This window comes from Paenibacillus sp. J22R56 (assembly GCF_056269375.1).
Genome location: NZ_JBWDNV010000007.1, coordinates 173,014 through 230,684 on the forward strand (window position 1 = coordinate 173,014; position 57,671 = coordinate 230,684).

The window sequence follows — 57,671 nt, forward strand, 5'->3', positions numbered from 1 at the left end:
GATAGTGTTATTGCTGCACCACACATATCCGCCAATTCCTACGACTAAGAAAACAGCTAATACCGCAACCGTTTGTGTCCATACCAGTCTCGGATTTCCTTTGGATGGGATGACCTCAGCGGCTTCTGTTTTGTTAACAATGTCGTATTTGGTCACTGCAAGGAACACGATAATCACCAGAATCGCTGCTAAGAAAATAACGCTTGTAACCGTAGTACCAAGATCCAAACCGCCATTGACTTTCGATTGGGACAGATAATCGCCAAGGGATGCTCCAAGCGGCCGGGTGAGAATATAAGCAATCCAAAAAGCTAATATCTCATTTAGCTTTAATTTCCATGCGATAAAAATACAAGCAATGATAACAGCGACTATAATTCCTGTCTTCAAGTACCCAAGCCCCAGCTGCTCAGAGTACAAATCACCGACAGCTGTACCAAGTGCGAAGGTGAACAGAATCGTAAGCCAGTAATAAACTTCTCTTCTTCTCGTAAAGATGGAATGTATGGACAGCGTTTTTTCGCTAAGATACCAGAGCAGAAAGGTTAGTGCCAATAACACACTGAACACAATGGTGCTGGTCTCAAGCGGCACTCCGATTCCGTCAGTTAGATTATCGGTTACCAATGTGCCAAATACACTTACGAACACAACGGTAAACCAATAAATGCCGGGTATATATTTCGTTGCCCGAAGCTGAAGAAACAGAAAGAAGAAAAAGGCGATTCCCATCATTACTGTTGTGGTCGTTAATCCGAATCCCAGATTTACATTGATGAAATCTGCGAATGTTTCACCTACCGTGGTACATAATACCTTAATAATCCAGAAGTAGATCGTCACTTCCGGGACTTTACTGAGCATAATTTTCATTTTACCCTGATTGGCTGGCATCGTGCTTCCCCTCTCTTATTTACATGCATATTTACATGCACCCATCATAGAGGGAAAATCTTAAATTTTTAGTTACTTCATATTATCTTCTTATTAAATAGACAAAAGGCAACCGATCTATGCAATCGCCTCTACTTTTTGTGCCCATGATCATCCGGAATACTTGCTCTTCCAGCTCCCTGCCCATCCAGTCTCAGCTGCTGGGCAGCGAGAACAGCAAGCTCGATCTTGTTCAGCAAGAGGCCGTACTCATTGGTCATTTCGAAGCTGCGCGGCAGCTTCAGCTTGCGAAAGTACGGCGCAATGTCTGCGGCAGAGTGGAACCAATCACCTCGTGCCGGCGCCTCTAGTGTCTGGTCAGCCCAGGCGTCACCAAGCTCAGGGCTATATAAAGGAGCTACTCCCGGCAGCAATTTGCCGCCAAGCAGACGCTCTTTATACAATGCGGACGGTGGATCGCGGCGCACCCGGGCAAAAATTTGCGGCGCATAGTCTACCCTCGAGCCCGTATGGCGCCCTATATCTGCAAAAGCCAGCGCCCCTTCGCGCACGCGAGGTACGCCAAACAAGATCGCATACAAAGCTTTACCGAACTCAATCCGCTCGGACAAGTCATCGAAATGCTCCATAATAAGTCCCGCGAGAAGCAGCTCATCGTCCGAATGGTACGGGAACATGACTGCATTCAGCTGCAGCAGCGACTGCATCCCGAAGAAGAATGTATCGATCACATTCCGCCGAAAATAATCATCCTGCACAACCCGCTGCTCGATAAAATGCTGCTCATTCACAATAAGCGCAACGGTAAGCGGAACAGGATCACGCCGCCGCCAGAACTGCTCCCACACAGGCCGCATGAATCGTGTTACCCCAAAAGCGGGGAGCAAATGAAAGAGCGGCCGCTCTGCATGAATGCTTTCTTCATATAACAATAACTGTGGATAAGCATCACCGAATATAAACGAATTGGCATGCTCCAGCAGTAAAAATACGTCCTTGCGTTTGCTGCCAGGCAGCAGATGAGGCAGCCACTCTCCCTCCAGATCGGTCATGTTCCAGCCGCCGTTACGGGAGACAAGATGGGCAAGCATCGCCCAATGAAGCTCAGGACGATGCTTATACATCAGGCGGTAGGCTTCCGTGCGCGTCACATTATTACGGTTGAGGCGTGCCGTCTCCGCCTTAATCCGCTCGATGAGCAGACTCTCCTCCCCACTCCACCCCTGCGTAGAAGTCGCAGCCGGAGCTTTCCCCGGAGCCTCACTATTCTCACTACCCCCGTCGTTCCCGCTGCCAATTATCCCCGCATCCACATCAGTAGGCTGCTTCTCCAGCTTCAGCCAGGCAGCCATTAGCTCCGAAGCAGCATCCTCCGCTATCTGCAGTGGCTCAGCTTCAGCGAGCATCTCATGCGAAGCCTCCATGCCATGCCACTTGCCAACAGCATAGTCCCATGCCGCGGCAGGCAGCGAGAAGAGCTGTTTGATTTTACTGAGGCCGCTCCTTTTCCCTCTACTTTGGCCAAAGTCCCGGCGGCCGCGCCTCCTCTTTCCGCTTAGCATCGACCGCCCTCCTTCAGTATCTTGGTAACACAAGTATTTGCCGATAGACAGCCTGTTCATGCATAATAAAAGGATAAAGAACGAACCGAGGAGGACTTGCCATGTGCGGGAGATATACGATCACGGTATCGCTCGAGGAGCTGATGATTCGTTATATGATTGGCGATACGAAGGTACCTTATCATCGGCCCAAATATAACGTAGCACCCGGCCAGCAGGTGCTTGCTATTATTAATGACGGGCAGCGCAACCGCCTTGGTGAGCTGCAATGGGGACTTATTCCGCCTTGGGCGGAAGACCCGAAGATCGGTAACAAAATGCTGAACGCCCGCTCTGAGACGGCTGCCGAGAAGCCAGCTTTTAAGACGCCGCTTCGCCGCAAGCGCTGCCTCATTCCAGCAGACGGGTTTTATGAATGGAAAAAGACAGACGTCGGCAAGCAACCGATGCGCATTGTCCATAAAGACCGCTCGATCTTCAGCATGGCCGGACTTTACGAGACCTGGCTTGCTCCGGATGGTACAACGACAATCAGCAGCTGCACAATTATGACGACCTCGCCTAATGAACTGATGGCTCCAATCCACGACCGGATGCCGGTCATTCTGCGCCAAGAGGACGAGTCTCTCTGGCTGGACCGTTCGGTACAGGACCCACAGGCGCTAAGCCGTCTTTTCGTACCGTACGCAGCGGAAGAACTCGAAGCTTATCCCGTATCTTCCGCAGTCGGAAGCGTAAAGAATGACACAGCCGACTGCATTGAACCCGTAACTCCTGGAGGCCAGCTTCATCTGTGGTGAGAGCTTTAAATAGATAGTTTCCAATGCGTCATCACGAAGCCCCTCCCATTTCAGCAGAAGATTGGAATTCGTACAGTATAATGTGGAGTTGGCGACCGTAACGTGAAATACATGGATTTTGTACATTGTATTCTGCTGCTTTGGACTTAAACTAAAAAGTAGACACTTCGTTATTGGAAACTTGTATACTCAATACAACTAACAATCGAGGTGTAGATATGGAGCAAAAACGTAAACGCTACAGCGAGGAATTCCGCCGTAAAACGATCGAACATCTAGTTGAAACAAAGAAAACCCTAACCCAGTTATCCCGTGAATTAGATATAGGGGTAACTACACTAAGTAACTGGAAGCAAGCCTACAGTGAACAGAAGAAAGACAAGAGTACGCAGCCGTTGGTGGACTATGATCGCCTAAAGAAGCTCGAGCAACAAAATCAGGAGCTACAGGAGGAGAATGAAATCCTAAAAAAGGCTATGCACTTCTTCACCAAAAACCGGGACTAATCTTTGCATTCATTCATAAGTACCGCTTCAAGTACCGGGTGGAGAAGTTGTGCTGTGTGATGGATGTATCCCGTAGCGGTTATTACAAATGGCTAAATAAAAAGCCAGGTTCTCGCGCTAAACGACGTAAACGCCTAAGAATACGTATTCGTTATCACTTTGAAGGCTTTAAACGCCGGTATGGAAGCCCCAAAATAACCGCGAAGCTACGTGAAGAAGGCTGGATCATAGCTATAAAAACAGTAGCAATGCTCATGAAAGAGATGGGCTTGGTTTCGTGTGTCGTTAAGAAATACAAAGCGACCACCAACTCGAAACATACCCTGCCGGTTTATGAAAATGTGCTGAATAGAGAGTTTAAGGTAGCCAAACCACATCAAGCTTGGGTCGCAGATATTACTTATGTGCCTACATCCGAGGGTTGGGTTTATTTAGCTACCCTAATGGAGCTGTTCTCTCGTAAAATAGTGGGCTGGGCTATGAGCGAGCGTATAACGAAGGAAACTTACACTGGCTGCTTTAAAAGACGCATATACACGAGAAAACCCTGGCCCAGGACTGATTCACCACTCCGACCGGGGATCTCAATATGCTTCAAACGAATACCGTGCACAAATAGAGCAATATGAAATGGTCGGCAGCATGAGCCGCAAAGGAAACTGCTATGACAATGCATGCATCGAATCTTTCCATAGCGTGCTGAAAAAAGAGCTTGTTTACCAAACGAAATTCCGTACTCGTAAACAAGCCTATAAGGCGCTTAATGGATATATTGAACTTGAGTATAACCGCATTCGCATTCACTCTACACTTGGCTACAAATCCCCGGTTTCATTCGAAAAATTGTACTACCAGAAACTCCAAGTTTCATAAATAAGTGTCTACAAAATTGACAGAAGTCCACTTTTTGGCAACAAGAAGCTTAATTCCGCGATTCTACTGTAGAATATCCAACGTAGCGTCCGAATATCTCCATTGCAATCCACTCTCATTGGAGGAAATCCAATGCAGCCGCATCATGCAGGGCAAGATCCCTGTGCAAGCCAAAACCATTTGTTAAAATCTCTACTGTGAACAAATAAAAAAAAGCCGACCGCAAGCGGTCAGCGAAACATCCCCCATAGCTTCAGCAAATGGAAGGTGTTGTTTGGGTCTATTTTCTGCCCAAGCACAAAATCAATAATCTGTTCTTCCTGGATATCCGTTAGAGGTTCCTGTAAAATAGCCGTCGCATTTTTTACGAGCTTCCTTACCTTTACCCGGTCCTGCAGATCATACTTTGTCACGTTGCCCAGCAGCAGCCGCATCCGGTCCTTTACGACCGGATTTTTTAGTTTGACTTTGACGCGTTCGACCAGTTGCGGTCGAATGCCGTACTTTTGGTAACTCACTGGCCTCGACACCTCCATCCGGCATTCCGATGATTCGATCGTTTAACTATATGCCGTTGGAAGTAAGATGTTGCTTAGTCGAGCTGTTCCCCTTGAAAAATTTGATCCTTCAGCAGCAGGACACGTGCCCGTTCATATAACGGATTCGTCCAGAAATCATCACGCCCCGTTAATTCTGCTGCATCATCGCGAGCCAGCTCCAGCACTTCAAAGTCCGCTGCCATATCGGCAATCTTAAACTCAGGAAGGCCACTTTGCTTTGTCCCGAAGAAATCCCCCGGTCCACGCAGCTCGAGATCACGCCTCGACACCTCGAAGCCGTCATCGGTCTCGGTCATGACTTTCATCCGTTCACGGCCGTTCTCCGACTTCGGATCCGCAACGAGAACACAGAATGATTGATACGCACCACGTCCAACACGACCGCGAAGCTGATGAAGCTGCGACAGCCCAAACCGTTCGGCGTCCATAATGATCATCAGTGTCGCATTCGGAACGTCAACCCCAACTTCAACAACCGTCGTTGCTACCAGCAGATGCGTCTCGTTAGCACCAAACGCGCCCATGACCTCATCCTTTTCCGAAGCCGACAGTCTGCCGTGCAGGAGACCCACCTTCAAATCGGGAAAAGCCTGCTGCATCTGCACATACAGATCAATCGCATTCTGCACGTCCAGCTTGTCCGATTCCTCAATCAGCGGGCAAATGACATACGCCTGACGCCCCTCATCGACTTCACGGCGGATAAATCCAAGGACGCGGTCCATCATACTATGTTTCACCCAATACGTCTTGATTGGCTTCCGTCCATGCGGACGCTCACGAATCGTGGATACATCCATATCCCCAAAAGCGGTAATGGCGAGCGTTCTCGGTATGGGAGTGGCTGTCATCGTTAATACATCCGGATTCATCCCTTTGCGACGCAATACACTCCGCTGATTAACCCCGAATCGATGCTGCTCATCCGTAACCACCAGTCCTAAGCTGCGGAAAAAGACATCGTCCTGAATAAGCGCATGGGTACCGACAATAATATCAATCATGCCCATCTGCAGCCCTGCAAGCACATCACGGCGCTTCCTCTCCGTCAAGCTGCCTGTCAGCAGTCCAACTTCAATACCCGTGCCCGCGAATAACTTCTGCAGCGAACGCAGATGCTGATCAGCCAATATTTCAGTCGGCACCATCAGCGCCCCTTGGTGACCAGCTTTAATCGTGCAATACAATGCGATAGCAGCGACTACCGTTTTACCCGATCCTACGTCACCTTGAAGAAGCCGATTCATCGCAGCCGGCTGCCTCATATCGGACATGATCTCATTAACGACCTTCTTCTGACCATCCGTCAGCTCAAAGGGCAGCGTAGCCGCAAAGTTCCGTATGGTCTCCCCATTCACCTGATGAACGATACCGTCACCACGTTTACGGGTCAAGGCACGGTAAGCCTGCAGCTTCAGCTGGAATAGGAATAGTTCCTCATATACCATGCGCCGGCGCGCCTCCAGCCCTTCCTTCACTTCTCCAGGGTCATGAATACGCTGCACGGCATCACGTCTTGGCATAAGCCCGTGGCGCTCCACAAGCTCATGCGGCAGCACTTCTTCAATCATCGTGCCATACTGCATAAGAGCCTGCTTAATCGTCTTGCGCATCCAAGCTTGCGTGATTCCTCCGCCTACCGAATAGACCGGCTGCAAAGTTCCCGACTTCACCATCCCGGTTGACTTGTCCGCAAATTCGGATTCCGACACCGTCATATGCAGACGCTGCTGCTCCCATTTGCCCGTCAAGACGATCTCCCGGCCAGGTGTCAGCTGATTTTGCAGAAAGTGACGATTGAACCAAACTGCCGTCACGAGCATATGCTCAACCTCAACCTTACAGGTCAGGCGGGATTTGCCTTTCCCATAGCGTTGCAGCACAGCGTTGCCACGAATGACACCTTGCACCGTTACTTTCTCGCCATCCTTGATTTCAGCAATCTCACGAATACGATAATCCTCATATCGAAATGGAAAATAATCCAGCAAATCGGCGACTGTCTGTACGCCAAAGGCGTGAAGCTCTTCTTCCTTAGGAGCGCTCACGCCTTTAATTTGCCGGACAGAATACTGTTCCAGCGTCATTGTTCTCTACCTCACACTCTGCGCATAAACACAGCTAGCGTACCAGGACCAACATGAGTCCCGATTACTGCACCAACTGTTGTATATTCAACCTCTTGCACGTTGAAACGGCTTTTAATCATCTCGCCGAACTCCATGGCAGCTTCCTTACCTGTCGTACATGCAATCGTCAGAATAACAGGTTCGCTGCCACAAGCCTGCTCCAACATATCAATAATACGCAGCATCGCTTTTTTCGAACCACGCACTTTATCTACGGCATACACCATGCCATCTTTATCGAGTGACAAAATCGGCTTAATATTAAGAATAGATCCAATTAAGGCGGAGGCTTTGCCGATTCGTCCTCCTCTTTGCAAATATTCCAGCGTATCTACAAGAAAATAAAGCTCTGTTGACCTCTGCATCCGATCAATCTCAGCAAGAATAGCTTCCTTCGAAGCGCCTTCCTTGGCCATTCTGGCTGCTGCAACAACGCGCATGCCGTATGCATATGAAGCCGTCTTGGAATCAAGAACGGTAATATCCGGCTCCCCTTCAACCATCGAGCTTCCAATTACAGCCGATTGATAGGTCCCACTGACCGCACTTGATAATTGAATCGAAATAATCGATGCGTTCGGATCCTCTTGCAAAATGCGCTCATATGCCTCTTGAAACTCCATCGGTGATGGCTGGGATGAGGTAGGCAGCTGAGACGATGCCGCTACTTTGTCGAAAAATTGCTCCGTATTCATCGTAACAGCATCATAGTAAGTTTCTTCTCCAAACAGAATCTTCAGCGGAACCATTTCAATACCGAGCTCTTCTCTCAGCTGCAATGGAATATCTGATGCACTGTCGGTCACGATGCGTATGCTCCCCATACGTACGTCCCCTCCCAAATTGTATAACTTTCTTGATTACAGCTATTCTAAAGCAAACAAATAAGGATATAATGGCTGGCCGCCGACATGAACCTCCAGTTCAACATCCGGATAAGCCTCCTCGATCCATTCACACAACATTTCGATGTCGGCGTCCTTTGCATCCTCACCGGTTAATACCGTAAGCAGCTCGCCGCCATCCTCCACCATAGCTGCCATCAATAGCTGACAAGCCTCAAGCAGACTTGGCTTCGAGGAGACAATCGTCTTCTCTTTAATCCCCATGTAGTCGCCTTCTTGGATATCAACACCATCAATGGATGTATTCCGCACGGCTTGAGTAACTTGACCCGATACAACCTGCTCCGCAGCACTCTTCATCCAAGCCGCGTTACGCTCTGCTGATTCTTCTTCCTTAAAGGCAAGAATCGCCGCAAGCCCTTGTGGAATCGTCTTCGTCGGAATAACCGTTACCTGACGTCCGCTCAGTTCTGCTGCTTGTTCAGCCGCGAGAATAATATTGCTATTGTTCGGTAACAAGTAAATATGCTCCGCTGGCAGTGACTCAATTGCGTTAACGAAATCTTCGGTGCTTGGATTCATCGTCTGCCCGCCGGACAAGACGATATCTACTTCATTGCTGAGGAATATATTCGCAATACCTTCTCCCAGTGCGACCGCTACAATACCAAATGGTGCAAGCTCATGCAGCTTCTCTGGTGCAACGACTTGAGCAGAAGGACCTGCAAGCAGTTCCGTCGACGAAATATCACCCGCAAGCGCGTACTCTGCGACTGGTGCGAAAGGTACAGCCGCTGCTTCCTGTTCCAGCAAATCACGATGCTGTTCCCGCATATTCAGAATGTGGAAATCGGTCAGCTCGCCGTAGGCCATGGCCAGATTCAATACATCGCCAGGCTTGCGCGAGTGGACATGCACCTTAATGATATCATCATCTGCAATGACGAGGATTGAATCGCCGTCTTTTTCCAAAGCTTTCTTGAAAGCGTATTCATTGAAAAACGGCACAGCTTTTCCGCTAATTTTGCGATTAATAAAGAATTCCATATCATAGAGGAATTCGATATCTTCGGTTGCTAATCTCGATTGTGCGGATACCGGAGCCGCTGGACGTGGCACGGCAATCCGTTGTGCTGCAGCTACTTCTTCTGGTGCTGCTGCTTCAGACGGGAATGCAAATACCTTCTCTTGAATCGTACCACTCTGAGTCAAATGATGAACAAAGCCCTCGTAGATAAACACGAGACCTTGTCCGCCGGAGTCAACGACGCCGACTTGTTTCAGTACCGGCAACAGATCCGGTGTGCGCTGCAGCGCTTCATTTGCCTTGGCATGAATCTCTGTCATGAGCTCGACAACGTCACTTGTCCTGCGGGCATACTGAACCGCATGCTTAGCAGCTTCTTTCGCCACTGTAAGGATGGTTCCCTCTACCGGCTTCACGACCGCTTTATAAGCCATGTCAACGCCGTTCTGGAATGCGGCAGCAATCTGCTGCGTACCGGCCTCTTCCAAGCTGCCAAGTGATTTGGCGAAGCCCCGGAATAATTGGGACAAGATAACTCCCGAATTGCCCCTTGCTCCCATAAGAAGCCCTTTGGACAATGCTTCGGCTGCCTTACCCAAGTGGTCGGACGGCTTGTTCCGCAATTCACGAACCCCCGAGACAATCGTTAGATTCATGTTAGTACCCGTATCTCCGTCTGGCACCGGAAACACATTCAGTGAATTAACCCGGTCTACATTTCTTTCTAAATATTCCGCACCGAGCAGTGCCATGGCGGTAAAATCAGATCCGTTAATGGAGCGCTTACTCAACGACAATTCCCCTTCCTGCTACGTAGATACCCTTACGTCTTGAACGAATATATGGACCTGGTCCACTTGAAGACCGATTACATCATTAAGGACATATTTAACCTTGTTCTGAATATTATGCGCTACTTCAGATATTTTCGTGCCGTAGCTTACGATAATATGCAGTTCAATATGAAGCTCTTCATTCTCCCGGCGTACCTGGACGCCCTTCGACATGTTTTCTCTGCCGAGCAGCTCGGCGATGCCATCCTTCAACTGTTTACGGGAAGCCATTCCGACCAGCCCATAACAATCCATGGCTGCAGAGCCTGCAATCACTGCAATACAGTCATCATTCACAATTATCTGTCCAAGCTCGTTCTTAATTTGCAGTGGTATGGGAATACACTCCTTTACCGTAAATAATATGGACTAAGGATTATTGTACTATAAATAGCTTCATTATAGAAGGGTGAAAGGTAAAAAGGATGACAAAATCGGTCATTTCTCATACTTTTAAGTTGCTGATACAGAACAATTGTGATACGATAATCAAGTATGTTTTTGTGCAGGCTTGACCAAGTAATTAATTACAGCTTGTGCTAACAATGCAGCTAATAGTTCAAAGCAAACTCTAAGCGCAGGCTTGCGAGGTAGCTTGGCTCTTCGCAACGCACAACCTTAAGGAGGTGTACTCATGTCCCGCAAATGTTTTATTACTGGTAAATCGCCTGGTACAGGCAACCATGTATCCCACGCAAACAACAAAAACCGTCGTTCTTGGGGTGTAAACGTGCAAAAGGTTCGCATCTTGGTAGACGGCAAACCGAAACGCGTTTATGTCAGCACACGTGCACTGAAATCCGGCAAAATTACTCGCGTATAATTCCGGATTCCAACCAGGCGGTAGAGCGCAAACAGCTGACGCCGTCACCTTGGCGGCGCAGCGAACGTTTCGCTATGAAATATAAGCGTCGTATAATTGATTATACTTTCTTATATTTAGACAAAAAGCACCTGAGCTCAGGTGCTTTTTTTTCTTGAATTCTAAGATTATTTATAAGTTTTATCTCATAAAATGGCCTAGAATTCGTCAGAATGAAACGCGCCTCGCCCTGCCAACGGACGGCAATGTCGCCTCACCTTGAATGAACCTCGCCTAGTACGGCAAAACCGTTTCACCTTGAATTCTAGGACTTCATAAGAGTCTTCTTAATATGACCTAGAATTCTTCGGATCGGAACTCCTCCCGCCGCCATTCTATGGCGGGAACCTTCCGCCTTGAATTCTAGGACTCTATAAGAGTTTTCTTATACGGCCTAGAATTCTTCGGATCGGAACTCGTTTTGCCACTTGAGACTGGCTTAACCGTTCCGCCTTGCCCACGATCATTCGTTAAGACGTGCATCGGACCTAGTTTTTTTGGAAGGTATTCAATATTGCTTTTACGAATCCGCCCAGAAATTTCGGCAGTTTGATCGTGTAAAACTTCATGCCCATCCCTCCTCAGACACGCTCATCGAAATTGGAAGTGTGAACCAATTGTTACACACAAAAAAATGGCTACACGAACCTTCGTTCATGTAACCATCCTATGCGTTCTAAAGCTGTCCTATTCCAAAGCACCAGCTCGTATTCTATTAGCCAGCAGGCATCGGGTTATCACGCAAATAAATAACGATCGCGATCACGAGAGCCGTAGCGAAATAAACGATTATTGCAGATACGATAAAGGATATACGCGGCCCCCAGGTGGAGAAACGCTTGAAGCATTTAATGGCGACATACAAGGCCACCAGAGAGCAAACGTACTTGATAGGCGAGGAGATCGCCGTAAAAAGACCGAGCAGAAGGCCTGCTGTAATCGCGTAGAAAGCGATCCACATTATTTTCTTCCAGATGCTCTGCTCTAACTCGTAATCTTCCTCCATCATCAATTACCGAAGCGCAGCAATCGCAGCCGCGCGATCCCTTTCCCCGAATACTGCATTACCCGCTACGAGCACATTCGCACCAGCCTCTACAACCTGCTTCGCTGTTGTGCTGTTAATGCCCCCGTCAACTTGTACATGAACATGGTCGAGGCCACGATCGCTCAGCATCTTGCGAAGCTGACGCAGCTTATTAAGCGATTCCTCAATGAATGCTTGTCCGCCAAATCCAGGGTTAACGGTCATAATCAGAACCAAATCAACATCACCAAGAACATGCTCCAGCACAGACAGAGGCGTGCCTGGATTAAGGGCAACGCCAGCCGGAAGACCAAGGTCTTTGATCTGTTGAATCGTGCGGTGCAGATGCACGGTAGCCTCTGCATGAACCGTAATACGGTCCGCTCCGGCAGCCGCATAACTTGGAATCGATAACTCCGGACGCTCAATCATCAGATGTACATCAAATGGAAGCTTCGTCGCCGAACGTACTGCTGCGATAACCGGAGGTCCAAAAGTCAGGTTCGGTACAAAATGACCGTCCATAACGTCAACATGAATCCAATCCGCTCCCGCTTGCTCTGCTGCTTTAATCTCGTCTCCAAGCCGCGCGAAATCTGCCGACAGGATCGATGGTGCGATAATTGCCATAAGTACTAGTACCTCCGCTTTCTCTCTTTCATTTCGGTCATAAACGTCAAGTAGTTCTGATGGCGGCTTGCAGCGATTGTACCATTCGCCACGGCCTTCAGCACCGCACATCCCGGCTCATGCACATGCGAGCATTCACGGAATTTGCAATCCGGCGCAAGCTCCCGCATTTCACGGAAGCAGTAACCAAGATCCTCAATGCCAAGCTCTGTGAAATCCAGCTGGCTGAAACCAGGAGTATCCGCCACATAACCTCCGCCGATCTCCACCAGCTCCACATGGCGGGTCGTATGCTTACCACGGCCAAGCCTGTTGCTGATGGCATTCGTCTCGAGCTCAAGGCCCGGAACAAGGGCATTCAGCAGCGATGATTTCCCTACGCCCGATTGACCGGCGAATACCGCTACATGCCCTTTCAGGCGGCTGTGCAGCTCTTCTACCCCAACGCCTTGGCGTGAGCTAGTGCCGAATACTTCATAGCCAATAGCGGTGTAGATACGGTTAACAGCCTCAATAGCAACAGCTGCTTCTTCCATTTCCCCGCCATCTTGTTCCAAGTCCTGCTTACTTAAGCATAACACTGGCTCAATGCCGGCATGCTCGATATGAACAAGGAATTTGTCCAGCAGCTGTAAATTCAAGGTGGGTTCCGTCACGGAGAAGACAAGAATAGCCAAATCGACATTCGCGACCGGCGGCCGTATTAACTCGGAAGAGCGGGGCAGCAACTCTTCCACCGTGCCCTCGCCGTTCTCTGTTAAGCTGTACACCACGTCGTCGCCAACAAGCGGCGTCAATCCTCTCTTCTTAAATACACCGCGGGCACGGCATTGCACCGTTTGCCCCGATGACTCTGCTTCATTCGGCAATACATAATAATAGCCGCTTAGCGCCTTGACGATTCTCCCCTTGGCTTCACTATTGCTGCTCATCTTGGGCGCCTCCGTTGTCATTGCTTTCTTTCGGATCAGCATCTGCAGGCTGGTCCGGGTTATCTGTTTCTTCCGTTGTACCTGTACCTGTACCTGTATCCGGATCCGTACCGCCGGTTCCCGGTATAGTAAGGGAAGAGGAATCTGAGCCTTGTACCAGGTCCTCATAAGTGATGGAACGATTATCTACAAATTGACCGTCCCGGTATACCGTTACACTCGCTTCTGTATTAGGTGCCAGCATCACTTCAACAGGGAAGGACTGTGTATCTTGAATTTGGCGTTTGCCCCATTCAATATCCTTACCACGCGCATCCGTGTATACAATCCGAATCTCGCTTGTCTTGCCTGCTTCTGCAGGCGATATCGTTACATTAAACGTATGGCTTTTGGCATCCTTAGGAGGTCCTGAGCTTACGCGAATCGAGATCTTCGACCCTTTTGGTACAGGATCGTTAGGTTTGAACTGGTCTTGATCAATAACAAGTCCTTTGCTTATTGAATAGCTTGGTTCTTCTAAAATATCGTCATCTTCAAGTGTCAGTCCATTCGCTTTAACCATGTCCTTCGCTTCAGCAACGGTGTGGCCGATCAGATTCGGCATCGGAATTGTTTCACGTCCTTTACTTACCATGAACGTAAACGTTGCTGTCTTCGGATCAAATTCCGAACCAAACTCCGGTGTCTGGTTAATGACCACACCTGAATCCTCGTCACTAAATACCGGTTCAACTGCAATCTGCTCTTCCGTCACGCCAAGTGCAATCAAATCATCCTTAGCTTCTTGAATCTGCTTGCCCTTGTAATCGGTCATCTTCTCCAGCACAGCGCCGTCGCTGACCGACAATTGTATCCAAGAGCCTTCCTTCACTTGCATGTTTTGCTTGTCCTGATCGAATACTACACCTTGCGGTACATCCCCCATAAACTCATGGATGATTGGCTCCTTCACCCTCAGCCCCTTGGCCTCAAGCATAGCACGGGCATCATCTTCTGACTTGCCAACCACATAAGGCACGTCCACATCCGGCACATCAAGTTTGTCCAGCAGGGCGAAGAATCCCCATATAATCAAAGCTAACGCCACCAGCGTGACCCCTACAATGGTTGTAGGGCGCTTCCAGCCTTTAGGCTTTCCATTCGGCTTCTCATCTTTCCATTCGACTTCCGGTTCACTCGACGCGGCCGCCGCCCTGCGCTCCAGCGGCGCTGCCGCTGAAACAGGCGATATATACGACTGTGCCGATTGCTGCGGCTCCGATGGCAGCAATTCTCCCCGAATAGCTGGCATAACACGAGTCTCGTCAAGGTCGCTGCTGCCAAATGTTACTTTGGGCTCATTGATCCGATTTGGCTTGAGACAAGTGTCCAAGTCCGTAAGCATCTCACGAGCCGATTGGTAACGTTCGCTCGGATTTTTGCGCATAGCACGCAAAATAACATTTTCCACACTTTGCGGGATATGTGGATTCACCTTTCTAGGCTCCTCAAACTCCTCCTGCAAATGCTTCAGAGCGACGCTAATCGGACTTTCGCCGAAGAATGGAAGCTTGCTGGTTAACATTTGGTACAATACGATCCCAAGAGAATACAAGTCGGATTTCTCCCCTGTACTAACTCCCTTGGCATGCTCCGGCGAGAAATAATGGACCGACCCGACTACCGAGCCTGTCTGTGTAATGGTAGAGGATGTGACGGCACGGGCGATCCCGAAGTCCGTCACCTTCACTCTGCCATTCTTGCCAATTAAGATGTTATGTGGCTTAATATCGCGATGAATAATATGATTCTGATGTGCATGCTCAAGAGCATCACAAATCTGCATAGCAATACGCACCGCTTCATCTGCCTGCAACGGCGCACGCTCGATTATAATTTCATTAAGATTATGACCTTCGATATATTCCATAACGATGTAATGCGTATCTTCTTCCTGCCCTACATCGTAAATACTGACGACATTCGGATGAGACAGCGAAGCCGCCGATTGCGCTTCCCTGCGGAATCTCCGAATAAACTCTTCGTCATGGACGAATTGCTGCCTCAGTACCTTCACTGCGACATTACGGTTCAGCAAAATATCATGCGCCTTATAGACAAGCGCCATACCGCCTCCGCCAATTCTCGTTATAATCTCATAACGTCCACCTAGTTGATGTCCAATCATCCGTTGTCACCTCCTCGATAAGCAGCCTCTGCTTCCTGAAGAAGCACGACAGTGATGTTGTCGTCTCCTCCTGCTTGCAGCGCTAATTGAATGAGGCGATCCGCTTTACCATCCAATTCCAGTCCATCCTCGCAAACCGTCTGCAGCATCAGCTCGTCACTGACCATGTTCGTCAGTCCGTCGCTGCAAAGCAGCAGAATATCGTTATCCGTCAAGGCTGCGGTATAGATATCTACCTCAACATGCGCGTCCGTTCCAACCGCGCGTGTAATTACATTGCGGCGCGGGTGATGCGCCGCCTCCTCGGAGCTGATCTGGCCAGACTTCACCAGCTCATTCACAAGAGTATGATCCTCTGTCAGTTGCGCAATTCCATCTGCGGTAATGAGATAGGCGCGGCTGTCTCCGATATGACCGATAATCAGCTGCCGCTCTTTGTACAAGGCGGCGACGATTGTCGTTCCCATATTGTAGTACTGCTCGTTGCGTGATGCCATATCGTACACGACGTCATTAGCCATGACGAGTGCCTGACGAATTAGCATTTTCCCCTCTTGCATCGACAAATCCGCCTTCGACGCGCTCTTCTCAAGCATGTCTCTGAACGTATTAACCGCCAGCTGGCTCGCTACATCGCCTGCTTGATGACCGCCCATTCCGTCGGCCACAATGGCAAGCGTTATGCCGTTATCCAGCTGTCCTACCCACGAACGATCTTCGTTAATTTGACGAATTCGTCCAACATCGCTTCGGTTTGCCGTAATCAACCGTGATCACCTCGTCGTGGACTCCATATGTTTCGCCCTTAATTGGCCGCATGCGGCTGCAATATCATGACCTTGCTCCCTGCGAATCGTGCAATTGACTTTGTTTTTCTCCAAAATGCGCTGGAATTCGAAAATGTCGTTACGCGGCGTACGAACATAATTCCGCTCAGGCACATGGTTAACTGGAATCAAGTTGACATGGCACAACATGCCTTGAAGCACATCAGCCAGCTCTTGTGCATGTTCAGCCTGGTCATTGACACCGCCAATTAAGGCATATTCAAACGTAATACGGCGGCCAGTCTTCGCAATATGATTGCGGCATGCTGCCATAACATCCTCAAACGGGAAGCGGCGGTTAACAGGCATCAGCTTCGAACGAAGCTTGTCGTTTGGTGCATGGATCGAGATCGCAAGGTTGATCTGCGTGTTCTCTTCTGTAAATTTATACATGCTTGGTACGATACCACTTGTCGAGACCGTAATATGGCGCTGGCCGATGTTTAGCCCCTTCTCATGAATCATAATACGCAGGAATGTCATTGTTGCATCATAATTCTCAAATGGTTCACCGGAGCCCATGATAACAATACTCGATACACGCTCATTCGTTGCATCAAGCATTTGTTGAGCAGTAACGACCTGTGCAACAATCTCACCTGCTGTCAGGTTCCGTTTTAAGCCGCCCAGCGTCGAAGCGCAGAACGTACAGCCGATCCGGCAGCCTACCTGTGTCGTTACACAAATGCTGTTGCCGTATTCGTGACGCATAATAACTGTTTCAATCGCATGATTATCATGCAGGCCAAACAGGAACTTAACTGTTCCGTCTTTCGACTCAAATTTCGTAATTTCTGTAAGCGTCACGAACTGGAAGTTCTCCTCCAGCTTATCACGGAGTGACTTCGGCAAGTTGGACATGTCTTCAAAGCTCTTCACACGCTTCACATAGAGCCAATCAAACAGTTGGCCGCCGCGGAACGCCGGCTCACCATTCTCTTGCATCCACTCTTGAAGCTGATCGAGGTTATAGTCATAAATTATTGGTTTCATCTTCTTATTATCACACCTGACTCTGAACTAGCGCGTCGGCTTAGCCGGCGCTGATGATTTATTTTACCACAAACGCCCATGGCGAGCCACAAATGGACTACTGACGTCTGCGAAGACGTGCTATGAAGAAGCCATCACTGCCAAAATGATGCGGCAGAAGCTGTGCTTGTCCCTTAAACGAGCTGTCAATGATACCTTTCTCGCGGAGCGGCTGAAGCACTTCCTCCGGCCACTCAGCGTCTAGCTGAAACTCGGGATGCTCCTGCAAAAAGGCAGCTACCTGGTCTTCATTCTCTGTGCTTTCAATCGTACATGTGCTGTACACAAGTGTGCCGCCCGGCTTAACAAGTTCTGCAGCCGCTTTAAGCAGCTTACGCTGAATTCCAGCGATCTCAGCAACATCGCCAGCCGTCTTCGTCCATTTAATTTCTGGTTTGCGACGGATAACGCCAAAGCCCGAGCAAGGGGCATCCAGCAGCACGGCATCCAATGAAGCCGGAGCGAACCGTACTCCAAGATTGCCGGCATCTTCCGTAATCGCTTCAATATTTTGAAGGCCAAGCCGTATGGCTTGGTCTACGATAAGCTGACGCTTATGCGGATGGAGGTCATTGGCATACACTTTGCCTTTGCCGCCCATCAGCTCGGCCATATGTGTTGTTTTCCCGCCCGGAGCTGCGCAGCAATCAAGCACCTGCATGCCTGCTTTAGGAGCAACCACTTCGGCAACGAGCATCGAGCTCTCGTCCTGCATCGTCCATAGACCTTTGCGGAATCCTTCCGTATCAGCCAGATTACCGCCCCGGCGCACCACAATACCTGCCGGAGCAAGCTTCGATACTTCCGCTTCACTGCCTTGCTCAGTCAGCAGTTGTAAGGCTTCTTCTCTCGTTTCACGAAGAGGATTGATTCTCACACTGGCATGTGGAGCTTCATTGCCTGAAGCACAGATCGCTTCGGTTGTTTCCACGCCGTATGCTTTGATCCAGCGTGCAACCAGCCATTCTGGATAAGAATGTCTTACCGAGATTTGCACGGCCGGATTCTTATCTGAGATTGTGTCGATCGTGAGCTCCGCACGGTTCCGGTCAATGCTGCGAAGAATGCCGTTCACCATTCCTGATATTCCCTGATGTCCTCTACGCTTTGCAATGGTTACCGCCTCGTTCACCGCAGCATGGGCCGGAATTCGGTCGAGGTACAACAATTGATAGGCGCTCATGCGCAAAAGCTGATGCACCCAAGGCTCCAGCTTACGCAGTCCCTTAGCCGCAAACTTACTTAGCCAATGATCTAACGTCAGTTGGCGCTGAATCGTGCCATAGACAAGCTCCGTCACAAGTCCAGCGTCAGCGCGCTGGAGCTGAGCATCCTGCAAAGCACGGTTAAGCTGCAAATTACTGTAAGCTCCAGTCTCCGCAACCTTCACCAGTGTATCAAGGGCAAGCTCGCGCGGTGTACGGACGCGGACAGTGCGCTGTTCCTTCGGAGCCGACTGACCTTTTCCATGTCCGCCCGGCTTCCGTTTCGGTTTTCCTGAGGTATTGTTCTGCTTCTGCTTCATCGTCTCTTTCTCGCTCATGCTTCGCCTCCGCCAAATACAGCACCGGCTGATAGGCGAGCGCCTGGAAGCCAATCTGCTACCGTCATTACTCGTTTGCCCGAAGGCTGTATTTCAAGCAATGTCAAAATCCCGTCACCGGTCTGTACTTCAATGCCCGAAGCGCTTACGGCAACTACCGTACCCGGAGCAGTGGATCCAGAGCCATTCGATCCGTTAGGCTTCGATGATACCCATACCTTAAACACTTCGCCGTTCAGGTACGTAAAGGCACCTGCCATCGGAGACAAGCCGCGAATCTGGTTGTAAATGCTGATCGCTGATTTATTCCAGTCGATCCGCTCATCTTCACGGGTCAAGTTTGGTGCATAAGTCGCCAGCTCATCACGCTGCTGCTCAGCTTGTACTTCGCCTGCGATAATAGAAGGCATTGTACGGCCAAGCAATTCAGCACCAGCTGCACTCAGCTTCTCGAACAAGGTACCCGAAGTATCCTCATCCGTAATTGGCACTTCTACCCTGCTGATCATGTCGCCAGTGTCCAAACCTTCTGCCATGTACATAATCGTAACGCCAGTCACAGACTCTCCGTTAATAATCGATCGCTGAATCGGCGCTCCGCCTCTGTAACGTGGAAGCAGCGAGCCATGCACGTTAATGCAACCAAGATGTGGAATCTCGAGCAAGGCTTTCGGCAAAATTTGACCATAAGCTGCTGTGACAATCAAATCCGGCTGAAGCTCAGCAATGGCAGCAACAGCTTCCGGGCTGCGCATCCGTTCAGGCTGCAGCACAGGCAGACCAAACGCAAGAGCCGCTTCCTTCAGAGGAGGCGGCGTCAGCACGCGTTTACGGCCTTTCGGACGGTCAGGCTGCGACACAGCAGCGACTACGTTGTAGCCCTGCTCGATCAGAAGACGCAGGGAAGGAACGGCGAATTCCGGCGTTCCCATAAATACAATACGCATTCCTTTACTCGCCGCCTTTTCTTTGTCTTGCCGAAATGTCATATACATTTTGAGCAATGTCAGTGAACAGAATGCCGTTCAGATGATCAATCTCATGCTGGAAAGCAACCGCAAGGAAGCCGCTTGCTTCAACTGTGAACGGGTTGCCCTCTGCGTCCTGACCATTCACAACGATACGCTCAAAACGATTCACATCGCCATTTAGGTTCGGGATGCTGAGGCAGCCTTCCGGACCAACCTGCTCGCCTTCTTTTTCTACAATGACAGGGTTAACCATAGAGATCAGACCTGTTTCTTCATCGCCAATATCAACTACGATTACACGCTTGGAGATGCCGATCTGCGGAGCCGCAAGTCCTACACCGTCTGCGTCATACATCGTTTCCGCCATATCTTTCAGCAATTTCTGCAGATTGGAGTTAAATTTCGTTACTTCCTTTGCAACTTCCCGGAGCACCGGATCTGGTTCTTTTACAATAATACGAATGGCCATAGCCTAATACCTTCCTTTACGATCGTTATCTATTTTATAAAATGACTTGCGGATCGACGTCGATACTAAACTGCACCAGTTTGAGAGGCGAGCCCTCTATAAATGGAGCCATCGCTTGCCTAAGCAGCGCCGGTACGTCGATGTTTCCACGATATTTTATCACACATTGAAAACGGTAGCGATCTTTCATTCTAGAAATTGGTGAAGCGACAGGACCAAGAATATCCATAGCCCTCGGCAAACCGCCTTCAAGCGGACCAAGAACTCCCTCATCAGCAGCCAGCCCGCGGAGACGCTCGGCAAACTGCTCACTGACCGATGACAGAAGTGGCAGCTGCTCATGCGACATCGTCACAAGAACCAGCCTGCAAAACGGCGGATAGCCCATAACACCGCGGTGTTTCAGCTCCTCCCGTACGAATGCGGCATAGTCATGCTGCTGAGCGGTTACGATTGCATAATGCTCTGGGGAGTACGTCTGGATGACAACCTCTCCCGGTAAATGATGACGCCCTGCGCGCCCTGCTACCTGTGTGAGCAGTTGGAATGTCCGTTCCGCCGAACGGAAATCCGGCAAATTAAGCGACGTATCTGCAGCTATAACGCCTACAAGCGTGACAAATGGGAAATCCAAACCTTTAGCAACCATCTGCGTCCCAAGCAGCACATCAGCTTTCCGCTCGCCAAATTGCTTAAGCAGCTTCTCATGGGAATGCTTCTCGGTTGTCGTGTCCACATCCATCCGAATGACGCGGATGCCCGGGAACAGCTTTGCCAGCTCTTCCTCTACCCGCTGCGTACCTGTACCGAAGTACCGGATATGCTCGCTGCTGCAGGAAGGACATTCCTTCGGTGCCAGCTCTGCATGACCGCAATAATGGCAGCGCAGCGCCCGTGATTTCTGATGATACGTCAGCGAAATATCACAATGCGGACAAGCTGCCGTATACCCGCAGGAACGGCACATTACAAACGTCGAGTAGCCGCGCCGGTTGAGGAGCAGCACCGACTGTTCCCCGCGCTCCAGCCGCTCAATGAGAGCGGCATGAAGCCGTCTGCTGAACATCGAGCGGTTGCCATCTTGCAGCTCGGAGCGCATGTCGATTACTTGAACGGGCGGCATCGGACGGCTGCCAACCCGCTCGGGCATCGGCAGAAGAGCCGATTCCTTGCCTGGCGCCGGCTGACGGCTGGCTGCTGCGAAAGACTCCAGTGACGGAGTCGCTGAACCTAGTACTACGGCTGCGCCATGCTGCCTAGCACGCCGTACAGCCACATCACGCGCATGGTATTTCGGGCTCTCTTCCTGCTTGTAGGAGGATTCATGCTCCTCATCGATAATGATGAGCCCGATTCGCTCGAATGGCGCGAATATGGCCGAGCGTGCGCCAATCGCAACCTCCACGCGGCGGCTGCGGATCTTGCGCCATTCATCATAACGCTCGCCGTTCGACAGCCGGCTGTGCAGCACGGCTACAGCGTCGCCGAAGCGGCCCTTGAAGCGCTCGACCATCTGCGGCGTCAGCGAAATTTCCGGGACAAGCACGATCGCTTGCTTGCCTAATTCTAAGCAATGCTGAATCGACTGCATATAGACCTCAGTTTTGCCGCTTCCCGTTACCCCATGCAGGAGCAAAGCCTGTGATTCGCCGCGGCTCACCGTGGCGGCAATCCGTTCATACACGGTCTGCTGGCCTGGCATCAGCGGCAGCGGTTCAGTCCGCTGGAAGTTTCGACCTGCGTAAGGATCACGCTCCTGCTCGACTTCATGCATTCCGAGCAGTCCCTTATCTACGAGCGCACGCACGCTGGCAGGCGATCCACCGGCTTCTGCGAGCATAGCCTGCAGTGGCATCGCCTCTCCCCGCTCCAGCATGAAGGCAAGCAGCTCACGTTGTTTACCTGCCCGTGCCGGGAAAGACTGCAGGGCTTCACGTGCCGCAGCTTCGTCTTCTGGCGGGAACACCGTCAGCACCTTGCGAATGGCAAGTCTATCTCGTATAGATGTCTGCTCTAAGAGCAGACCTTCACGGAGCGCTTCCTTGATGGCTGATGCATAGTCCGGAAAACGCTGCTGCAATGTCTCCAGCTTCACCTGCTTCTGCTTACCGATCCAATCCATCATATCCTCCGGCAGCAGTGCCGTGAGGCCATACTCCTCTGCCGAAAATTCAGGATCATCGTTCAAGCTGATGTAGCGTTCAGCTTTCCCCTTCAGCGCCGCTGGTATCATTGCCTGAAGTGCAGTCGTCCAGGAGCAGCAATATTTATCACTCATCCATTTGGCAAGCTCAATCAGATCAGGCAGCAAAGGAGGCATAGGATCAAGCAGCTCTGATATCGGCTTCAGGCGTTTTGGGTCGATATCTGCTGTTTCTGCAAGCTCAATGACAAACCCCTGCAGTACCCTTCCACCAAAAGGTACGCCTACCCGGCTGCCAACCTCAACCCAGCTCTCCAAGTCTTTGGGTACTTCATAATCAAACGGCCGATCCGTCTGGCGGCTCGGCACGTCGACAATGACTTTGGCAATCATTCGCCCCGACCTCCGTTATTGGCCGTTCCCTCCGCTATCCGCTGCGCTGCAATCGCCAGAATCCGCTGCGCCGTCTCACGCTTGGATAACATCGGCATTGCTTCGATCAAGCCGCTTGGACCGAACAGCTGCACGATATTCGTGTCGCCGTTAAAGCCTGCTCCGTCCTGACTGACATCATTGCCTACAATCAGATCGCAGTTTTTGCGAGTCAGCTTATCCATCGCATATTTCTCCAACTGCTCGGTTTCCGCAGCAAATCCGATAAGAAACTGATGCTTCTTCCGCCCGCCTAGGGTTTGCAAGATGTCTGTTGTTTTCTCCAGCTCTAGGGTTAGTGTTTCGCCGGATTTCTTAATTTTCTGACCATGTGTTGTCACTGGCCGATAGTCCGCAACCGCTGCCGATTTGACGACAATATCAGATTGATCGAAGCGTTCAAGCACGGCATCAAGCATCTGCTGCGCCGATTCCACCTGGACAACCGTAACGCCTGCCGGAGCATCTACGGACGTTCTGCCCGCAATAACCGTAACCTCTGCTCCCATGACTTTGGCCGCTTCTGCGATCGCGAAGCCCATTTTCCCAGAAGAATCATTCGTTAAGTACCGGACCGGATCAAGCCGTTCCACCGTACCGCCCGCGGTCACAAGCACACGCTTGCCGGCAAGCTGCCCGTTCTCCTTCGCTCTCAGCAAGGAATGAACCGCAATCACAATATCCTCCGGCTCCGCAAGACGTCCTTTGGCCACATAGCCGCAGGCGAGCTGACCAGTACCCGGCTCAACAAACATCACTCCGCGCGAAGCAAGCAGCTCCAAATTACGAACAACTGCAGGGTGCTCGTACATATGTACGTTCATCGCAGGTGCTACCAGGATCGGGCTGGTTGCAGCGAGAAGCGTTGTGCTGAGCATATCATCGGCTAGTCCGTTAGCCATTTTCCCAATCATATTAGCCGTAGCAGGTGCAACAACGATCAGGTCGGCACGATCCGCCAGATCAATGTGAGAAACGACTGAAGGGTCATTCTCATCAAACGTATCGATATGCACCGGATGGCGGGATAAGGTCTGTAACGTCAGCGGTGTGATGAATTTAGTTGCCGATTCCGTCATAATGACGTGGACCTCAGCCCCTGCCTGCACAAGCTTGCTGCAAAGCGCCGCTCCTTTATAAGCTGCGATTCCACCGGTAATACCTAGTAAAATTGTTTTGCCTCTTAACATAAAATTTCCCCCGATTACATTGCTCTTAATCTATGTATTGACGGTTTCGTTCAAGCCCATTCGCACTTTTTCCTATCATACCATAGGTCATCATAATTTGTAGCCCGATTGACTCCCAGATGGAGGAATGGAAATCTTCTAAACAAATCCGTATACTAGAGAGTAGCTATTATTTTTTTGAGTTTTTCTACTACTAACTGAGGTGAGAGTAACTCCATGGACGAATTGAAACGAGCCTACGAAAAGATGGGTCTCCCTGACAATGCTTCGAAAGAAGAGGTCGATAAGCGGTACACCACCTTAATGCGTCAATCTCGCTCTAGACAAAGAGAAAATCCGAGCGGTACGGACCAAGCTGATTTCGAGGAAGTAACACGTGCTTACCGGTATATCTTGAATGAGGAGAACCGTAAAGCAAGCGAAGAATTTAACCAGCAGGAATATGGCAAATACAAAAAGATGGCCGGCTCTGCCGAAAAAGTAGACCACTTCTGGCGTTATTACAAGTTCCATGTACTTGGCGGCATTATCGCTCTTATTCTTGTTATTGTAGGCATTAACAGCTATATGGACCATAGGGCTGAGCAGGAGCGCCTTGCCAAGCTTCCTCCCGTAGATCTGTCCATTATGTATTTGGGGGAATACTATATGAGCGACAGCACCGGTAAACAAACGACAGAGGCAGATATCGAGACCGCACTTCTTGCCCAATTCCCGGAATTTAAGCGCTTTAAAGTTAACTTTACGTATGTTCCACTTGATGCCAAGGATCAAATGGACATTGCCTCCCAGCAAAAAGCGATGGTTGTTCTAGCAACGGAACGCCCTGATATCTACATTACAGATACCGCTGCCTTTAACTGGGTTGGACCGCAAGGTGCCTTTATGAATCTGGACTCCATAGCAGACTTCTCCAATCTGCTTAAGCCGGAAGACAGCTACAAACAGAAGACGGAAGATGTTCCTGATGAGCACACTTACGGCGTCAAAATTTCCGGCAGCTCGATTCTCGGAAACATTCCAATTCAAGGCAAGGATAACTTTATTGCAAGTGTACGCGAAGGTTCGAAGAACACGGATAAAGCCGTTCAGTTTATCGAAAAATTCCTTGAAACAAAATAATGGGAATCGAAAAAGCAGCAGACTCTACTGAGCCTGCTGCTTTTTTTGCGTTATAGTCATGCCCTAAGATACCTATTAACCTGCTTGACCCAGTCGCCTTGTTCATCCGCAAGGAGAGTTGTCCACCCGCGCAAGACAGGATCGTAGAAGTTTTTGGTCTGGTCATCCACAAACAGAATAAATCCTTGCTGCTCACAATGCTGTTCCACCAGGGCATAGATCGCGGCGTCCGGCTTGCAGCAGCCGACAGCACTGGAAATCGTCACACTTCGCAGATAAGGCTTTAGAGGCGTTACAATATGCTCTATCCACTCCACTCTATGATTGCTGAGCAGATGAATGTTTGCATACTTGCTCCAGCGCGGGATCTCATTAGCTGCTGGCAAGGGAGTAATTTGTGATAGCAGAGATTGCCGTGCATCATCTTTGTCGATTGTAGGAAAGTTTGAAGTAAGCTCCTTCCAAAACTCATCTTCAGAAATAACACCAGTCCACAATTTTACACGCATTTCATGTTTAAAATGTACAAGTCTGTCGTATGGAATTTCATACCGTGACGTAAGCTCCTGCCAAAACTGCGGAGAAAAATTAGCAGCGATAACCCCTGCCACATCAAGCACTAAATCTGGCTTTTTTGACACATGCAGCTCTCCTTATAGATGGAATTATTTTCTAAAAGAATTCGAGGCTTCCTGTCATACTCCTGCTAATTCTCTCCCTAACACCCAACTGCAAATAAAAAAGCCCGCATGTTCAGTCCGGCGCTGCAAACGCCAATCCAAACATGGGAGCTTCACTCGCGTAACTATCCAACTATCCAATCAGCAAAGCATAGACCACACCGGGACCATGAACGCCAATCGTAAGATCATTCTCGATATCAGCTGAGCGGCTTGGGCCGGAAATAAAGTGGATACCCGCTGGCAGCTGCTCGCGGCCCGCTTCATCGAAATGAATCAAAATTTCGCCAAGCCTTGTCTTCAGCCTCTCCAGCGGAATGAGCACAAACATAACGGTTGGCAAAAGACTGACCGAACGGCCTTTATCTTTCGAGGATAATACTGTCACAGATCCGGTATAGGCTGCCGCATAATCGGCCACCACAACCCCGAAATCTGCTTCCGCTGCACGTGCTTTCCAGTTCTCATCCGCGTCACTGTTCCATACACGAACCGAAGCTCCAGTGCCCTGCAGCGCTTCTTCAAGCCCCAATTCATTAAGCTCCGGCTGATTTTGCCGAATAACATACCGTGCGCTTAAGGACGAAGCTTTCTCCGCAATAAACTGCTTTGCTGCATCCATATCCGATAGTCTGGCTACATGTCCGCCAGCGCTCTTAAAGTTCTCCTCGAACCGGTCCATTCGTTCTTCCAGCGGCCACTCGAAGCTTTGCCAGAAATCCGGGGCTCCCCGGAAAGGATGCTTCGGCGCCTCCATCACTCGTGGACGTTTCAGCTTCTGGGCAATCCCGTTCATGAACGATTCCTGCTTTCGCTTAGAATCCTCCGCCAGCTGCTTCAGCCATTCATCATGTGATTCTGCCTGATTACCCATGTCCGTTGCCTCCCCCGCTGTCTCTATCCCGCATAATCGCTTCCATCCGGCTTTTTACAGCAGGATCTAACTCCTGAAGCCCATGACGCAGTTCCTGCTCCAGCGTCCCCCATTGGTCGCGGAATGACTTCTTCGGCAGGCTTGGCGTAACACGGTACGTATTCCAGCCTTTCAGCGGTCCAAGCTTGAGACGGATCCCGCCGTCCCTGACGACAAGCTTTTGTCCCAGCTTTCCAAGCTTCACAAGGGTTGAATAACGCTTTGCACTGCCCATGACGGCAGCAAAGCCTTTCATGCCAAGCGACTCCGCCGCATTGCCATGGCCTTGCTCCAGCTTTCTCCGGCGCAAATAGATCAGCATTTCATGCAGAGGTATTTTGACCGGACAGGCCTCATAACAAGCCCCACATAGACTGGATGCATTCGCAATATCATCCCATTCACCTACATTTTTATTAAGCGCGGGTGTCAGCACCGCACCAATCGGACCACTATAAGTACCACCATAAGCATGACCGCCAATATGACGGTAAACCGGACATGCATTTAGACAAGCACCGCAACGAATACAATTCAATAATTCCTGGAACTCAGGGTCCCCAAGCTGCAAAGAACGTCCATTATCAACGATAATGATATGCATCTCATCAGGACCGTCCGCATCAACGTCACGCCGCGGCCCAGTAATGCCAGACATATAGACAGTCAGCTTTTGCCCAGTCGCAGAACGTGGCAGCAGCGTAGCCATCACTTCCAGATCAGACCAGGACGGAATAATCCGCTCCATCCCCATCAGCGTAATCTGCGTCTTCGGAACTGTCGTTACCATCCGTGCGTTGCCTTCATTCTCGAACAGAACCATAGAGCCCGTCTCGGCAATCGCGAAATTACAGCCCGTCATGCCGATATCAGCTTCAAGAAACTTCTCGCGAAGCTTCTTCCGAACAAAGCCAGCAAGAATGGAAGTGTCTGGCGCGAGTGTCTCGCCTGCCTCTTTAGACAACAGATCAGCTACCTGGTACCGATTCTTATGAATCGCTGGAATAATAATATGAGACGGCGTCTCCCCGGCAAGCTGGATAATATATTCACCAAGATCAGTCTCAATCGCCTCAACACCAATGGACTCAAGCTCATGATTGAGATGCAGCTCTTCGGTTACCATTGATTTCGACTTCACAACCGACTTCGCTTGCTTACGCTGCGCAATCTCAAGAGACAGCTTAACTGCTTCAGCCGATGTCTCCGCAAAATGCACATGCACGCCATTTGCCCGTGCCTGATTCGCAAACAGATTCAAATAATAATCGAGATGTGCGATCGTGTGCAGCCGGATTTGCCGGCCGCGCTCCCGCCAGTCATCCCAATTGCCATGTTCAGCAGATGCTTGTTTCTTACCATTACGAAGCCGCTCCGTTGTAAACTTAACGGCTTTGCGTAAGAACTCATCGTTCAGCGCCAGATCGGCGCGTTCTTTCACCGTGGACGCTGCTCCAGCCGTACTCATGCCTGCTTCACCCCTTCATACAACAGCTCCGCCAAATGCATCACCTTCACAGGCTGATTACGGTACCTAAGGTTACCTGCAATGTTCATCAGACAGGCCAGATCGAGCCCAACTAGCACTTCAGCTTCCGTCTCCAGGACATGGTCAACCTTCTCCGTTACCATCGCACCTGAAATATCCGCCATCTTTACGGCAAAAGTACCACCAAAGCCGCAGCAGTCCTCCGCGAATGGGAGTGGAACGAGCTCAAGCCCCTCAACATTTCGCATAAGCTCCAAAGGCTCTTCTTTCACACCAAGCAGCCTGCTGCCGTGGCAGGAAGGATGATAGGTGACTTTATGAGGGAACACGGCGCCTAGATCTTTAACACCAAGCACCTGTACAAGAAACTGTGTAAATTCGTATGATTTGCTCTGCAGTTTAACCGCTCGTGCATGCATATGCGGGTCCGCTTCGAACAGCTTCGGATAATGATGAATCATGCCTGTACAAGAGCCCGAAGGAGAAATAACAAAGTCACTATCTTCAAAAGCGTCAAGAATCGTCTTGGCGGTCTCCCGTGCTTCCTTCCAATAACCGCTATTAAAGGCCGGTTGACCGCAGCAAGTTTGAACAGTTGGAAAATGCAGCTGTATTCCGTATCGAGCCAGCAATTTAACCATGGCTTCCCCTACGCGGGGATATAATGTATCGCTAAGACAGGTGATAAATAATGAAACCTTCACCTCGCCACCTCACAAACGTATCAATTCGTTAAACTAACGTAACCGTTATGGAACGCTCAGATAATTGGGTAATCGCATCCTGTGGAAGACGGCGATCTGTGATGATGGCATTAACCTCAGCCAAGTCACCTACATGTGTAAAAGCTTGAACGCCAAACTTGCTGGAATCCGCCAGCAGAATAACTTGTTCCGCAATGCCGAGCATCTTGTGTTTAATGCGTGCTTGAAGCTCATTAGATTCACTAATACCGCGCTCCAAATGCACACCCTTGCAGGATAAAAACAGCTTGTTCACATGATAGGATTCAAGTGACCGTTCAGCAAGCGGTCCAACATAAGATAAAGATCGCGAAGCAAGAATACCGCCGGTCGAGATCACTTCGATCTTCTCTTTACTGCTCAGCGCAATGGCAACTTTTATCGAATTAGTCAATACGGTGAGCGGAATATCTGGCAGAATCGATGCCATATACCAAGCTGTTGAGCTGGCATCCAGCAAAATCCGGTCATTAGGCTTAATCAGCTTGACCGCTTCCTCAGCAATACGTCTTTTCTCGTCCGCATGCATAATTTCCCGTTCAGCAACCGGAATCTCCGGTTGTGTATCTTTTACGCTTACTGCTCCGCCATGAGAACGGCGCAGACGTCCAGCTTGCTCTAAACGATCAAGATCCCGGCGAATGGTCTCCTCCGTCACCTGACAGAGCTCACTCAGCTCCGATACCCGAATACTGCCCCGCTCATTAACCAATCGAACTATCGCTTCATACCGTTCCGCAACCAGCATAGCCTACCTCTTTCTCTTTCATCTCATTTTTCCATTACCTACCGATATTTTAAAATATAAGAAAGTATACGTTTTCTCTATACTACGCTTATATTTCACCCGCGAAACGACAGCTCATCCTAAGGACGGCGCAGACGTATACGCTTGAGGCCAAGCTATTTATTATACAACGAAGGAATGTAAGTCTATTACGAGAATAAGTTAGGCCAAATTAACAAGTATCCCATAACAACTGCTTCATTTTGTTTTCCCCCGTTTAAGATTTGTTTTTGTTTGTTTATATGTTAACATGTTTGTTTGTTTTTGAAAACAACTATTTCAAACAAAAACGGACATAACCGGATATGCTCGGAGAAAACAGCTTGATCAAAAAAAATAGGATGGAGCCATTGGCCCCATCCTATCCTTCAATACCTCTTATTAGTCGTCTTTGCCTTCTGTTTGTTCAACAATCACGATATCGTGATAGATCTCTTCCAGGGCAACGCCAACAAATTTACGGGATTTCGGGTTGCGTAGTTCGGATTTCTCACCATTACGCAGCATACGTGCACGTCTCGAAGCCGCTACAACGAGCGAATACTTACTGTCTACCTTTTTAACCATTTCATCAATCGATGGATACAACATTGTTCTTCACCTCGCTCAGGCTTTCTCGGGTTGCAAAGATGGCATTTCTCCCAAATGAGAATAATACCGGTCTCTGCGGCAATGCTCAGCTACAATAATACTTTGAATACGATGACATGCGGCATCAATCTCATCGTTAACTACCGCATAATCATAATGACGGATTAAGTTCATTTCTTCAACTGCAACCGTCATTCGGTTATTAATCGTGTCTTGCGTTTCTGTTCCTCTGCCTGTAATACGCGACTTAAGCTCGTCAAGTGACGGCGGCAGCAAGAAGACAAACACGCCTTCAGGGAACTTCTCTTTCACCTTCAAAGCACCCTGAACTTCAATTTCCAGAATGACGTCTCTGCCACTTGCCAGCGTACTCTCAACGAAATCACGCGGGGTACCATAGCAGTTGCCAACGTACTCGGCATGCTCCAGCAGGGCATCATTAGCAATCATATCCAGAAACTGTTCTCTTGACTTGAAGAAATAATTAATGCCATCGATCTCACCTTGTCTAGGTTTCCGTGTCGTTGCCGAAACGGAATAAACAAGCTCAGGCACCTTTTGTCGCAGAACGGAACAGACGGTTCCTTTTCCTACGCCGGAAGGTCCAGACAATACAATCAACAATCCCTTATCCATAATACTCCCCGTACTATTCGTCGTTATCGTCATCCTTAGTCGACAAACGATGTGCTACCGTCTCCGGCTGCACCGCCGATAAAATGACGTGGTCGCTGTCTGTAATAATAACAGCACGCGTGCGTCTTCCGTATGTCGCGTCAATCAGCATATGTCTGTCTCGTGCTTCTTGAATAATCCGTTTAATCGGAGCCGATTCCGGACTAACAATTGAAATAATGCGATTGGCCGAAACGATATTGCCAAAGCCAATATTAATAAGTTTAATAGCCAAGTCAGGTTCCCCCTCCGGTCTTCCTCGTGCAACTCCCATATGAATCGAATCTATTTCTATAAATGTAAATGGCCGACGAATTACTTCATCTACCAAATAACGACAGAACCATTGCACTATTGTTGACGAAAAAAGTCCGGAGCATACGTTCCGCGCCGCGCCTTCACCCGTTGCTGCTATACGCTGCACTGCCTGTCCAGAGCATCATATAGCAGACCAAACAGGTTACGCTCGATCCGTTGTTATATATTTTAAAGGATTTTATAGAAACGAACAAGAGAAAAAGAGAAATCAGACGATTTAGTGTCTTTTTACCCCTGTTTTCGCCCATACATACTCCGTCAATTGAACGGCCATATCATAGAACATAAACGGTGTCATGAAGTAAATCCCGTTGAAATGCTGAAGTGCTGTATCAAGCAGCTCCTTCGAGATCTGTACGCCCTCCGCTCTTCCCGCAGCGCCTTCCAGACCTGTCATCCGCTTACGAACCACGTCAGACAATTGGATCCCTGGGACCTCGTTATGTAAGTATTCCGCATTACGCCCGCTCGCAAGCGGCATAATGCCGATGAATATCGGTACAGACAGATGCTTGGTCGCTTCTGCCATCTTTTCAATTAACACCGAATCGTAAACCGGCTGCGTCATAATGTAATCCGCTCCGGAAGCGATTTTACGCTCGAGCCGCTGTACGGCTTTGTCCAAATGCTTCACATTTGGATTAAAAGCTGCACCTACAACGAATTTTGCTTTTTGCTTCAGCGGCTTGCCCGAGAATGCGATCCCCTCATTCAATTGCTTGATCATCCTAATCATCTCGAACGAGGTCAGATCGTACACCGAACTTGAATCGGGCAGATCGCCGAATCTTGCCGGATCGCCTGTGACAGCAAGCACATGGTCGATGCCAAGCGCATCAAGGCCCATCATGTGTGACTGCGTGCCAATCAGGTTCCGGTCGCGGCAGGCAATATGTACAAGCGGCCGCAGTCCGACTTTTTCCTTCACAAGTGCCGCCAGCGCCAAGTTACTCATACGTGTAACCGCAAGTGAGTTATCTGCCATCGTGATGGCATCCGCTCCACAAGCCTTAAGCGCAGCCGCTCCAGCCATAAACTTTGTAATATCCAGATCCCGCGGAGGATCCAGCTCAACGATGACCGTATGTCTTACCTTTACGATATCGACAAGATTAGGTTCCAACAAAATTGGAGCCTCCGGACGTTCCTCCGAAGCGTCCTTCACAATCTCTGTCTGCTCCGATAAGTCAATAACTTCCGGTTCAAGAACAACTGCAACAGCAGCTGCATTGCCTAGAGGCTTGTAGTCTTTGAACGCCTTCGCCATGGCAGCAATATGCTCTGGCGTTGTTCCACAGCATCCGCCAATAATCCGTGCTCCGCGGTCTGCGAAACGTAATGCCATCTCAGCAAAATAATCCGGTCCAGCGGAATAGGTATATTTCCCGTCTACATAATCCGGAATACCTGCATTCGGGAAGATGGACAGAGGCAGGCCTACCGGACCACCAATAGCGTCAACCGCCCGCATAATACCGTTAGGGCCGCTGCGGCAGTTGAATCCAACCACGTCTGCCCCTTCATTCTTGAGCAGCGTGAAAGCATCCAAAAGTCCCGTTCCGTCCTGCGTACGGCCGACGTCTTCGACCGCGAATTGACAGATTACGGGCACCTGAGAAACTTTTCGGACAAGTCCGAGTGCAAGGCGCATCTCATCTAATTCATAGAACGTTTCGAATAAGATGCCGTCCACACCTTCCGAAAGCAATGCATCAAGCTGACGCTCAAATGCATCACTTACTTCGGAATCGTTAAGGTCCTTCAGCTTGCCTGTCCGGATTGAGCCTACGGCACCTACCACATAAGCATCAGCACCCGCTGCCGCTTTGGCGATACGGGCTCCTGCCCGGTTAATCGCTTCCATTTCGGACTCCAAGCCGTATTTGGACAGCTTGACCAAATTGGCAGAGAACGTATTAGTCTCAATAACGCGAGCTCCTGCTTCATAATACCGGCGGTGGACACTCTCAATAACATCCGGACGGGTCATATTTAATTCTTCGTAAGAAACGCCGACAGGGAACCCCATCTGATACAGATAGGTTCCCATCGCGCCGTCCCCGGTCAAGATACGCTGCTTAAGCTTCGTTCTCAAATCGGGCTTCATATTCATTTCTCCCTATTACCATTCACCGCGGAACACTTCGGCTGCAGGTCCTGTCATATAAACATGATTATCTGCTTCGTTCCATTCAATCGTCAGGTCGCCGCCTTTAAGCGATACAACTGCAGTACGCTCCGTGAATCCGTTCAATACGGATGAAACAACTGTTGCACATGCGCCAGTACCACAAGCAAGTGTTGGGCCTGCGCCGCGTTCCCATACTCGCATTTCTGTATGTTCACGCGATGTCACGGTTACGAACTCGACATTGATTTTACGTGGGAACATAGGATGTGTCTCGAGCTTAGGTCCCCAAGTTGCAAGATCAAAGTTTGCAGCATCATCCACATAGATAACACAGTGTGGGTTACCCATCGATACGGCTGTGAAACGGAATTCACGTCCGTCAACTTCGATTGGATGCTCAATCACACGCTCTGCATCAACCGTTGTTGGTACTTGCAGACCATTCAGAATCGGTTCACCCATATCAACACGTACGGATTGGACTTTACCGTCCGATACCGACAGTTGAACGGTTTGTGCACCAGCACCAAGTGTTTCGATCTTAATCTCTTCTTTATTCGTCAGGCCGTTATCGAATACATATTTCGCTACACAGCGAATGGCATTGCCACATTGCTCAGCTTCCGAACCGTCGGAGTTGATAATACGCATGCGGAAATCCGCAATGTCCGATGGCAGGATATAGACAAGTCCATCTGCTCCGATTCCGAAGAAACGGTTGCACAAATTGACTGCCAGCTCTGCTACATTACCAGGCAGCTGTTGCTCGCCTGCTACTACGATAAAATCATTGCCTAAACCATTCATTTTTGTAAATTTCATTATAAGGTTCCCCTTTACTGCAGCTAATTAGTAAGAATCAAGCTATCATTTTTTTCTTAGCATACAGCAAAGCCTGACGAAACGCTATTCATAATTCCGATCATGATTTGCACTTTTTCCCGTCAGTTATATTTATACATTTTTATATTTGAACGACATTTTGGCTTGCTTGCTTTTTGGCTTGCTAGTGCCAAGAACGCTGCCAATGCCCATCAGGAATGTTGGGATACCTGCAGCTACAAACACAAGGCACCAGTCACGGAAGTGAAGCGGTACAGTCTTGAAGATTGGCTGAAGCATTGGAATGTACAGAACGCCGATCATAAGAATCAAGGACGACAGAACGGCGAGCACTAAATAACGATTCTGAAGCATATTACGATGGAAAATCGATCGCGAGCTGCGGCAGTCAAAGACGTGAATCAATTGAGCAAGAACCAAGGTGGCAAAAGCAACAGTCTGCGCTTTGGTAAGCTGCTCTGCAGCTGTTCCTGGAGCCATCTTCAGGGTGATCCAGAATGCGGCAAGCGTACAAACGCCGATTAATACACCGCGGCTGATGATTTTCCAGCCTAACCTTCTTGCAAAGACGCTCTCTTTGGCAGAACGCGGCTTCTGCTGCATAAGATCCTTCTCAGCCTGGTCAACACCCAGAGCCATGGCAGGCAATCCATCTGTTACTAGGTTGACCCAAAGGATCTGAATCGGAACCAGCGGCAGCGGAAGTCCGGCCATCATAGCCAGGAACATCGTTAATATTTCACCAACGTTGGAAGCAAGCAGGTAACGGATGAACTTGCGGATATTCTCATAAATGCTTCGGCCTTCTTCAATCGCCGACACAATCGTAGCAAAATTGTCATCGCTAAGGATAAGTGCAGAAGCTTCTTTCGATACATCCGTCCCCGTTATACCCATCGCAATCCCGATATCGGCTGCTTTGATGGCCGGTGCGTCATTAACGCCATCCCCTGTCATCGCAACGACGTGTCCTTTTCGCTGCAACGATTTGACAATCCGCAGCTTATGTTCCGGCGATACGCGGGCATACACATAAATATTATCAACGTGACGGTCTAGCTGCTCATCTGTCATATTCTCGAGCTGCCTTCCACTCATCGCTACACCACCGCGAGGCATAATGCCAAGCTGGTTCGCAATCGCTTCAGCTGTAAGCTGATGGTCGCCAGTAATCATAACTGTCTTGATGCCTGCACGTCGGCAGGTAGCAATCGCTTCGCGCACTTCGCGGCGCGGTGGGTCAATCATACCAGTCAGGCCAACGAATACGAGCTGGCATTCCACATCGGCTTCTGTCTCCATAGCTTCGCCGCCGCGAAGATCACGGTAAGCGAGGCCAAGCACCCTCAGAGCAGACTGTGCCATTTCCTCCGCAGCTTCAGCACATTTCTTCTTCAAGGTTGCAGTGAAAGGTACCACTTTACCATCCCACAGTACATAGCTGCAGTGATCCATCAGCACATCCGATGCGCCTTTCGTATAAATGACGCGCCCGCCTTGATGCGATACAACAACGCTCATCCGTTTCCGTTCCGAATCAAAAGGAAACTCTTTTTCCCTCTTATATAAGCCTTCCAGCGATTTAGCGGACATTCCCAGCTTGGCCGACAGTACAGTAAGCGCACCTTCTGTTGGATCGCCTTTGAGCACCCATTCCTCTTGTATTTCCTTGCTCTTCCGTTTCTTCGAATCCTGCTGCTCGACTTGTGTGACCGTAGCATTGTTGCAAAGAGCCGAGATTTGCAGAAGCCGCTTCAGCGAAATATCATGCTTCACATCAACCGCAGCGCCTTCCTCGAATACTGCCCCTGATGGATCATAGCCCTCACCAGTTACCTTAAGGTGACGGCCTCCAAGCCATAAATTGGTTACGGTCATTTTATTTTGCGTCAGCGTTCCTGTTTTGTCCGAGCAAATGACTGATGCGCAGCCTAATGTCTCCACAGAAGGCAGCTTTCGGACAATTGCTTTCCGTTTGATCATCCGTTGTACACCAAGTGCGAGTGCAATGGTAACAATAGCTGGAAGACCTTCCGGAATGGCGGCAACAGCAAGACTAACCCCTGCAAGGAACATGCCATAGGCTGGCTGTCCATGCAAAATACCGGCAATAACGACCATGATGGTAAGTCCGATCGCTACGGCGATTAGTATTTTACCAAGCTGCTCCAGTCTGTGCTGAAGCGGAGTTTCCATCGATTCCGTCTGCTGGATGAGTCCTGCGATTTTACCCATTTCCGTTTCCATGCCTGTCCGGACAACAACACCTTTAGCGGTACCACGAGTAAGCATCGTACCCATAAAGCCCAAGTTACGCTGATCACCAAGTGGCAGCTCAGCCTCATGGATAGCAGCGGCATGCTTGCCTACCGGTACAGATTCCCCAGTCAGCGCGGATTCCTCTGCGTAACAGCTGTTTGCCTCAAGAAGCCGGATATCGGCCGGAATACGGTCTCCACTCTCAAGCAGGACAATATCGCCTTTTACAAGATCTTTTGCTGCAATAACAAGCTGTTCTCCCGCACGGAGCACCTTCGCCGTTGGGGCAGACAGTTCCTTGAGGGCACTAAGGGATTTCTCAGCACGGAACTCCTGAATGAATCCGAGAATCGCATTTAGTGCAATGATCGCCACGATCGTGACAGCATCCAGGTATTCTCCGAGGAGGCCCGATATTAGAGTAGCGCCCATTAGCACAAGCACCATGAAATCTTTAAATTGATTCAGAAAAAGCATAACCGGCGAAATCCGTTCGCCCTCCGCCAGCTCATTCCGGCCGTTATTCGACAGTCTTTCCGCCGCTTCCGATGCATTCAGCCCTTGCGCAAGTGAGCTGCCCAGCGTATTCGCCAGATCGCCCGCCTCCATTTGGTGCCATTTCATTTGTTCCATTGTACGACTCCCTCCCGTATATGCCGAGCGCTCTCGGACAGCCTCTCAAGCCTAAATGTATTCGGACAAACTGCAAAATATCCCACTTAAGGACTTAAGTTTTTGCTTTAACTATGGCATGATAGAGAAAGACATATATTAAAGGAGATATAACCTCATGGCCTTAGACGGCATTGTTATACACGCACTAGTAGAAGAGTTACAGCGTTGTATTGGCGCTCGCATTCATAAAATCCACCAGCCTACGAACAATGAGCTCGTATTCAGCATTCGTGGTGCAGGTGCTCAGGGTAAGCTGCTCTTATCCGCTAATCCGACTTATCCGCGTATACACTGGACAAACGCAACCCACGTTAATCCAATGGAAGCGCCAATGTTCTGCATGCTTATGCGCAAATATTGCGAAGGAGCTACGATCGAAGCGGTTCGTCAAGTGGGACGCGAGAGAATCGTTCATATGGATGTAAGGCACCGGGACGAGCTGGGCGATATTTCATTTAAGACGATTGTTATCGAAATTATGGGACGCCACAGTAATATCATTCTGCTGGATCCGTCAACAGGTACGATTCACGACGGCATTCATCATGTAACGCCTGCCATCAGTTCTTTCCGGATCGTTATGCCAGGAAGCCGCTATACGGCCCCTCCTGACCAAGGAAAAGCTGATCCGCTGGATATGATGAATGAAGACCAGTTCCTGGCTGCAATGACACAGGCAGATACTCCTGAAGATGCCGAGGTATTACCTCCTCAGCGGCAGCTTGTACAATCGTTCAGCGGGCTTAGCCCCCTGTTAGCGAAAGAAATCGTATATCGTGCTGAGACCGGAAGTAGTTCGCTCTGGAGCAGCTTCCAGACACTCATGAACGAAGTGCGGGACCATGTCTATAACCCAACAATTGCCGTTGATGCCAATGGCAAAGCCTTCTTCTCTATAACGCAGCTTACACATATCCAAGGCTCGTCTGAGTCATACGCAACAATTAGCGAATGCCTGGAAGCCTTCTATGGAGATAAAGCAGAGCGTGACACCGTAAAGCAGCGTGCACTCGATTTGATTCGTTTCGTACAGAATGAAAAGGCGAAGAACGAGAAGAAGATAGAGAAACTCCAAGAAACAGTTGATGAGGCTCAAGATGCGGATAAATACCGTGTGCTCGGTGAACTGTTAACAGCTTATATGCACCAGATTAACCGTGGGGATAAGTCGGTCGAACTGATCAACTTCTATGATGAGGAGCAGGCTATCGTCAAGATTGATCTTGATGTGCAGCTAACGCCATCCGACAATGCCCAGCGCTATTTCCGCAAGTATACGAAGCAAAAGAACAGTATTGCGGTTGTTGAGGAACAAATGGCCATCGCTCAAGACGAGATCACATACATGGAGACGCTGCTGCAGCAGCTCGACAATGCGTCGCTAGCTGATATCGAGGAAATTAGAGAAGAGCTTGTGGAGCAAGGGTATCTACGAAATAAAGTCAAACGTGGTCCAAAGAAGAAAAAAGCAACAAAACCGACCCTGCTCTGCTACACCTCATCTGAAGGTGTCAGCATCTATGTAGGCAAGAACAATACGCAAAACGAATACTTAACGAACCGGCTCGCTTCCCCATCTGATGTATGGCTGCATACCAAAGATATTCCAGGTTCCCACGTAGTTATCCGTGGCGGTGACTTTGGTGATGTAACCCTTGAGGAAGCTGCTATGTTATCGGGCTATTACAGCAAGGCTCGGGAGTCCAGTATGATCCCGGTCGATTATACCTTTATCCGCCATGTCCGTAAGCCAAGCGGCGCAAAGCCCGGCTTCGTCATCTATGACCATCAGAAGACCTTGTTCATCACCCCTGATGAGCAGCGGATCAAAGCATTGCCATCACGCAGTGTGAATTAAACGAACAAAGGGTCTGTCCCCAAAGTCATTTATTATGACGATGTGACAGACCCTATTTCATTTGGGTTAAAACGGCAGGCTGCGTATTCGAATGTTCTTACGATCGCCATTGCTCGGGGTTATAACATCTATTCTGAATCCAGTTTTAACTGTTCAAGCACAGCAGCGTCCACGGTCCTGCTGCCGAGTTCACCATGAAATACTTCCCCTTGACGCTCACCGTGAAAATCGGATCCACCTGTCATGATCAGTCCATGCCGTTCAGCAATCTGTCTATACCGCTCTTCCTCTTCGGGACCATGATCGGAGTGATAGACCTCTATGCCTTGAATCCCTTTGCTAATTAACTGCTCGACGAGATCATCACGGTTGTATAAGCCGGGATGGGCGATACTACTTGTGCCTCCCGCTTCGCGGATCCATTCTATCGCTTCAAAGGGATGTAGTCGTGGAGGATTCACATATGCAGCGCCGCCTTCAGCCAAATACCGGTCAAAGGCTTCTGACATGGTTGCAACGACACCTTTCCGAATGAGCAGCTCGGCAATATGCGGCCTTCCAATTGTTTTTCCTTTGCCGCTGCTAGCTCCTGCTTGTTCTGCAGCAATCTGTTCCACTTCCTGCATGGAGATCGCTACGCCAAGCTCCACAAGCCGATTGACGATCATCTCATTACGTCTGCCGCGTGTCGTTCGAAGTCCTGCCAAACGCTCCTGCCACACTCCATCCTGCCCATTCGCGTAATAAGCAAGAATATGAATATCGCGGCCATCAGCAACTGTACTCAGTTCAATACCGGGAACAACGATAATCCCTAGCTTCTGCCCTTCGGCAATCGCTTCCTCTACCCCTGCCATCGTGTCATGATCTGTTATAGCTACAGCAGCAAGACCAGCCGCCTTAGCACGGGCAACAACTGCTGCAGGAGACATCGTTCCATCGGAAGCCGTTGTGTGGGCGTGTAAATCTGCTCTTCCTACAACCATTGCTGCAAATCCTTCTCTCTTAAGAAAGTTAAGAACGTGACTGCCGAAATCGGCAGCAGAGTTGATTTCTGATAAATCGAATAGAACTGTCGTTTAAATCTGGTGTCTGCGATCGGCACTACATGCAGGAGACCTAGTGCTACCTCATGTTTTATCGATGATTCAGAGACGAAAGACACGCCAAGACCTGCTTCTACCGCCGACTTAACCGCCCCTGTGCTGCCAAGTTCCATGACGATTTTCAAATCAGCGGGATCGATATTCTTACGCTTCAGCTGCTCCTCCATAACTAGACGTGTGCCGGAGCCCTGCTCCCGCAGCACAAACGGATAATCCGCTACTTCATCCAGCAGAACCGTAGAACGTTTCGAAAGTGGATGGTCTTTAGGCACGATCAGCTTCAATTCATCGCTCATGACCGCTTCCATCTGCATATCAGGATGGTTAACAGGTGCTTCTATCAAGCCAAATGTAAGCTGATGATTCATAATCTCTTCCATAATCTGTGCCGTATTCATAACCTTCATGCTAATTGCTATATCTGGAAATGTCTGCCCAAAAGGTCCAAGCAGGCGCGGCAATATGTATTCTCCAATGGTCAGGCTGGCTCCAAGCAGCAGCCTTCCCTTTAACTGTGCAGTAAAGGTAGACATCGCTTGATCCGTGTCACGAATCAGCTCAATGCTTCTTCTCGCATAAGGCATTAACGCCCGGCCTGCTTCGGTCAAGTCAATTCGTTTGGTCGATCGCTGCAGCAGCTTGGTTCCAAAATAGTCCTCAAGCGACTGTACTTGCATCGTAACTGCTGGTTGTGTCATATGCAGCGATTGGGCGGCCGCAGAGAAGCTCCCCCGTTCAGCTACCGTATAAAAAATATGAAGTTGATGAAAATTAAGCGCCATCTTTCCGACCTTCCTCTCTTCTTAGCGGTTATTATACTACAATCGAAAGCAAAAAAGCGCAGCATCCTTAAGTTAAGGATGCTGCGCCAACTGCAATGCTTCGATTATTTTCTCTTACGACTGTTTTTCACCAAGGTCATACGTCTCGAATGACGAAGCCAGGAATAATACGACTTCAGGTCACGCAATTCTATCGTCTCTGACATACGCCCTAGGAAGGTAACAACGATCATCTTGTGAAGTTGATTGCCTAGCAGATCAAGATCGGTTTCAGATGTTGCAAACTCCGCTACAAATACGAGATCATCATCTATTAAATAGACATCTTCTTCGTTACGATAATAGGGCTCAATTCGATTTTGCTTCAAACATTCCCATAAAAACTCGGCGATATCCTCATATCCTGTCTTCTCGCTCTCCACCCGATCCATCCACCGGCTCCTGGCATGGTTAGTAATGACGATGTCTGCTACTTTCTTATCGCCTAATTCGACATAAAAAGTTTCATAAGTGCTCCATCTTCTAGTCATTTTGTCCTTCATCGTCCATCACACCCCCGTCTTAGGAACCAGGTCTTTTTTACCAATTTCTTATGTATATCAGTATTTTACCATGTTCGTCCGAGATTTCAACAAAAAAATAAACTAAGACCAAAAATGTAATTATTTGTAAAACTTAATAAAAGAAAGAAGATCGCCGTATACATGGTCACATCGTGTACCAGCGATCTTCCGAGTAATAATATTTTTATTACATGCTATAAAATCTTGTTTTATCTTCATTATCTTTCGTGTACTCGGTTTTCAGTTCATTTCGGTAGGACCGCTCTACCTTACGGACAAATGGAAGACGGCTAATGCTTTTCACTGCTTCCTCCGCACGCTCCGCGTTCATGTATATGACTACATAATGCATCTTACGTGACATATAATGAACGGTTCCGTACTTTTCCAGCGTCCTTGCCGCTTTCAGATCACTCACCCATATAATATAACCTGTACGTTCCGGTAACAACATCTATTCCCTCCGTCGAGTCGAATCAAGCAAAGGGCTAGCCGCAGCCGCCGCTTCCACAGCCACATGATCCGCCGCTTCCGCAGCCGCCCGTTTTCCCTTCATTGCCCGGTACCTTGATCGTATCAGATACCGATTCCGCAATCGTGCGTGATACATCATATAGCATTGTATCTACCATTTGCTCGGCCAGCTTGAAACGTTTAACCGCTTCGATCTGGTCCAGCTCCCGCTCGATTTGCTTTACTTTGTCCTTAGCTGAATGGTAATCCGGATGAAATCTTCCGAATCGCTGGCATTCCGAGAACAGCTCCTTCGCTTTCTCGAATTGTTTGGACAATTGCTTCACCTGATCGTCCTGGTGTACAGCTTCTTTCCAATATAGATAATCAGCAACTTCCGCTGATTGATTAATCTGATCACCTAGCTCGTACGCACATAGCAGCAGCGACGCCATGTCCAGCGAAGAAACGCCGCTTGCACCATTTTCAGACAGAACCGTGGTCGTTGGCATTTGTTCACCTCTTTTTCTTAAACGCTTACTTCCATTCTATCATATCATATTCATTCAACGAATAGATACAATTTTACACAAATCCACTCGCTCCCGGAACAACCAACTTCATCTCCTGCCACATTTCTGGGGTTAAGCAAACTTCCCGATACGTATGATCCTCCCGCAAGATGCCGGTGACCGTCCAGCCCCCCTCCAGCCTTTCCAGCTTGGCAGGAACAAAGGCCACAACAGACTCATCTATGCTTAGTTGAACTGGCGTTTGCCAGCTCAAAGCTTTCTCCAATATTTCAAGACGCGTCGAATGATGGTAGGACCTTAACTGCTGAATCCAGCTTAACGGCACTCGATCCAGTTCGGGCAGAAATCTCTCAATGGTAAAGTCCTCGTGGTTCATAAGCTCATAGTGCTCCAGCGTTTGGAGAGGCGACTTTAAGACAATCTCTCTCGCTGATTGAGCAGTTAGCGGCATTTGTGGATACGAATGAAATCTTTCCACTAGCAGGGCCTCCTGGCCTGCTCCCTGCTTCCCCCAGTCTGAAAGGCTGGATTCTAATAAAGGGGAGAGTGGAGCATCCCCAGATGCCATATGTAAAAAAGTCATAATCGACGAAATCGTCCGGCCATATTCTAATGCCCTTCCTATTGATTGGCGAGTCAACTTCCAGATCGAAATATGATCATCACTTTTTCGCTCAGCAATGAGCTCCAGCTCCCAGCGAATGCCGTAGTGACAGCCTGGAAGCACGATAATATCACCATTAGGCTCCAGGAGAATGGGTTCAAATGAAGTTTTTCCTTGCTGTTTCTCAAGCAAATCTTGAGGTCGGATCGTCCAGCGCAGCAACTTCTCACTATCTGTACGTGCCAGCTCTATCCAGCCTAGTGCCCGTAGAAGGTTCAACCAGCTTGCCCAGTTCGATTGAGCTCCCCATTCATTTGTTTCCATTCCTATACGATTAAGCTGCCTTTCTAATTCCAGCTCGGAATACCATACTCCAGGAGCTAAACGAATAAGGAGAGCAGCCGCATTACGGGCCTTTGTCAGCAGTTCATCCAAACACCACCGGAGCAAATGAGCCTCACGTAAGGCTTCGGATTGATTCATCCATGCAGCAAGAGCCTCCTCCTCCCATTTCAGCCTGCCGTCAGCACGAGTCAGTACACCTAGTTGGAAGCTAAGCTTCAGCACAAAAGATAGCACCGGCGCGTATGGATCCTCAGGCTCAGCCTGCCATCCAGCTTGTAGTAGATCCGAATCAGCCAATCCGATTGCCTGCGCTACTTTGGCAGCTGTTTTTTTGGGGAGAGTACCCTTTGTCGTCAGCCCAAGTCCAGATCGGCCCAACTCCGCCCAGGCCGCAAGCAGTTGTCTGCCAAGCAATACATTAGGTGACTCCTCCTGCTTCTGTTCCCAGTGCCCATAGCCGCTATTAATGGCTGAGGGCTCTGCATCAATCGGGAACAATACTTGATGCCAGATCATAAAGCAATCGCTTGGCAATGCATATAAACGCTCTCCCCAGCCTTTGCGCAGTGCAAAGAGGATTCCAGCATTTTGTAATTGGATAAGCCCATAACGAAATTCCGCACCTGACAAATCCGTTCGGAGTGCTCCTGATGAAAAAAGCCGTTCCTCGTGAACAGGACCGGCTCCAAAGCAACTATAGAACGCGCGCAAGACAGCGGCACTTGCTTCATCCATCCGGTTAACTGCCGCCTTAACGGACGGCATATCCATTACAGCCTCTTCCCAGCTAAGCTCGAGTGAAGCAGCGTCTATCCAAAAGGGAGAATTCATGAATTGCTGCTTAGCATGGTTTGTCAGCTTCTCCGACCATTCTTTCACAAACACGAAGTGATTCCTCCCTTAAGGTGATTTCTCGAGCTCGTATTGATAGCCTTGCTCCAGCAGAAACAGCTGTCGTCTCGCGGCATAATCGGTTTCACTGGTGTCATCAGACACAACAGTATAAAACCAGGCTTCATTTAATCCAGCTTTCGGACGTAATATCCTTCCAATACGCTGTGCCTCTTCTTGTCTTGAGCCATAGCTTCCTGAGATTTGAATGGCAACAGCTGCATCTGGCAGGTCTACTGCAAAATTTGCGACCTTTGAAACAGCAAGGACCGGAACCTCTCCCGACTTAAATTGCTCATACAAGGTTTGACGTTCCTCCTGTGGCAGCTCACCTGTAATGACTGGCACCTTCAGGGTATCCGCGATGGAATGCAGCTGATTCAAATATTGTCCGATAATGAGGGTTGGGGTGCCATTATGCCGTTCCAGAAGCTGCCTCACAACGGCGACCTTACCGGGATTCTCTGCTGCAAGCCGAAGCCTTGAACGTTTCTCTGCGGAATGATAAAGCTCCGACATCCCTTGATCCAGCGGTACGCGAATTTCTGTGCATTTGACCGTAGCGATATGACCTTCGGCTTCGACTGTTTTCCATTGCAGTTCAAATTGCTTAGGTCCAATCAATGAGAATACATCTTCTTCACAGCCGTCCTCACGAACTAAAGTAGCTGTAAGCCCTAGCCTTCTAGTTGCTTGGATTTCAGCTGTCATGCGGAATACAGGGGCAGGCAAAAGATGTACTTCGTCATATATAATGAGACCCCAATCCCGCTCCGAGAATAACTTCATATGACTAAAGGAATCCTTCTTCGATTTGCGGTGGGTCAGAATCTGATAAGTTGCAATGGTAACCGGTCGAACCTGCTTCGAAGCTCCTGTATATTCGCCTACTTCCGATGGCTGGAGCGTTGTTTTATCAAGCAATTCTTCTTTCCACTGCTGCACGCTGGTTGCATTAGACGTTAAGATCAAAGTTGCACTGTTCAGCCTCGCGAGTGCAGCAATGCCAACAATCGTTTTGCCTGCTCCGCATGGAAGTACAATAACACCGCTGCCGCCTTGGATCGTACCTTCTTTATAAAAGAGCTCAACCGCCTGCCGCTGATAATCCCGTAATGAGAAAGGATTCCCTTGCAAGGTGGCTGGCCGCAATGCAACTGACAAAGCCTCCCCTGTGTGGTAGCCTGCAAGATCAAGAACTGGGTAACCTAGACGGATAAGCTCTTGTTTAAGCTGGCCTCGATATTCGGGATTAACTGCCCAAGCCCCTCCGCTAGATCGTTCCCCGAAACATTCCAATATCGCCTTATGAGCAGCAAGCTCATTCAGAAGGACTTCCTCACCAGCAAGCAAAAGCTTGTCTTCGTATATCTCGAGCCGCAGCTTGCCGTACCGATCCATAAGCTTACGTATATTAGACTCCATAACACCAGGAAGACCGTATCTGGCATAGCTTTTTAGCGATTCAATAATTATCTGTGCATCCATGCCTGTTGAAGCAGCATTCCATAAGGATAAAGAAGAAATTTTATACGTATGCCAATTTCCCGGCCGTTTGATCAGCTCGGCGAACAAGCATAATTTCTTACGTGCTTCCTCCGATCGAGGATGCTCGTAATCAAGCAGAACCGTCATATCGGACTGGACGATTAACGGTAGATCTTGCTTTTCCAACATTACGATCTCCCCCCAATGATAAAAGCAGTGACCACTCCCCTCACAGTATGCAAAATTATCCATCATTTTATACGGAAAACGGGACTCTCCCGTTGGCTGCTGCCCCCGGAAGAATCCCGTCCAATCATTTAATGTACATGCTCTGATATCTTATTAAGTGCTGCGCCAGCTTCCTGTATGAAGGAATCCCGAACCGCCAAATCTCCAATCGCTACCACACCAACTAAATGACCATTATCAACTACAGGGAGTCGACGTATCTGATGCTCAGCCATCAAGTCCGCCGCTTCTTCTATAGAAGTATCTGGCGTGACCGTGAGAAGCTCCGTTGTCATTACAGTCTCGACGTCCGTTGAACCAGAATGCTTCTCCGCGTATCCCCTTACAACTAGATCCCGGTCGGTTACAGCACCGATCAGCTTTGTACCATCTACAATAGGAATAAATCCAATTTCATTTTGCTTCATTAATACGGCGAGTTCATAAACATTATCCAATAAAGTTGCCGTTATACACGGCGAGGACATAACATCTTTAATCATATTGCTCATCACAGTAAGCCTCCCCAATCGAATCTTCGATTAGGATAACCAGCCTAAAGGAACCTCATCCTGCGACAAAATCTTCCGCCATCTGAATAAGCAATTGAGCAGAATGGACCATTGCACGTTCGTCGATATCAAAGCGTGGATGATGATGGGCAAACGTTGCTCCAATCTCTTCATTACCTGCACCTACGAACATAAAGCATCCCGATACCTGCTCCAGATAATACGAAAAGTCTTCAGCGACCATCATCGCTTCCGATTGAATGGTATTCGCTTCTCCGAACAGTTCTCCCGACACCCGGAAGAACCGGCTCGCTTCCTTCTCATCATTCACAACCGGCGGATATCCGATTCGCATGTGATAATCATATTTCGCCCCATGCATGCTGCATGTATGATTAATAATTTGTTCGAGCCTCGCATGCGTAAGTTGGCGTGTTTCTTCATCAAAGGTACGCACAGTACCTTTCATCACACAACGCTCTGCAATAACATTATTCGTCGTCCCTGCTTGGAATGAACCGATAGTTATTACTGCTGGTTTGAGAGGATCAACATTCCGGCCTACAATAGATTGCACAGCTTGTACCAAGGAAGATCCAATCACAATCGTATCTACTGTCTTATGCGGCATACCGCCATGTCCGCCAAGGCCAATAATCTCTAATGTAAATTCATCAGCTGCCGCCATGAATGGTCCTGGCTTTGTTGAGGTAGCTCCAAATGGAATTGGTGCCCACAAATGTACGCCATAGATCGCGTCTACACCCTCAAGTGCACCATCTTCAATCATCCGGACAGCACCGCCAGGTGTCTGTTCTTCAGCTGGCTGGAATAATAAACGGCGTTCGCCGGCAAGCTCTGCCTTATGCTGCTGATAATAACTAGCTACAGCAAGCAAAGCCGCTGTATGCCCATCATGCCCGCATGCGTGCATCACGCCCGGCACTTTCGAGCTGTATTCGCAGTCTTTCTCATCCTGGATGGGAAGTGCATCGATGTCAGCACGTAGTGCCACAACTGGACCCGGCAAATCTCCTTTGATTGTCACAAGCAGACCATGCCCGCCTACACCTTCACGAACCTCACAGCCAAATGCTTTCAATTGTTCTGCAATCCAACGAGAAGTATGTACCTCTTGGAAAGACAGCTCCGGATTTTGATGGAGATGTCTGCGCCACCGGACCATATCCGGATAAAGACGCTGCAGCTGCTCTTTTATATAGCCACTTGTCTTCATTGTAAGCTTGCCTCCTCAAAGTTTTGTGTAACAAACTCACTTCATAAGCATTAGCTTAAGTTTTGTGAAACAAAACTACTTCGTAAGCATTAGCTTAAGTTTTGTGGAACAAAACTACTTCGTAAGCATTAGCTTAAGTTTTGTGAAACAAAACTACTTCGTAAGCATTAGCTTAAGTTTTGTGGAACAAAACTACTTCGTAAGCATTAACCAAAAGTTTTGTGGAACAGAATGTTAGCGAAGGTTGTTTCGAGTTGAGTCTGACTTTTGCGCGTTTGTTTCCACTGATATTAAGTTATCTAACTAAAGAAACAAACGGCAAGGAAAGAGCGACCGAAACAACCGAAGCATCCTTTTCAATCTATTCTAACAGAACGAAGCGATACGGCATAGGCATAGCGGTTGCTCATCGAGAGTAAGGCTTGCGCTGACTGGGGAAACATACTATCATGGGAAAAGAATGTACAAGTAAACAAGCAAATATTAGAAGCAACTTATAGGAGGAAATAACGTGATTATTGAAAACTCGGGCCTTGACGGCCTTCAAAGTGATTTGGCTCATCTAGACGATTCTGCCGAGCAACTTGGCTTTGTTCGTTGGCAGTGGGAGTACTATCGCGCTACATACGATCTCAAATTAGAGGATCCAGCAACGCAATCTGAGTACTTCCTTCGTATCAATACTCGAGCGGTTGAAGGCAAACTCGAAAATCCTAATGCTGTTCTTGCTATCGAACACGTATACATTGGTAAAGCAACTTTCCCTCACGGCCTTGAATACGAATCGCCAGTTCCACAGCCATTAATGGCGATTGCGACTCAACGCCTTAGTCAACTGAAACAGCTTCTTGCCTAGTATGAAGAAGACTCCGCAGAATGGCAGTCGTGGAAGACCGGACTTTCTGCTTCTTATTTTAACGCTTCTGCTAGTAGGCTTTGGACTTGTTATGGTGTTCAGCGCAAGCTCGAACATTGCACTTGTATCATCAGAATTCAATAATGACGCTTTATACTTTACGAAGCGACAGCTAATGTGGGCGATTCTTGGGATTTTCTCGATGCTTTTCCTCATGAATCTGCCTTATACCGTCTTCAAGCGGGGATTTCTAATCTTATTTATCCCCGTACTATTTATGTTGATGATCGTACCATTCACAGCTTCAAACATTAATGGCGCACATAGCTGGTTTAATCTTGGCCCATTTAGCTTCCAACCTACGGAACCGGCCAAGCTCGCAATAATCCTTTACTTAGGAGCACTCATCTCCAAGAAAAGCGAGAAATTTCGGGACTTCAAGAAAGGGCTGCTGCCGGTTCTTCTCATCGTAGGATTGATCTGTGGCCTCATTATGTTACAACCGGATCTAGGCTCTTGTCTGGTACTAGCATCATGTGCTGCAATTATGATCATTGCTGGTGGGGCAAATCTGAAGCAAGTAGGCCTTGTTGGCAGTATACTTGGGATTATTGTACTCATCATGGTTAGCATTAGCATGGCAACTAATCCTAATAGCTACCGAATTGCCCGATTTACAGCCTTTCTTGATCCGCTTGCAGATCAACAAAATACCAGCTTCCAGCTGGTATCCTCCCTGCAGGCGCTTGGACATGGCGGGTTTATGGGGGCAGGCTTTGGAGAAAGTGTTCAAAAACTGCACTACTTGGATTATCCTTATAATGACTTTATCTTTTCCGTCATAGCTGAGGAACTTGGATTTATCGGCGCAAGCTTGTTTCTCCTGTTCTTCCTGATTTTCCTCTGGCGGGCACTCATTGTTGCTCTTCGCTGTCCAGATCAATATGGGACTATTGTTGGAGTAGGTATTGTCGGATTATTCGGCATGCAAGCCTTCATTAATGTCGGCGGGGTTACAGGCGCTATTCCACTTACGGGTGTAACGTTGCCATTTGTCAGCTATGGAGGCTCTTCCCTCTTAGTTTGTCTTATGTGCATGGGGGTGCTTCTCAGCATTTCCCGAGAAGCGAATAAGCAGGACAAGCCCGTACGTTCAAAACGCATTCATACATAAAAAAGGCTGAACCGTTCAAATGAACGAATTCAGCCTTTTTTATGTATGTTGGTGCTCTTAGACTATTTCAACCGATGTTGCGGTTCTTCAGACGTTTCTTCCTCTTTGAAAGCAACGCCTTCCACTTTCACATTAACTTCTACGACGTTAAGACCAGTCATATTCTCAACGGACTCACGTACATTCAGTTGCAGCTGTCTGCACACCTCTTGAATCGGAATGCCATAATGAATGATAATGCGAAGATCGATCGCCGCCTCAAGCTGACCTACTTCTACCGATACACCTTTTTGAACGTTTTTACCGCTAAGCCGCTTCGCGAGCCCTTCGGAGATCCCGCCTGACATTCCGGCAATACCTGGAGTCTCAAGCGCTGCGAGTCCCGCAATCGTTGCCACTACATCGTCTGAAATACGGATAATGCCTGTTTGAAGGTCCTCGTTCATTTCATTCCACTCCTCAATTTGCCATATATCATTATTGTAATGGATGGCTCAGCGTGAAGCAAGAAAGGAAGTTCATCTTCGATAGACAAGTGTACAATATTTATGGAAAAGTTTACATGGTTGTCTTTTTTCGTTATGATTAATAATGATTTTTAGACATAGTTGAAGAGGTGGAATTGGTGAGACAGAAATTGTTTTACGGCGGATTAATTGTAATGTTCGCCTTAAGCGCTATCGGGCATTTCGCCCATTGGGACATGACAGTTCAATTTATCATTTCTGCCATCGCAGTTGTATTCGTGGCTGGCTTTCTTGGCAAGGCGACCGAGAGTGTTGCACACTACGCGGGACAACGACTTGGCGGATTTCTTAACGCCACATTTGGTAACGCAGCGGAACTGATTATCGCGATTTTCCTCGTCAAAGAGGGCTTGTTCGATACGGTAAAAGCAAGTATTACCGGCTCGATTATTGGTAACCTGCTTCTTGTTCTCGGACTTAGCCTTCTTGCAGGCGGCATCAAGTTCAAACAGCAGTTCTTCAATAATCAGTTGGCCGAGCACAATGCTACACTTATGATTATGGCAGTAATCGGTTTGTTTGTACCAGCTGTCTTTGTTGGGGCTGAGCATTTCTCCTTGAACAAAGATCATTTCCTCAGCATTACCGTAGCATGTATCCTTATCGTTTCTTATATCCTGTGGCTTGTATTCTCTATGATTACCCACAAGGATGTACTTGCGGACAAAGAAATGAATGCCGATCATGGCGAAGAACCTGCCTGGTCGAAGGGCATGTCCATTGTATTCCTGCTTGTCGCAACCGTTATGGTTGCTTTCGTCAGCGAATGGCTTGTCCATACGCTTGACAGCTTCTCGGAGAAATTCGGCTTATCCGAGCTGTTCGTTGGTGCATTCGTGATCGCGATTATTGGTAATGCAGCTGAACATAGTGCAGCGGTTATGCTGGCGATGAAAAATAAAATCGGCGCAGCAGTTGAGATCGCGATCGGCAGCAGCTTGCAGATTGCCCTATTCGTTGCCCCGGTGTTAATCTTGCTTAGCACAGTAATGGGCGGACAGACGATGGACATCATCTTCTCCCCTATTGAATTAACCGCCATTGGCGTATCAGTATTTATTGCGAAGTCGGTATCGAGGGATGGTACGACGAACTGGTACGAGGGTTTCCTCTTACTTATGGTGTACGTCATTCTAGGTGTTGCCTTCTATCTCGTATAATTACTGCTACAAAGAAAAAGAGTAGGCTCCTTAAGGAGTCTACTCTTTATTATTTAATGCTTCATACAATTGAGCGAGGTTACGCTCCAATCGGCTTAACATCTCTTTCCCGCTTTGCTCAGCAATCAACCCCGCGCGCACAGCAAAGTCAATCTCCCGCGAGAATCCATACATTTGCGTGTCCAAAACCTCTTCGTACAGCGGACACTGACGGGTCGTCAAGTTCTCCATCTGAACTTCGATAAGTTTTTCTATTTTACTCGCATCTTCCGTTAGGAGACGAAGCGCTTTCTCATGCAATTGAACCGTGACTTCCGGTGAAGACATCGTTTTCCCCCCTGTGCGTGTACCCGCCGTCGTCTATATCTTTTATATTAGACGAAAAAGAGCTAATACACAAGGACAAAACAAAAAAGCGTCTCTTCTTAATTAAAAGAAGAAACGCATTTTTGTGGTTGACCTAAACGGTCCTATTCGCTAATTACAGATACGTTCAAATTATGTTTTGCGAAAATCTCAGCCATTTTTGCTTTTGCTTCTTCCGCGTCTGGACCATGAACATGAAGCTCATAAGCGTGACCGCCTACCAGCGTCGTAAACAGTCCAAGAATGCTCTTCACGTCGATATATTTGTTATCGGCTTGCAGAACGATTGAGGAGCGGAATTGGCTAGCCGCTTGGGAAATTTCTACGATAGCTGCATTGTTGGACATGGGGAATCCCTCCAGTTAATTAGTAAAGCTTTCCTTGACCTCATGATAACCCGAAATATGTCATCCATCAAGAGAAAAGTTTAAAAACGCTTCATTTTCATTTATTTCAAATTTTCGGAATTTAGCGCTTCCAGCTCTGGCAGTACAAAAACGCCGTCTTTTCGAATCAAAACATCATCGAAATAAATTTCTCCGCCACCGTATTCCGGACGTTGAATCAACACTAAATCCCAATGAATGGAAGATCGATTACCATTATCCGTCTCTTCATACGCTTGACCTGGTGTGAAATGCAGGCTGCCTGCAATTTTCTCATCAAACAAAATATCGTTCATTGGATGCAGAATGTATGGATTAAAACCAATGGCAAACTCACCGATATAACGCGCGCCTTCATCGCTGTCCAATATCTCATTCAGCTTCGCGGTATCATTACTTGTCGCTTTGACAATTTTACCGTTCTCGAAGGTAAACGAAATGTTCTGGAACGTTGTTCCCGAGTATACGCTTGGTGCATTATACGTAATTACACCATTTACGGAATCACGAACAGGTGCAGAGAATACTTCTCCATCAGGAATATTGCGCTGACCGGAGCATTTTTTCGCACCAATTCCGTTAATAGAGAATGTAAGGTCAGTACCTGGCGATACGATCCGTACACGGTCAGTTCTGGACATTAGCGACTGCAGAGGATCTTGTGCACGGTCCATTTTCGCATAATCCAAATTACAAACGTTAAAGTAGAAATCCTCAAACGCTTCTGTGCTCATATTAGCCAGCTGCGCCATCGAAGGAGTCGGATAACGAAGAACAACCCACTTCGTCCGTTTAACCCTCTCCTCCATATGTACGGGATGTGTGTATAATTGCTCGTATAAGCGCATTTTTTCTTTCGGAACATCGGACAGCTCATTCACATTCGAACCCGAACGCACACCGATATAGCCTTGCATTTGCTCCATACGTTCCAAATCCAGCTTAGACCAAAGCTCAATTTGCTCTTTGGTTGCATGGGTCAGCATCGTACGCAGAACAGAGCGGTCGCTCAGCTCTACAAACGGTCTGCCGCCACGTTTGGTCACTTCTTCAATCAGACACTTCCCAAGCTCCAGCTCCAAACCGATCAAGTCGATCAGCACGTTCTCGCCTGGCTGTACATCAATTGAGTAGCCGACAAGGTTAGCTGCCAGCTTCTGTAATCTTGCATCACGCATATTTCTCAAACCTCCATCTTTTCAAGCACTGTTATGAAAAAACAGCCTTCGAACATATTAGCACGTTGACCGCCTATTGAACAGTTCCCGTCCCATCAAAGGAGTCGAATGTCACACTTGTATCCCGCTTCTCTTGTTTATCTTTCCCTGATAAGGAATATTGAAAGGTCGAGTGTTCAGTCAGCTTGAGAGGAATAAGGCTATTCCGGTCGATAAGGACATCATACTGTGACTTTACTTGCAAGGTCTTAAGCATTTTGTCCATTGTCTTGCGTGATTCATTAAGTTCCTTCATCCATGCATTCTTATAAGCTCCATCCTCTAATGGAGCATTAGAGGCAAGTTTGTTCATCTCCTGCTGAAGCTGTTCCTTCCACAGCTTGTTTGCCTCCTGGTCGTTCAACTGGACATGAAGCGCTACTGTATCACCAGTCGATACCGCATTATCAATACTGACTTGTTTATCCGCATTTTTCACTTTCTCGAGCAGCTCGCTTGGACTCCACTGAAGCTCTTCACCATCATCATTCTTGGCATGCAGCTTCGTATGCTCTTCAATATGTCCTTCAAAAGTACGCGGAGCATAAGACCATCCTTCGGCTGTAGAAACCGTTGTTTGCCCTGAGAATGCATATTGGTCGGTTCCCGCAAGACCGGCAATCGATAAGTTCAGCCATTCCTCTGGAGGACGGCTAGCATTCGAGCATCCTGCCAGAACGAGCAGCAACGCTGCAAGGGTTACCCCAGTCAAGGTATGATTAATTATTGTCATCTACTACACCTCCGTAAATACATCCATATAATCTTATCGTCCCCTGAACAGTCAGTGCCTTATTCGAGCTCATAAAAAGAAAAGGACACCTCAAAGGGTGTCCTTACAAATACGGGGTCAGGATTTAGTTGGCTTGTCCAACGTAAATCCGATTTCTTCCGTTATTTTTCGCCTCATACAACGCCATGTCAGCCCTGTAGAACAACGATTCTACACTTATCTTCTCATTCTCGAATGTCCATTCCGACACGCCGCAGGATACCGTTACGACCGGTTTGGTCTCCGCTTCAACATGTGTCCTGATCCGCTCTGCGATCCGGTAGGCTTGGTCGGAACGAATCCCCGGCAAATATACGGCCAGTTCCTCTCCGCCCCATCTTGCCGCAATATCGCCCTGACGAATGGAGCCTCGTATTATATTGCTGACCTGCACCAAGATCTGATCGCCTACTTGATGGCCAAATGTATCATTGATTTGTTTGAAGTGATCAATATCCACAAGAATGAGCGCTCCAAGCGGATCTTTTCGCTGACGGCTCTGAATTTGCTCATTCAGATAATGGCGGGCATGCAGCCCGGTCAGATTATCGGTAATGACCATTCTTCTTACTTCAGCATGCAGTGATGCATTCGTAATCGCAAGGCTGATATGGGTAGACATCACTTGAAGCAGCTTATAATTGTCGTAGGAGAAAAAGTTCGCACTCTTATGAGCAACCATTATAACGCCTTCAACTTCAGATTCCACCAGAATCGGCGTAGCGATCAGTGAACGCGCCCCTGTATTATCCATCAACTTCGAATTTACAACTCTCGTATGCCAATAATCCGAAATAATAAGCGGCTCTTTCGTACGATGTACGATGCCACTAAAACCGTATTCCGGTGAGAAATGCTCATTGGACATAGCTGGAATGTTACTGGACACGACAACAAACTGATTCTTTTCTTTATTAAGCTGCAGAATGCAGCAATAATCCGCATCAAATACGCCGAGAAGTTCCGTGGTCGCGAACTTGAATATCTCTTTTAGCTTGAGCGATTGATTCAGCCGTTTCGTCAGCTCGTTAATCAGTCTTAGTTCATTAATAAGCAAATTCGATTGCTCATACAGCTTTGCATTCTCAAATGCAGACCCTGCCGTATCAGCAAGAAGCAGGAACGCCGGTAAATCCGCATCATCCCAGCCTTCCGCATTAACGGTCAAGCATAATACACCGTAGGCTGCTTGTTTGCCTGTCATCGGCACGGCGAGTCTCTTCGTTCCATCACGGTCTTGTTCCGTCACCAGCTTGCCTTCGAGAAAAGATTTGGCTACCAGGTCATGCGCTGCATTCTTAAATACAAGCGGCCTAACACGGGGATCACCATTCACATGATCCTGTGACAGGAATAGATGTGCTGCCGAGTTCGGATAAAGCTGCTCAAGGCTGCTTAACATCTCAGATAATACCGATGTGACGTCAAACTGATCATAGAGCCGCTTAGCTGCCAGAAATAACGCATCACGCCTGCTTGCCTCTTTATCAGTACGTTGCTGATGCATGAGCAGATCCTTGATATATAGCTGCTCGAATCGTCGGTAAAAGCATGTCCGAAAATGTATAGCACTAAGCTGCGCAACATGTTTATCACTGCTGTGTTTTGTTTCCGTTATATAAACAAGTACACAAAAAGGACGATGATCTGAACGAGTGAATACTGGAACGGCCACAGCCCCCAGTGTATGTTCCTCTTCTGTCGTTCCTGATGCTATAATAGAGGCTGCCGCCTGCCGTGCAGTGGAGATCACATCGGCTTGCGAGTCTAATTTCACATTTGAACTGATCAAATTCATTTCCCAATCAAACAATATGAACTGTCCATCCTCAAACATAAGCTGCTCTCTCGTATCCTTGCACCAGCTTGCGAAGCTTTCTTGAAGCAAAGGCAGCAAGTATGGACTGTCTGCAGCTTGAATATCTTCGTTCTCAAACCATATTGTTCGCGTATCTTCTTCCATCCGATGAGCTGCCGCGGCAGCTACATCATTCGCCTGACGATAATTATATCGTTCCGCCATCGGCAACACCCAGCCCTTCCGTGCATTAAAGGAGCGAGTCTAGCAAACTATTATAATGAATATAATCATACTTTATTTTTGAGAATTTTGCACTACTCAAAATTCCAACATTTAGGTCTTTTGAACCGTTCTTGAAGCAATCTATGGCAGTTGCTGGCGCCTTGACAAAGGACCTCATTTTCATATATTATCTATTAATGAATGCATGGGCTTACGGTTTTGTGTCACCCTCGAGAGTACGTTCGCTGATAGACCAGCGGCTGAACTGTATATCAGGCTTCGAGAATTCAAGCATAGAGCGTATTCGGCGAAACACAACCCCATCCTCAAAAATCCAATTTTGAAGGAGTTACACAACTCATGTCACGTTATACAGGTCCTAAATTTAAACTCAGCCGCCGTCTTGGTATTTCCCTTAGCGGTACTGGCAAAGAATTGAAACGTCCATTCCCTCCAGGCCAACACGGTCCTAACCAACGCAAAAAGCTGAGCGGTTATGGCGTTCAATTGCAAGAAAAACAAAAACTTCGTCACATGTACGGTTTGAACGAGAAGCAATTCCGCAACTTGTTCGACAAAGCGGCTAAAATCAAAGGTATTTCCGGCGAAAACTTCATGATCCTTCTTGAAAGCCGTCTGGACAACCTTGTTTACCGTCTTGGCTTTGCTAACTCCCGTGCAGGCGCACGTCAGTTGGTATCGCATGGTCATGTAACAGTTAATGGCAAAAAAGTCGACATCGCTTCTTACACTGTATCGACTGGCGACGTTATTGGTCTGCGTGAGCGCAGCCGTGGTCAAAAATCGATCAAAGAAGCTATGGAAGGCCGTCATCACCTGCCTAACTACTTGGAATTCAACGATCAAGCTTTGGAAGGCAAATTCGTTCGCCTGCCAGAACGCGCTGAGCTGTCCCAAGATATCGACGAGAAACAAATCGTCGAGTTCTACAGCCGTTAATCGCTTGACTCAAAAACCCGAGAGCTTATGCCCTCGGGTTTTTACTTGCACATATTATAGGTTAAAACTATAAAGAGAATAGTTATTATATATTTCACTTATATGGATACCGGAGGTAAAACTATAGATATAACCAATTGGAGGCGATGT

53 protein-coding genes and 1 pseudogene (1 of these 54 running past the window's edge) are annotated in these 57,671 nt (G+C 48.4%); 9 read left to right on the plus strand and 45 right to left on the minus strand.

Features of this window, described 5'->3' with window-relative positions; genetic code table 11:
- Together AC0YNT_RS17905 and AC0YNT_RS17910 are read right to left on the minus strand one after the other, a co-directional pair.
- A protein-coding gene (locus AC0YNT_RS17905) for a COG4705 family protein (RefSeq protein ID WP_475805876.1) crosses the window boundary here: on the minus strand, positions 1-894 show its 5' portion. It extends 306 nt beyond the left edge of the window; only the first 894 of its 1,200 coding nucleotides appear in the window; it begins with the start codon at positions 892-894; its stop codon lies off the left edge, out of view.
- 131 nt (positions 895-1,025) lie between these two features.
- On the minus strand, positions 1,026-2,456 hold the full coding sequence (locus AC0YNT_RS17910; protein WP_475805877.1) for a DUF2515 domain-containing protein: 1,431 nt from the start codon (positions 2,454-2,456) through the stop codon (positions 1,026-1,028).
- Between the two features lie 101 nt (positions 2,457-2,557).
- Between AC0YNT_RS17910 and AC0YNT_RS17915 the strand changes: the two genes are divergently transcribed.
- On the plus strand, positions 2,558-3,256 hold the full coding sequence (locus tag AC0YNT_RS17915; RefSeq protein WP_475805878.1) for an SOS response-associated peptidase: 699 nt from the start codon (positions 2,558-2,560) through the stop codon (positions 3,254-3,256).
- 218 nt (positions 3,257-3,474) lie between these two features.
- Positions 3,475-4,635: pseudogene (locus AC0YNT_RS17920) on the plus strand (IS3 family transposase).
- 230 nt (positions 4,636-4,865) lie between these two features.
- Here the strand turns inward: AC0YNT_RS17920 and AC0YNT_RS17925 are convergent.
- From AC0YNT_RS17925 to AC0YNT_RS17945, 5 genes are all read right to left on the minus strand, one after another.
- Complete coding sequence (locus AC0YNT_RS17925) at positions 4,866-5,153, minus strand: stage VI sporulation protein F (RefSeq protein ID WP_475805879.1); 288 nt, start codon at positions 5,151-5,153, stop codon at positions 4,866-4,868.
- Positions 5,154-5,227: 74 nt separating this feature from the next.
- Positions 5,228-7,282, minus strand: a complete 2,055-nt coding sequence (gene recG, locus AC0YNT_RS17930) for an ATP-dependent DNA helicase RecG (protein ID WP_475805880.1) — start codon at positions 7,280-7,282, stop codon at positions 5,228-5,230.
- 11 nt (positions 7,283-7,293) lie between these two features.
- A complete protein-coding gene (locus AC0YNT_RS17935; RefSeq protein ID WP_167278025.1) occupies positions 7,294-8,148 on the minus strand; it encodes a DegV family protein in 855 nt (284 codons plus the stop codon).
- A gap of 42 nt (positions 8,149-8,190) precedes the next feature.
- Positions 8,191-9,987, minus strand: a complete 1,797-nt coding sequence (locus tag AC0YNT_RS17940) for a DAK2 domain-containing protein (RefSeq protein WP_475805881.1) — start codon at positions 9,985-9,987, stop codon at positions 8,191-8,193.
- A gap of 18 nt (positions 9,988-10,005) precedes the next feature.
- A complete protein-coding gene (locus AC0YNT_RS17945) occupies positions 10,006-10,365 on the minus strand; it encodes an Asp23/Gls24 family envelope stress response protein (protein WP_167278207.1) in 360 nt (119 codons plus the stop codon).
- 298 nt (positions 10,366-10,663) lie between these two features.
- Between AC0YNT_RS17945 and rpmB the strand changes: the two genes are divergently transcribed.
- On the plus strand, positions 10,664-10,852 hold the full coding sequence (gene rpmB / locus AC0YNT_RS17950; RefSeq protein WP_042160148.1) for a 50S ribosomal protein L28: 189 nt from the start codon (positions 10,664-10,666) through the stop codon (positions 10,850-10,852).
- 527 nt (positions 10,853-11,379) lie between these two features.
- On the opposite strand, the gene spoVM is transcribed toward rpmB, so the two are convergent.
- The 12 genes from spoVM to coaBC form a co-directional block, all read right to left on the minus strand.
- Positions 11,380-11,460, minus strand: a complete 81-nt coding sequence (gene spoVM, locus AC0YNT_RS17955; protein ID WP_010345573.1) for a stage V sporulation protein SpoVM — start codon at positions 11,458-11,460, stop codon at positions 11,380-11,382.
- 146 nt (positions 11,461-11,606) lie between these two features.
- A complete protein-coding gene (locus tag AC0YNT_RS17960) occupies positions 11,607-11,852 on the minus strand; it encodes a hypothetical protein (RefSeq protein ID WP_167278020.1) in 246 nt (81 codons plus the stop codon).
- A gap of 51 nt (positions 11,853-11,903) precedes the next feature.
- Positions 11,904-12,548 (minus strand): ribulose-phosphate 3-epimerase, encoded by a 645-nt coding sequence (gene rpe / locus AC0YNT_RS17965; RefSeq protein WP_167278018.1) that lies wholly within the window; start codon positions 12,546-12,548, stop codon positions 11,904-11,906.
- A gap of 5 nt (positions 12,549-12,553) precedes the next feature.
- A complete protein-coding gene (rsgA, locus tag AC0YNT_RS17970) occupies positions 12,554-13,480 on the minus strand; it encodes a ribosome small subunit-dependent GTPase A (RefSeq protein ID WP_475805882.1) in 927 nt (308 codons plus the stop codon).
- Positions 13,467-15,647: a Stk1 family PASTA domain-containing Ser/Thr kinase gene (gene pknB / locus AC0YNT_RS17975; RefSeq protein WP_475805883.1), complete on the minus strand. Its 2,181-nt coding sequence runs from the start codon at positions 15,645-15,647 to the stop codon at positions 13,467-13,469. Before pknB ends, rsgA begins: the two co-directional genes overlap by 14 nt.
- Complete coding sequence (locus AC0YNT_RS17980; RefSeq protein WP_475805884.1) at positions 15,644-16,414, minus strand: Stp1/IreP family PP2C-type Ser/Thr phosphatase; 771 nt, start codon at positions 16,412-16,414, stop codon at positions 15,644-15,646. The genes pknB and AC0YNT_RS17980 overlap by 4 nt, the downstream gene beginning before the upstream one ends.
- 6 nt (positions 16,415-16,420) lie before the next feature.
- Positions 16,421-17,467, minus strand: a complete 1,047-nt coding sequence (gene rlmN, locus AC0YNT_RS17985) for a dual-specificity RNA methyltransferase RlmN (protein ID WP_167278010.1) — start codon at positions 17,465-17,467, stop codon at positions 16,421-16,423.
- A gap of 97 nt (positions 17,468-17,564) precedes the next feature.
- The gene (gene rsmB, locus AC0YNT_RS17990; protein WP_475805885.1) at positions 17,565-19,049 is read right to left on the minus strand and encodes a 16S rRNA (cytosine(967)-C(5))-methyltransferase RsmB; all 1,485 of its coding nucleotides are present in this window, start codon (positions 19,047-19,049) and stop codon (positions 17,565-17,567) included.
- Positions 19,046-19,996 (minus strand): methionyl-tRNA formyltransferase, encoded by a 951-nt coding sequence (gene fmt / locus AC0YNT_RS17995; protein WP_475805886.1) that lies wholly within the window; start codon positions 19,994-19,996, stop codon positions 19,046-19,048. The genes rsmB and fmt overlap by 4 nt, the downstream gene beginning before the upstream one ends.
- Before the next feature lie 4 nt (positions 19,997-20,000).
- The gene (gene def / locus AC0YNT_RS18000) at positions 20,001-20,489 is read right to left on the minus strand and encodes a peptide deformylase (protein ID WP_167278003.1); all 489 of its coding nucleotides are present in this window, start codon (positions 20,487-20,489) and stop codon (positions 20,001-20,003) included.
- A 34-nt stretch (positions 20,490-20,523) separates the two neighbouring features.
- Positions 20,524-23,025: a primosomal protein N' gene (gene priA, locus AC0YNT_RS18005; RefSeq protein WP_475805887.1), complete on the minus strand. Its 2,502-nt coding sequence runs from the start codon at positions 23,023-23,025 to the stop codon at positions 20,524-20,526.
- Positions 23,022-24,254, minus strand: a complete 1,233-nt coding sequence (coaBC, locus tag AC0YNT_RS18010) for a bifunctional phosphopantothenoylcysteine decarboxylase/phosphopantothenate--cysteine ligase CoaBC (protein ID WP_475805888.1) — start codon at positions 24,252-24,254, stop codon at positions 23,022-23,024. Before coaBC ends, priA begins: the two co-directional genes overlap by 4 nt.
- 216 nt (positions 24,255-24,470) lie before the next feature.
- Here coaBC and AC0YNT_RS18015 point away from each other — a divergent pair, with 216 nt between their 5' ends.
- Positions 24,471-25,376, plus strand: a complete 906-nt coding sequence (locus AC0YNT_RS18015) for a J domain-containing protein (protein ID WP_475805889.1) — start codon at positions 24,471-24,473, stop codon at positions 25,374-25,376.
- Between the two features lie 56 nt (positions 25,377-25,432).
- Here the strand turns inward: AC0YNT_RS18015 and AC0YNT_RS18020 are convergent, their stop codons facing one another.
- The 11 genes from AC0YNT_RS18020 to AC0YNT_RS18070 form a co-directional block, all read right to left on the minus strand.
- Positions 25,433-26,017 carry an HAD family hydrolase gene (locus tag AC0YNT_RS18020; protein ID WP_475805890.1) on the minus strand — a complete coding sequence of 195 codons (585 nt, stop codon included), beginning with the start codon at positions 26,015-26,017 and terminating at the stop codon, positions 25,433-25,435.
- A gap of 172 nt (positions 26,018-26,189) precedes the next feature.
- Positions 26,190-26,930 carry a LutC/YkgG family protein gene (locus tag AC0YNT_RS18025; protein WP_475805891.1) on the minus strand — a complete coding sequence of 247 codons (741 nt, stop codon included), beginning with the start codon at positions 26,928-26,930 and terminating at the stop codon, positions 26,190-26,192.
- The gene (locus AC0YNT_RS18030; protein ID WP_475805892.1) at positions 26,923-28,437 is read right to left on the minus strand and encodes a LutB/LldF family L-lactate oxidation iron-sulfur protein; all 1,515 of its coding nucleotides are present in this window, start codon (positions 28,435-28,437) and stop codon (positions 26,923-26,925) included. Before AC0YNT_RS18030 ends, AC0YNT_RS18025 begins: the two co-directional genes overlap by 8 nt.
- Complete coding sequence (locus AC0YNT_RS18035) at positions 28,434-29,162, minus strand: (Fe-S)-binding protein (protein ID WP_475805893.1); 729 nt, start codon at positions 29,160-29,162, stop codon at positions 28,434-28,436. Before AC0YNT_RS18035 ends, AC0YNT_RS18030 begins: the two co-directional genes overlap by 4 nt.
- Before the next feature lie 28 nt (positions 29,163-29,190).
- A complete protein-coding gene (locus AC0YNT_RS18040) occupies positions 29,191-29,949 on the minus strand; it encodes a DeoR/GlpR family DNA-binding transcription regulator (RefSeq protein WP_475805894.1) in 759 nt (252 codons plus the stop codon).
- Between the two features lie 420 nt (positions 29,950-30,369).
- Positions 30,370-30,579, minus strand: a complete 210-nt coding sequence (gene rpoZ / locus AC0YNT_RS18045) for a DNA-directed RNA polymerase subunit omega (RefSeq protein ID WP_167277987.1) — start codon at positions 30,577-30,579, stop codon at positions 30,370-30,372.
- 15 nt (positions 30,580-30,594) lie between these two features.
- Positions 30,595-31,215: a guanylate kinase gene (gene gmk, locus AC0YNT_RS18050; protein WP_167277985.1), complete on the minus strand. Its 621-nt coding sequence runs from the start codon at positions 31,213-31,215 to the stop codon at positions 30,595-30,597.
- Positions 31,216-31,228: 13 nt separating this feature from the next.
- Entirely contained in the window at positions 31,229-31,489 is a 261-nt protein-coding gene (remA, locus tag AC0YNT_RS18055; protein WP_005548256.1) for an extracellular matrix/biofilm regulator RemA, read from the minus strand.
- 300 nt (positions 31,490-31,789) lie between these two features.
- A complete protein-coding gene (locus AC0YNT_RS18060) occupies positions 31,790-33,679 on the minus strand; it encodes a bifunctional homocysteine S-methyltransferase/methylenetetrahydrofolate reductase (RefSeq protein WP_475805895.1) in 1,890 nt (629 codons plus the stop codon).
- 15 nt (positions 33,680-33,694) lie between these two features.
- Positions 33,695-34,525, minus strand: a complete 831-nt coding sequence (gene dapF, locus AC0YNT_RS18065; RefSeq protein WP_475805896.1) for a diaminopimelate epimerase — start codon at positions 34,523-34,525, stop codon at positions 33,695-33,697.
- Between the two features lie 132 nt (positions 34,526-34,657).
- Positions 34,658-37,438 (minus strand): calcium-translocating P-type ATPase, SERCA-type, encoded by a 2,781-nt coding sequence (locus AC0YNT_RS18070; protein ID WP_475805897.1) that lies wholly within the window; start codon positions 37,436-37,438, stop codon positions 34,658-34,660.
- A gap of 157 nt (positions 37,439-37,595) precedes the next feature.
- On the opposite strand from AC0YNT_RS18070, the gene AC0YNT_RS18075 reads away from it, so the two are divergent.
- Positions 37,596-39,338 (plus strand): Rqc2 family fibronectin-binding protein, encoded by a 1,743-nt coding sequence (locus tag AC0YNT_RS18075; RefSeq protein WP_475805898.1) that lies wholly within the window; start codon positions 37,596-37,598, stop codon positions 39,336-39,338.
- Positions 39,339-39,466: 128 nt separating this feature from the next.
- Here AC0YNT_RS18075 and AC0YNT_RS18080 read toward each other — a convergent pair whose 3' ends face one another.
- The 9 genes from AC0YNT_RS18080 to AC0YNT_RS18120 all read right to left on the minus strand — a co-directional run bounded on the left by AC0YNT_RS18080 (position 39,467) and on the right by AC0YNT_RS18120 (position 48,080).
- A complete protein-coding gene (locus AC0YNT_RS18080; protein ID WP_475805899.1) occupies positions 39,467-40,324 on the minus strand; it encodes a PHP domain-containing protein in 858 nt (285 codons plus the stop codon).
- Positions 40,315-41,226 (minus strand): selenium metabolism-associated LysR family transcriptional regulator, encoded by a 912-nt coding sequence (locus AC0YNT_RS18085; protein WP_475805900.1) that lies wholly within the window; start codon positions 41,224-41,226, stop codon positions 40,315-40,317. The genes AC0YNT_RS18080 and AC0YNT_RS18085 overlap by 10 nt, the downstream gene beginning before the upstream one ends.
- A gap of 104 nt (positions 41,227-41,330) precedes the next feature.
- The gene (locus AC0YNT_RS18090) at positions 41,331-41,768 is read right to left on the minus strand and encodes a hypothetical protein (RefSeq protein ID WP_475805901.1); all 438 of its coding nucleotides are present in this window, start codon (positions 41,766-41,768) and stop codon (positions 41,331-41,333) included.
- Positions 41,769-41,976: 208 nt separating this feature from the next.
- Positions 41,977-42,240 carry a YlbG family protein gene (locus tag AC0YNT_RS18095; protein ID WP_167278205.1) on the minus strand — a complete coding sequence of 88 codons (264 nt, stop codon included), beginning with the start codon at positions 42,238-42,240 and terminating at the stop codon, positions 41,977-41,979.
- Between the two features lie 37 nt (positions 42,241-42,277).
- Positions 42,278-42,754: a YlbF/YmcA family competence regulator gene (locus tag AC0YNT_RS18100; RefSeq protein ID WP_475805902.1), complete on the minus strand. Its 477-nt coding sequence runs from the start codon at positions 42,752-42,754 to the stop codon at positions 42,278-42,280.
- A 73-nt stretch (positions 42,755-42,827) separates the two neighbouring features.
- Positions 42,828-44,609: a hypothetical protein gene (locus AC0YNT_RS18105; protein WP_475805903.1), complete on the minus strand. Its 1,782-nt coding sequence runs from the start codon at positions 44,607-44,609 to the stop codon at positions 42,828-42,830.
- A 15-nt stretch (positions 44,610-44,624) separates the two neighbouring features.
- Positions 44,625-46,292: a DNA repair helicase XPB gene (locus AC0YNT_RS18110; protein WP_475805904.1), complete on the minus strand. Its 1,668-nt coding sequence runs from the start codon at positions 46,290-46,292 to the stop codon at positions 44,625-44,627.
- 128 nt (positions 46,293-46,420) lie between these two features.
- Complete coding sequence (locus AC0YNT_RS18115; protein WP_475805905.1) at positions 46,421-46,843, minus strand: CBS domain-containing protein; 423 nt, start codon at positions 46,841-46,843, stop codon at positions 46,421-46,423.
- Positions 46,844-46,898: 55 nt separating this feature from the next.
- Complete coding sequence (locus AC0YNT_RS18120) at positions 46,899-48,080, minus strand: M20 metallopeptidase family protein (protein ID WP_475805906.1); 1,182 nt, start codon at positions 48,078-48,080, stop codon at positions 46,899-46,901.
- A 511-nt stretch (positions 48,081-48,591) separates the two neighbouring features.
- On the opposite strand from AC0YNT_RS18120, the gene AC0YNT_RS18125 reads away from it, so the two are divergent.
- Together AC0YNT_RS18125 and ftsW are read left to right on the plus strand one after the other, a co-directional pair.
- A complete protein-coding gene (locus AC0YNT_RS18125) occupies positions 48,592-48,936 on the plus strand; it encodes a YugN family protein (protein ID WP_167277955.1) in 345 nt (114 codons plus the stop codon).
- Between the two features lies 1 nt (position 48,937).
- Entirely contained in the window at positions 48,938-50,110 is a 1,173-nt protein-coding gene (gene ftsW / locus AC0YNT_RS18130) for a putative lipid II flippase FtsW (RefSeq protein ID WP_475805907.1), read from the plus strand.
- A gap of 62 nt (positions 50,111-50,172) precedes the next feature.
- On the opposite strand, the gene AC0YNT_RS18135 is transcribed toward ftsW, so the two are convergent.
- Positions 50,173-50,556, minus strand: coding sequence for an Asp23/Gls24 family envelope stress response protein (locus AC0YNT_RS18135; RefSeq protein WP_441894889.1), 384 nt, complete (start codon positions 50,554-50,556; stop codon positions 50,173-50,175).
- A 179-nt stretch (positions 50,557-50,735) separates the two neighbouring features.
- Here AC0YNT_RS18135 and cax point away from each other — a divergent pair, with 179 nt between their 5' ends.
- The gene (gene cax / locus AC0YNT_RS18140; RefSeq protein ID WP_475805908.1) at positions 50,736-51,797 is read left to right on the plus strand and encodes a calcium/proton exchanger; all 1,062 of its coding nucleotides are present in this window, start codon (positions 50,736-50,738) and stop codon (positions 51,795-51,797) included.
- 39 nt (positions 51,798-51,836) lie between these two features.
- Here the strand turns inward: cax and AC0YNT_RS18145 are convergent, their stop codons facing one another.
- The 5 genes from AC0YNT_RS18145 to AC0YNT_RS18165 all read right to left on the minus strand — a co-directional run bounded on the left by AC0YNT_RS18145 (position 51,837) and on the right by AC0YNT_RS18165 (position 56,561).
- Positions 51,837-52,124, minus strand: coding sequence for an Fpa/YlaN family protein (locus AC0YNT_RS18145; protein ID WP_127493480.1), 288 nt, complete (start codon positions 52,122-52,124; stop codon positions 51,837-51,839).
- Positions 52,125-52,267: 143 nt separating this feature from the next.
- A complete protein-coding gene (locus tag AC0YNT_RS18150) occupies positions 52,268-52,510 on the minus strand; it encodes an HPr family phosphocarrier protein (RefSeq protein ID WP_015845356.1) in 243 nt (80 codons plus the stop codon).
- Positions 52,511-52,611: 101 nt separating this feature from the next.
- Positions 52,612-53,727, minus strand: coding sequence for an aminopeptidase (locus AC0YNT_RS18155; RefSeq protein ID WP_167277944.1), 1,116 nt, complete (start codon positions 53,725-53,727; stop codon positions 52,612-52,614).
- Positions 53,728-53,800: 73 nt separating this feature from the next.
- On the minus strand, positions 53,801-54,499 hold the full coding sequence (locus tag AC0YNT_RS18160) for a hypothetical protein (protein WP_475805909.1): 699 nt from the start codon (positions 54,497-54,499) through the stop codon (positions 53,801-53,803).
- Between the two features lie 124 nt (positions 54,500-54,623).
- The gene (locus AC0YNT_RS18165; RefSeq protein WP_475805910.1) at positions 54,624-56,561 is read right to left on the minus strand and encodes a sensor domain-containing diguanylate cyclase; all 1,938 of its coding nucleotides are present in this window, start codon (positions 56,559-56,561) and stop codon (positions 54,624-54,626) included.
- Positions 56,562-56,921: 360 nt separating this feature from the next.
- On the opposite strand from AC0YNT_RS18165, the gene rpsD reads away from it, so the two are divergent.
- Positions 56,922-57,521, plus strand: coding sequence for a 30S ribosomal protein S4 (gene rpsD / locus AC0YNT_RS18170; protein WP_475805911.1), 600 nt, complete (start codon positions 56,922-56,924; stop codon positions 57,519-57,521).
- The last annotated feature ends 150 nt before the right edge of the window (positions 57,522-57,671 follow it).

Bases quoted from the DNA above. Each gene is read 5' to 3' on its own strand.
- AC0YNT_RS18015 (WP_475805889.1), top strand. From the start codon at position 24,471: ATGGACGAATTGAAACGAGCCTACGAAAAGATGGGTCTCCCTGACAAT.
- AC0YNT_RS18085 (WP_475805900.1), bottom strand. From the start codon at position 41,226: ATGGCGCTTAATTTTCATCAACTTCATATTTTTTATACGGTAGCTGAA.
- AC0YNT_RS18115 (WP_475805905.1), bottom strand. From the start codon at position 46,843: ATGAGCAATATGATTAAAGATGTTATGTCCTCGCCGTGTATAACGGCA.
- recG (WP_475805880.1), bottom strand. From the start codon at position 7,282: ATGACGCTGGAACAGTATTCTGTCCGGCAAATTAAAGGCGTGAGCGCT.
- gmk (WP_167277985.1), bottom strand. From the start codon at position 31,215: ATGGATAAGGGATTGTTGATTGTATTGTCTGGACCTTCCGGCGTAGGA.
- AC0YNT_RS18060 (WP_475805895.1), bottom strand. From the start codon at position 33,679: ATGAAGCCCGATTTGAGAACGAAGCTTAAGCAGCGTATCTTGACCGGG.
- AC0YNT_RS18090 (WP_475805901.1), bottom strand. From the start codon at position 41,768: ATGAAGGACAAAATGACTAGAAGATGGAGCACTTATGAAACTTTTTAT.
- rpe (WP_167278018.1), bottom strand. From the start codon at position 12,548: ATGGCAATTATCGCACCATCGATCCTGTCGGCAGATTTCGCGCGGCTT.
- rsgA (WP_475805882.1), bottom strand. From the start codon at position 13,480: ATGAGCAGCAATAGTGAAGCCAAGGGGAGAATCGTCAAGGCGCTAAGC.
- AC0YNT_RS17910 (WP_475805877.1), bottom strand. From the start codon at position 2,456: ATGCTAAGCGGAAAGAGGAGGCGCGGCCGCCGGGACTTTGGCCAAAGT.
- spoVM (WP_010345573.1), bottom strand. From the start codon at position 11,460: ATGAAGTTTTACACGATCAAACTGCCGAAATTTCTGGGCGGATTCGTA.
- AC0YNT_RS18070 (WP_475805897.1), bottom strand. From the start codon at position 37,438: ATGGAACAAATGAAATGGCACCAAATGGAGGCGGGCGATCTGGCGAAT.
- rpmB (WP_042160148.1), top strand. From the start codon at position 10,664: ATGTCCCGCAAATGTTTTATTACTGGTAAATCGCCTGGTACAGGCAAC.
- AC0YNT_RS18100 (WP_475805902.1), bottom strand. From the start codon at position 42,754: ATGCCAACGACCACGGTTCTGTCTGAAAATGGTGCAAGCGGCGTTTCT.
- AC0YNT_RS18135 (WP_441894889.1), bottom strand. From the start codon at position 50,556: ATGAACGAGGACCTTCAAACAGGCATTATCCGTATTTCAGACGATGTA.
- rsmB (WP_475805885.1), bottom strand. From the start codon at position 19,049: ATGAGCGAGAAAGAGACGATGAAGCAGAAGCAGAACAATACCTCAGGA.
- AC0YNT_RS17915 (WP_475805878.1), top strand. From the start codon at position 2,558: ATGTGCGGGAGATATACGATCACGGTATCGCTCGAGGAGCTGATGATT.
- AC0YNT_RS18155 (WP_167277944.1), bottom strand. From the start codon at position 53,727: ATGCGTGATGCAAGATTACAGAAGCTGGCAGCTAACCTTGTCGGCTAC.
- AC0YNT_RS18145 (WP_127493480.1), bottom strand. From the start codon at position 52,124: ATGTCTTCACCGGAAGTCACGGTTCAATTGCATGAGAAAGCGCTTCGT.
- fmt (WP_475805886.1), bottom strand. From the start codon at position 19,996: ATGCGTATTGTATTTATGGGAACGCCGGAATTCGCCGTTCCTTCCCTG.
- priA (WP_475805887.1), bottom strand. From the start codon at position 23,025: ATGATTGCCAAAGTCATTGTCGACGTGCCGAGCCGCCAGACGGATCGG.
- rlmN (WP_167278010.1), bottom strand. From the start codon at position 17,467: ATGAAACCAATAATTTATGACTATAACCTCGATCAGCTTCAAGAGTGG.
- AC0YNT_RS18040 (WP_475805894.1), bottom strand. From the start codon at position 29,949: ATGCTGGTTGCGGAACGGTATGAAGCGATAGTTCGATTGGTTAATGAG.
- AC0YNT_RS18120 (WP_475805906.1), bottom strand. From the start codon at position 48,080: ATGAAGACAAGTGGCTATATAAAAGAGCAGCTGCAGCGTCTTTATCCG.
- AC0YNT_RS18165 (WP_475805910.1), bottom strand. From the start codon at position 56,561: ATGGCGGAACGATATAATTATCGTCAGGCGAATGATGTAGCTGCCGCG.
- AC0YNT_RS18030 (WP_475805892.1), bottom strand. From the start codon at position 28,437: ATGAGTACGGCTGGAGCAGCGTCCACGGTGAAAGAACGCGCCGATCTG.
- AC0YNT_RS18110 (WP_475805904.1), bottom strand. From the start codon at position 46,292: ATGTTGGAAAAGCAAGATCTACCGTTAATCGTCCAGTCCGATATGACG.
- dapF (WP_475805896.1), bottom strand. From the start codon at position 34,525: ATGAAATTTACAAAAATGAATGGTTTAGGCAATGATTTTATCGTAGTA.
- AC0YNT_RS18080 (WP_475805899.1), bottom strand. From the start codon at position 40,324: ATGGTTGTAGGAAGAGCAGATTTACACGCCCACACAACGGCTTCCGAT.
- coaBC (WP_475805888.1), bottom strand. From the start codon at position 24,254: ATGTTAAGAGGCAAAACAATTTTACTAGGTATTACCGGTGGAATCGCA.
- rpoZ (WP_167277987.1), bottom strand. From the start codon at position 30,579: ATGTTGTATCCATCGATTGATGAAATGGTTAAAAAGGTAGACAGTAAG.
- rpsD (WP_475805911.1), top strand. From the start codon at position 56,922: ATGTCACGTTATACAGGTCCTAAATTTAAACTCAGCCGCCGTCTTGGT.
- AC0YNT_RS18160 (WP_475805909.1), bottom strand. From the start codon at position 54,499: ATGACAATAATTAATCATACCTTGACTGGGGTAACCCTTGCAGCGTTG.
- def (WP_167278003.1), bottom strand. From the start codon at position 20,489: ATGGCCATTCGTATTATTGTAAAAGAACCAGATCCGGTGCTCCGGGAA.
- ftsW (WP_475805907.1), top strand. From the start codon at position 48,938: ATGAAGAAGACTCCGCAGAATGGCAGTCGTGGAAGACCGGACTTTCTG.
- AC0YNT_RS18025 (WP_475805891.1), bottom strand. From the start codon at position 26,930: ATGGGTAATCAGGCAGAATCACATGATGAATGGCTGAAGCAGCTGGCG.
- AC0YNT_RS18150 (WP_015845356.1), bottom strand. From the start codon at position 52,510: ATGTCCAACAATGCAGCTATCGTAGAAATTTCCCAAGCGGCTAGCCAA.
- AC0YNT_RS18075 (WP_475805898.1), top strand. From the start codon at position 37,596: ATGGCCTTAGACGGCATTGTTATACACGCACTAGTAGAAGAGTTACAG.
- AC0YNT_RS17960 (WP_167278020.1), bottom strand. From the start codon at position 11,852: ATGTGGATCGCTTTCTACGCGATTACAGCAGGCCTTCTGCTCGGTCTT.
- pknB (WP_475805883.1), bottom strand. From the start codon at position 15,647: ATGATTGGACATCAACTAGGTGGACGTTATGAGATTATAACGAGAATT.
- AC0YNT_RS17935 (WP_167278025.1), bottom strand. From the start codon at position 8,148: ATGGGGAGCATACGCATCGTGACCGACAGTGCATCAGATATTCCATTG.